Below are 57,671 nucleotides of genomic sequence, written 5' to 3' on the forward strand. Positions count from 1 at the left end.
TACGGGGTTCTTCGTTGACATGTTCACGCGGGTCACTGATCCGCACATTTGCATCCATGTGATTGCCTCCTTTGGGGATAAACAGCTAAGGCTGAAACCCGGAGTAATTTTAGTATACTTGGAAAAGAAAGCGTTTGTAAAGATTTTGCATTTACACCTTAATTCAATAATTATGAAGATTTGATGTTTGATAGATGAACATTGTTCCGTACATTTCACAAGTCAAGAGTACATGTGTTATACTGGAAGTGTCGTTCACGACGTTACAGGTTATAATAACCGTAAGCATATATAAGGAGGACAATTATCATGGCTATTGTTAACGTATCCGATCAATCCTTTAACGCAGAAGTCGAAGGAGAAGGAACGGTTCTTGTTGATTTCTGGGCGCCTTGGTGCGGTCCTTGTAAAATGCTCGCTCCAATCCTGGAAGAGCTGTCCACTGAAGTTGGCGATGCAGTGAAAATTGCAAAAGTCAATGTGGATGAAAATCCGGAATCTGCTTCTCGCTTTGGCGTAATGAGCATTCCAACATTGATCTTCTTCAAAGACGGTCAACCGGTTGATAAAGTGGTTGGTCTGAACTCCAAAGATGCACTCAAAGGAATTATTGAGAAACACCAATAAGACATTAGGCTTAACGTTCGCCTCCGGTTTATATGCCGGGGGCGTTTTGCGTCGATTGCTATCATATAGGACAATATAAAGTATACTATTCATTATAAGTGCGTGTTCAAAAAGGGTGGTTTTCAGTACCAAGAAAGATGGGATGAAGATAGAAATGGAGTAGCGGAGCGTAGGCAAGACTACGTGAGCAACCACATGTTTCCGAAGGAAACAAGCTGCGTAAGCATCCACTTATTTCGGCTGAATTCCATATTCGACGCTGATCATGCCGTTAGGCATGCTTCGTAATCAAAAGCGGACTTTTTGAACAACCTCTATTAGAGGTACTTTTCGGGGAAGGAGGACTGACGGAGTGATGGACGGATTTATGACGGATTTACAAGAGCAAGAAAAAGCACTAGAGCAGATACGTCACAAGCTGGCGTTGTTGCCGGATATGTCTGGCTGTTATCTGATGAAGAACAAAGAAGGTACGATTATTTATGTAGGTAAAGCGAAGGTTCTGAAGAACCGGGTTAAGTCTTATTTTATGGGTAGTCATAATGGTAAAACGCAGCGTCTTGTATCTGAAATTCGCGATTTTGAATACATCGTAACTGGCAGTAACATGGAAGCACTTATTCTAGAATGTAATCTAATCAAGAAGCATATGCCGCGATATAACGTATTGCTTAAAGATGATAAGACCTTTCCCTACCTAAAAATTACGAATGAAAAGCATCCACGGCTTGAAGTAACACGACGGGTGCTCAAAGATAAAGCCAAATATTTTGGGCCGTATCCCAACTCGTATGCGGCACATCAAACGAAAAAACTGCTGGATCGGATGTATCCATTACGTAAATGCGGCGTGATGCCGAAGGAGGTCTGTCTCTATTTTCACATGGGTCAATGTCTTGCACCTTGTGTGGAGGAAGTTGGCAAAGAGCAGTATGATCAGATCTCGCAGGAGATTGGTTCCTTCCTAAGTGGTGGACATGAAGAGATTAAGAAGGATCTACAGCGCAAAATGCAGGAGGCAGCTGAGGATCTGTATTTTGAACGGGCTAAAGAGCTGCGTGATCAGGTTATTGCCATTGATGCCATTATGGAAAAACAGAAGATCACCATGGCGGACGCCAGAGACCGTGATGTATTTGGTTTCGCTATTGATAAAGGCTGGATGTGTGTCCAGATTCTATATATGCGTCAGGGTAAAATGATTGAACGTCACGTATCTACTTTTCCGTTCTACGGTGAAGCGTACAGTGATTTCATGTCCTACGTGACTCAGTATTACAGCGATAACCCGGCATTGCCGCAAGAGATTTTATTGCCTGACATGCCTAAAGATCTGGAAGTAGCGGAAACTGTTCAGAGCGAGACTGACTCAGAATTAGTTAGCCGTGCGGCAGTAACCACGGAGATGACGGAGGAGGGCATGCAGTGGCAGGTGAAACCCGACGAACCTCTTGTGGCAGAAACGTCAGCAACTTATGAAATTAATCTGGAGCAAGCACAGAATCAGTCAGCGCCAGCAGAATCAACGGACTCTGCGGAAGGTTCCGAGCATAACGAATCGGAATTAACCTCATCAACGCGTGAATCGCAACCTGCAGGCTTGGAAGAGCCAGCTCAGGCAGCTGCTGCATTACAAGAATGGCTTGAGATTAAGGTTCACATTCCGCAACGCGGATTGAAACGGCAGATGATTACGATGGCTGTGGACAATGCACGTGTGGCGTTAGAAGAGAAATTCAGATTAATCGAACGTAACGAAGAACGGACATCCAAAGCTTCAGAAGGCCTCGGTCGCTGGATCGGGCTGGATCAGTTACGCCGAATTGAAGCGTTTGATAACTCGAACATTCAAGGAACCAATCCTGTTTCGGCTATGATTGTGTTTACAGATGGCAAACCGGATAAGAAGGAATACCGTAAGTACAAAGTTCGTTCGGTTGAGGGTCCTGATGATTATGAGACAATGAGAGAGGTTATTCGTCGTAGATACGAACGTGTATTGAAAGAGAACCTGACTCAGCCTGACCTGATTGTAGTGGACGGAGGTAAAGGACAGATCTCTGCCGCAGTGGACGTACTGGAGAACGAATTAGGGTTATTTATTCCTGTATGTGGTCTGGTGAAGGATGCCAAACACAAAACATCACAACTGATGATCGGCAATCCACCGGAGGTTATTTCTTTACCGCGAGATAGCCAAGAATTTTATTTGCTGCAACGTATTCAAGAAGAGGTTCACCGATTCGCCATTTCGTTCCACCGAGAGCAACGTGGCAAATCAATGGTAACTTCACGTCTGGATTCTATTCCGGGCATTGGAGAGAAAAGACGTAAGCTTTTACTCAAGCACTTCGGCTCTTTACGCAAAATAAAAGAGGCCAGCGTCGAAGACTTCCGGCCTCTATCTATTGGTGACAAGCTGGCAAAACAGATTATTGCAGCACTTCGTGATGAGGAGTCGTGACATACGGCTTCTCTTTTTTGTTTGGATTACATTTATAGATGATATAACCCACGATAGCAGGAAGTACAATCCAGAAGATACCTGCCGAAACATTGAATGCATCACCCATGAAGACAAGGCTTAAACCCATCAAGAGGCTGTTGAATATTACATGGCTGAACACAACCGCGATAAAGCCATGACGTAGCATAATGAAACTGAACAGAAGTCCAATCACCGTTAATTCAATTGGACGTGTAATAACCGGATAGATTGGATACAAGGTATGTCCCAGCGCCCAGATGATGGTCGGAATGAGACAAGCGATAAAGGTGTTGCGCACGATCTTCTGCATCATGCGGATACCGAATAAACGATAGACGGTCTCTTCTCCGATCCCTGCCATCCAAGCCATGATTGGGAAGAGCCATGCATAGCTCATATTGTATGTGGATTGATCAGCAGATGTGGTTGACCACGTTCCAATACTCCGCTCTAAGATGAAGAAGAGAATGGACTGCACGCCAAGCAAGATCAGTGCCCAGAGATAACCTGTATACATACTGTGAAGTACATATTTACCATATCCCGGTTCTTTGGCACGAGGCCAAGGGTTCAGCCCGATTTTTCTCCACATTCCATCACCCGCAACGAGCGATAGATAGATCGTGGCACTCATGACGAGCGTAATTCCAATCTGAAAGATCATGAGGAAGCTGAGCATGAAGCTGTTTAATCCTTGAGATTTTAAGAGTGGCAGCATGTTCAACGTACCAATGACGGAAGCTGCAAAGTAAATTAAGGATAAGATAATACCTCTCTTAAATGAAGTGTGTGCTCTTGTTAGAATACTGTAGATGATCGCCAGTACGCCGAGTACAAACGTCAAAAATGCGTAACCACCATATGTCATGTAGTTAGCCTGACGCGTCTGATCTTTTACATACTGGGTATGGGAGTCAGGCACAGAGAACACAGCTTCAAAGGAACGAACCGCGCCACTTTCAAACGTAAAGTTTAACTCCAGATTGGAGTCCCCGATTTGTTTATCTAAGTCCGTATATTTCAGTCCACCTTCTCCGTCCTGTGTATCTAACTGGAGCTTGGGAATTTCATATCCGAATTCGGTGAGTATACCTGATGCAAGACGTTCTTTCTGTTCTAAAGATATATTTCCTTCAGCCACACGAATGGTCGCATTGCGTTTCTGTTGATCTTCTTCAACATTAGCCGAAGCGTAGAGGGAAGAAGGAAGCTCGCGAGTAAATCCGACCACTTTGCCAGTCTTCATATGTACGTCGACATTTAAGTAACCGCCTCGATCGTTATCTACCAAACGTACGCGGTATACATCATAAGGATAGGTAGTCTCCCATTGCTTATTGTAAGCATCTAACTGCTTCGTTTTGGTCATATAACCGTATATATCCGAATGGGTCTGGTACGTTACCAGAGGCTCTTCCTCACTGCTAGGAAGGGTATAATCGGCTACGGAAGCAGCAAATGACCTTGCTGACTGAGTTGCTTGTTCCTTGCTTATAACGGGTGTGGACGTGATGTCTGTCGTTTGAGATGAGGTAGCTGGAAAAATCTGAAAAACGAAAAACAGAATCAGGCCGATCGCCGCAAGCAACCCTAAACGCTTAAAGTTCGCTTTGAGTTCTAAAGGCTGCCCTAAGGGATTCATTTCGTATATTTCCTCCTTTATTAATATGGATATTAAAGTAAAGATATCACAGGCGAAGCCTTGAACGCCAATAAGGAAACGAGAAGCGGTGTAAATCATTGAAAATGAATGAAAATGATCGAAATAATCAGATCAATCCATCCCGTTATCTGAGTTTTTCCCTTTTTGGCGAAATTCGATGCTATTTACTCAAAATTCGTTTTGTTTGCAAACGTTCGAGCGATTATAATTTTTGAAGCAAATGTGTAACAATCCGCATGTCTGCAACGTATTAAGGGAACGAATACAATATAGTTCAACATCTATGTATACGTTAAATCCATACGAATCATACCGTTTAGGTTGAAACTCCACATGGTGGAGTTGTTTTCATTTTAGTAGAGGTGGATGATCCATAAGTGAAATTAAATGTTCAATGGCTGAACCTATCCCCGCCTCGAATTCTGGTGCTCGGCTTCGCTGGGATTATTCTGCTAGGAACATTACTGTTGATGCTTCCAGCATCGAGTCAGAGCGGGGGAAGCCTTCCATTTATTGATGCACTATTTACCGCAACATCAGCCGTATGTGTGACTGGGCTGGTCGTTGTAGACACAGGTACTCATTTCTCCGTGCTTGGGCAAGTCATTATAGCTTTGTTGATTCAGATCGGTGGACTCGGCTTCATGACGATGGCTACACTCGTCGCAATTGCATTTAAACGTAGAATTTCTCTGCGAGAACGGCTTATTTTGCAGGAAGCGATGAACCAGAACACGATGGAAGGTATTGTACGGCTTATTCGCAAAGTCGTGGCGTATTCCCTCATTATTGAAGTGGTATGTGGCACATTATTCGCGATTCGTTGGTCATTTGATATGCCGCTGGGTCAAGCCATGTATTACGGATACTGGCATGCGATATCGATGTTTAATAACGCAGGCTTTGATATGTTTGGTGATTTTCGCAGTTTGACGAGTTATGTCTATGATCCATTAGTAAACTTTACGGCAATGTTCCTGATTATTTCAGGGGGAATTGGCTTTGTGGTGTTGTCCGACCTGATCGATTACCACAAGACACGTAAGATCTCGTTGCACTCCAAGGTTGTACTGTTAACGACCGGTCTACTTATTATGTTGGGAGCTTTAGTGATCTTTGTCTTCGAATTCAACAATCCGCGAACACTTGGTGGGCTGAATTGGGGTGGCAAAATTCTTGGTTCGTTCTTTCAATCGGTCACACCTCGAACAGCGGGTGCTAATACGGTGGATATTGCCGGTTTGAGGCAAGCTACGCAATTTTTCATGATTATATTGATGTTTATTGGGGCATCTCCTGGTTCTACCGGGGGTGGTATCAAAACGACTACGTTTATGATTATGATCGGTGCGGTGATCGCAATGATGCGTGGTCGAGAGGATATTGTATTTTTCAGATACAGGCTACTACAGGAACGGATCTTCAAAGCACTTACGATTACACTGCTTGCGCTGCTGCTCATTATAACCGTAACGATGATACTGAGCACAACCGAGGATAGCGGCTTTTTAATGATTTTATTTGAGACGACATCGGCCTTTGGCACTGTAGGTTTATCCATGGGACTTACACTGAAGCTGACCACATTTGGCAAGCTATTAATTTGTTTTACCATGTTTGCGGGTCGACTCGGGCCGATTACGCTTGCGTATGCACTTGGACAGAAAAAGGGTAAGGAGTTATACAGGTACCCGGAAGGCAAAATGATTATTGGATAAGGGGTTCGTGAAGAACGATGAAAAAACAGCAGTTTGCAGTGATTGGGCTTGGACGGTTTGGCTCCAGCTTGGCACAGGAATTAATGGAACTTGGTTATGAGGTTCTCGGTATTGACAAAAACGAAGAGGTTGTCGAAGATATCAGTGAATTGGTTACGCATGCCGTTGTAGCTGATGCAACAGATGAGGAAGTGCTGCGCTCCCTCGGAATCCGGAATTTCGACTGTGGTATCGTAGCCATTGGGGACGATATTCAGACAAGTATCCTGACTGCGATTTTGTTAAAAGAGCTGGGTGTAAAAACGGTGGTGGCCAAAGCCATCTCTGTTCTTCATGGCCGTGCGCTGGATAAACTCGGCATCGACCGTGTCGTGTATCCTGAACGGGATATGGGAGTGCGGGTTGCCCATCAGCTGGTTACTCCGAATCTGCTGGATTACATCGAGCTATCCAATAACTACAGCATTGTTGAAATGAAAGTTCCGGACTGCCTGCATAATAAGACGCTGTCCTCACTGAATGCGCGTGTGCGCTTTGGATGCAGCATTGTTGCGTTGCAGAAGGAGGCAGGCGTTATAATCGCTCCAACGGCGCTAGACTCCCTCCACACTGGGGACATTATGGTTATTATCGGTACCAATGACAATATCGAGCGCTTTGAAGAAGAGGTAATTAGCCAGGAGGATTAAGGTTACCTCATGGCTGTAGAAACGTAAAATAAAGCGAATGCCTTGGTCGTTGGAGATGTTAAAAGAATGATTAGGTTTGGTAAATGGCTTTCGTGATTAAAGTGAAATAGGATACATGGAAACTAAGGCGTCGTTGTTCTCTTAGAGGATAGCGGCGTCTTTGCTGTAAACAGCGCAGCCGTTTCTTTTACCCACTGTCTGGATGTCTTGCTGAGATCTTCCTTGTGTCCATAGATCATGCTCGTGGTTCGCCTAGTTTGCTGCAACTCAGGTAGATAAACAGATACCAGGTCGTTGTCCGCAAGCAGTTGGGGACGAAGATATGATTTGGGTAGAAGAGCAGCTGCTTTGCATGTAGGTAATAGACGTACGATCGCTTCGAAGGAATCAATCTCCATGCGAATATCAGGCATAACAGCACAGCGATGGAACAGGTCGTCCGTTAGTTTGCGATACCATGTACCTTTAGAGAAGGTGATCATCGGTAGCTCGTGTAAATTCTCCATCTCTGCTTCACGCCCAGACAACGGATGAGTTAGCGGGACAACAAGCTCTAGATGGTCATCAAAGAGCGGAATGCAGTTTAACCCTGCTTCATTAATGGAAGAAGCAACGATGCCAACATCGGCTTTTTTATCACGGACAAAAGAGACAATCTCATGCGTTTTACCTGTTAACAGCTTAAGCTCAGCGTTTGGATGTTTCTCCATAAAGGCATTGACCAGAGGAGGCAACGTTGTTTGAAGGGTGGTTAGGCTGGCTCCAAGGGTGATCGTGCTCTGTTCCTCGTCTTTATACTGGGCTAGCATCGTTAGGAACTTCTGTTGTTGCTGTTTCTGCTCAACGGCAAAAGTATAAGCGAGCTGCCCCACGCTTGTTAATTCAAGCCGTTTGCCCCGACGATGAAAGAGAGCTACCCCGAGTTCATCCTCTAACTTGGCAATTTTGCGAGATAGGGCGGGCTGTGACAGGTTCAGTAGCTTGGATGCCCGGTTTAGACTTGATTGCTCCACGACCGCTGCAAAGGCGTTTAAATCCTCAAACATAGACGTTAACCTCGCTTCCATTTCAGGTGTCTTTACATCTGATTTTTTGTGCATATTGAAGGTAAGATCTGTCTTGGCGATTAAGCGTGATACATATCCTTGAAATAAAATTTCCGATGATGTATGTGATACTCGTCCAATGTTTCAATGCTTATACCTATAGGTTATAACAATTAATAATTATATTGCAATTCCCTTATAAGAAAAAAAAGAGTAACATGAATTGTGACACAAGTTGTTCACACCTGACGAAAACGGAACAATTTGTCGAACCTTTCCTTGGAGAAAGGTTTGTGTGTGATAGTGAACTTATTTATGAAAACGTTGTATTTAGCGAAAGGGGATCGACATTTTATGAAAGGGTTTTACTCCAGAAAGCTGCATTCCTTGCTTGGCGTCATTCCGCTCAGTTTGTTTTTTCTTGAGCATTTGGTGACAAACTTCACAGCAGTTGAAGGCGGCACAGAAGGGTTTTACAAAGCTGTTGCATTTCTGAATGGTTTGCCTCTGGTAATTGTTATCGAGGCTACACTTATTTGGCTGCCGTTGTTCTTCCACGGTGTGTACGGTCTTTATATTGCCTATCAGGCCAAACCTAACGTGGGCAGGTACGGTAATGAACGTAACTGGCGCTACACGTTGCAGCGGATCAGTGGTGTCATTACGTTTGTATTCGTTATCTGGCACGTATGGGAGACGCGTGTACAGATTGCGCTGGGTAACGTAACACATGAAGAGATCGGCGGCGTCATTCATGATGCTGTGACGAACCCGATAACCTTTGCTATATACATGATCAGCGTGGTTGCGGCGTCATATCACTTTGCCAATGGCCTTTGGTCGTTTCTCGTTAGTTGGGGGATTACAGTTGGTCCGCGTGCGCAGCGTGTATCCTCTTACGTATGCATGAGCTTGTTCGGTATTGTTTCTATCATGTTTATTGCTTCATTATTTGCTTTCCGTAGCATTGATTTCCAAGTTGCAACTTCGATGATTGACGCAGTTAAATCAGTTCTGATCTAAGCATTTAGCTTTCAATTCGTGTTCAAAAAGTACGGTTTTAAGTACCGAGAAGGTGGGATGAAGATAGAAATGGAGTAGCGGAGCGTAGGCAAAACTACGTGAGCAACGGACATTTCGGCTGAATTTCAACTTCGACGCTGAGATGCCGTCAGGCATCCTTGGTAATCAAAAGCGGATTTTTTGAACAACTTCTATACTTGCTGACTTATAAAGGAGTGAACAACAATGGCATCATCTAATGTAATTATTGTGGGCGGCGGTCTCGCAGGTTTGATGGCGGCGATCAAATCGGCTGAAGCCGGAGTTCATGTTCATTTATTTTCACTAGTACCCGTTAAAAGATCTCACTCCGTATGTGCCCAAGGCGGTATCAACGGTGCGGTAAATACCAAGGGTGAGGGAGATTCTCCTTGGGTTCACTTTGACGATACGGTATATGGCGGCGACTTCCTCGCGAATCAGCCACCAGTTAAGGCGATGTGTGAAGCAGCGCCAGGCATCATCCACTTGATGGACAGAATGGGCGTTATGTTCAACCGGACACCGGAAGGTTTGCTTGATTTCCGTCGTTTCGGAGGTACGAAGCATCACCGTACAGCATTTGCAGGAGCAACGACAGGACAACAGTTGCTCTACGCATTAGACGAGCAGGTACGTCGCTGGGAAGCAGCGGGTCTGGTTACGAAATATGAGAACTGGGAATTCCTACAGGCTGTTATCGATGATGAAGGTGTATGCCGAGGCATTGTAGCGCAAGACCTGAAAACGATGAAGGTTCAGACCTTCCCGGCCGAAGCAGTTATTCTTGCGAGCGGTGGCCCAGGTATCATTTTCGGTAAAACAACCAACTCCGTAATTAACACAGGTACAGCTGCAAGTGCCGTGTATCAACAAGGCGTAAATTACGCAAACGGTGAGTTCATTCAGATTCACCCAACGGCGATTCCGGGCGATGACAAGCTTCGTCTGATGTCAGAGTCTGCGCGTGGTGAAGGTGGACGGATCTGGACATATAAAGACGGTAAGCCATGGTACTTCCTTGAAGAGAAGTATCCATCCTATGGTAACCTTGTACCGCGTGACATCGCGACTCGTGAAATCTTCAGCGTCTGCGTAGATATGGGTCTTGGAGTCAATGGGGAGAACATGGTATACCTCGATCTGTCCCATAAAGATCCTAAAGAGCTGGATGTGAAGCTCGGTGGAATTATCGAGATTTATGAGAAATTCATGGGTGACGATCCACGTAAAATTCCAATGAAAATCTTCCCGGCAGTCCACTATTCCATGGGCGGTATGTGGGTAGATTACAACCAAATGACTAACATTCCGGGACTGTTTGCAGCCGGTGAGTGTGAGTATCAATACCACGGAGCGAACCGACTTGGTGCAAACTCTTTGGTATCTGCCATTTACGGCGGTATGGTTGCTGGACCAAAAGCGGCTGAATATATCAAAGGACTTAAGAAATCGTCTGCTGATATTTCTTCCTCCGTCTTCGATAACTATACGAAACAGCAAACCAATAAATACGAAGGCATCATGAAGATGCAAGGTAATGAGAATGCCTACGTTATTCATAAAGAGCTTGGCGAGTGGATGACAGCCAACATGACGGTTGTGCGTTACAATGACAAGCTTGAAGCAACCATTGGCAAGATCAAGGAATTGAAAGAACGTTATGGCAAAATCAACATGTATGACACTTCAGGTTGGAACAACCCTGGTGCGGCATTTACCCGCCAGCTGTGGAACATGCTTGAATTGGCTGAAGCCATGACACTGGGCGCATTGCTGCGTAACGAAAGCCGCGGCGCGCATTACAAACCGGAGTTCACGGAACGTAACGACGAAGAATTCCTCAAAACGACCATCGCAAGTTGGTCGAAGGAAGGGCCACAAATCTCGTACGAGCCGGTAGACGTTTCCCTGATCCCACCACGGATCCGCGACTACTCAAAAGATTAATTGAGTGATTCAACAATGGCGGCCGGACATTCCGCTCTTAACTGCGAATCAACAAGAAGATTTATTTTTATATTTATAAATTCCAAAAAGTTACCACTTTAACGGAGAAGACAGAAGAATACTGAAGAAGCGAAGCGCTCGCCTTTATCCCCGGATTTTAACCCTGTTAGATGGGATCAAAGAAAGTCTGGGGATAACAGCGATCGGAAGGATCTTCTGTCGGCGGAGTGGCTACGTGTAACACGTTGGTCTTATAACGATAGCAATACAATCATCGTCACCAAGGAGGGGACTACGATATGGCGGAACCAGCAACAGCGAACAAAACCGTCAAGTTTATCATCACACGTCAGGATAGCCCAGAATCAGCTTCGTATAACGAAGAGTTCGAACTTCCGTACCGTCCCAATATGAATGTGATCAGCGCCCTGATGGAGATACAGCGGAACCCTGTTAATACAGAGGGTAAGTCGATTGCTCCAGTATGTTGGGAATCGAACTGTCTGGAAGAGGTTTGTGGAGCATGCTCCATGGTGATCAACGGCAAGCCGCGTCAAGCGTGTGCTGCTTTGATCGATAAGTTGGAGCAACCGGTTCGTATCGAACCAATGAAAACATTCCCCGTAGTGCGTGACCTTGTTATTGACCGTAACCGGATGTTTAACGCCCTGAAACGGGTAAAAGCATGGATTCCAATTGACGGTACCTATGACCTTGGTCCAGGTCCGCGTATGCCAGAGAAGAAGCGTCAATGGGCATATGAATTGTCCAAATGTATGACATGCGGTGTTTGCTTGGAAGCTTGTCCTAACGTGAATGAAAAGACAGACTTTATCGGACCAGCAGCACTTTCACAAGTGCGTCTGTTCAACGCTCACCCAACAGGTGAGATGAACGCTGAGGATCGTCTGGAAGCGTTGATGGAGGATGGAGGAATCGAGGGCTGCGGTAACTCGCAGAACTGTGTGCAATCCTGTCCTAAGGGCATTCCATTGACAACTTCTATTGCGGAAATGAACAAACAAACAACGAAGCATATGTTCAAACGTTGGTTGGGCGTATAAACGCAACTAATTCAGCTTTTAACCGAATATGAATAGATAAGAAGTCGTGTTCTCCGATCTTGGTTGTTTGGGGACATGGCTTCTTTTTGTAATGGGGCGAAGGAACCGAGCTTATGATGCAGAATATGCTATAATGTGGGGATGGATTGTGTGCGGAAGGAGGAGAGGGAACATGGCAAGGGTGCCGTATAAGAGCAATAAGGAAACGCCAAGCAGGCGTGGACACGATAAGAATGAGACAGAGCAGCCCCTTTTTCCTGGTCAGGAAAAGGATCATGATCCCTCCCGGCGAAGTACAAAGTTACGGACAATTCTAATGACAGCTATCGCAACTGTGTTTACAGGTGGATATGCGCTATGGGAGCCGCGACGTGTGGAAGTAAAGCAGGTGCAATTAAATCTCCCTAAACTTCCCAGTGCCTTTGATGGGTTGCGACTAATACAGTTTAGTGATGCCCATATCGGATTCCATACTGGCGTGAAGCAGATCGAGAAGCTGGCGGATCTGATTCAAGAACAGCAGCCGGATCTGATATGTTTTACGGGAGATATTGTGGAGCGAGATGCAGAACCTATGCGGGAGTGTATTCCGGCTCTGTCTTCCATGCATGCTAAGTTGGGGAAGTTTGCAATATTCGGTAATCATGATTACCGGGGAAAGCAGCAAGAAGAAGTGGAGAAGATGTTTGAGCAGGCTGGCTTTACCTTACTTCGGAATGCTCATGTAGTTATCCAACATCATGAGGATCAAATAGCTATTGTAGGATTAGATGATGCATTAACGGGCAAGCCTAACTTGGCTACAGCTGTGGAAGGTCTGGATGAAGACATCTGGAAAATGTTACTTATGCATGAACCTGACTATGCGGATAGAGCAGCTTCCAATGGTTTTGGATTGCAGTTGTCTGGGCACAGCCACGGCGGCCAGGTTCGTTTTCCGTGGATTGGGGCGTTATCTGCTCCTCGTGGTGCACGAAAATTTGTAAAGGGATTGTATTATGTCGGTTGGACGAAAATGCCTGTGTATGTCAATCGAGGGTTTGGAATGACCCATCTCCCAATTCGATTTTTGTGTAGACCCGAAGTGACTGTATTTCATTTGCAGAGTCATCAAACATAACAGACTACATGAATATGCAAGTTATGAATGGAGGTTAGCCAGGATGGAACGAATTGCGATTGTATCCGATATTCACGGCAATATGACGGCATGGGAAGCAGTATTGAATGATATTCGGAGTCGCGGGCTGAAGCGAATCTTTTGTCTTGGCGACCTCGTAGGCAAAGGGCCTGATCCAGTTCAGGTGGTTGATCGGGTGAGAGAGACATGTGAACAAGTCGTTCGGGGTAACTGGGATGAGCTGGTTGCTGTGAATCGGGATAATGAGAACTTTACTTGGCAAGCAGACAAGCTTGGGCAGGAACGACTGGACTATTTAGCGAATCTTCCATTTAGTCATCAATTCGAGTTAAGTGGACGTACGATTCGATTGGTACACGCTTCACCACAAAGCGTATACCACCGCGTACAACCATGGGATGATGTGGACAAACGTATAGCGATGTTTGATGCCCCGGCGAATGAGGCTGAACTCGGACAGGCAGATATCGTAGGTTATGGCGACGTACACAATGCGTATTTACAGCACTTGAATGGGAAAGTTCTGTTCAATGTAGGGAGTGTGGGCAACCCACTGGATATCCCTCAGGCTTCATATTGTATTCTTGAGGGAGCGAGCAACAGAGATATAAACCAAGCTATTAATATTCAATTTGTCCGTGTTCCCTATGATATTGAGCAGGAAGTTCAAGTTGCAGAACAAGCAGGGGTGCCAGCACTTGAGTTATACATTCGAGAGATTCGAACAGGTGTTTATCGTGGATTACAGGAGAAAAGTGTGATAGAGGAATAACAGCTTATCGCGTGTTGGCATAATAACGTAAGACGTGTAGGATTCAACACGATCTGTAGTCGTCCTTTTTGAATTGGAAAGCAAATATTATACTTCCGGATCATCTCCAGAGCATGCTTGTCTTACCGGACTCAAACCCGATAGGCAAAAGGAGCGATTGTCATGCTGACCCGAAAAATGCTAAGTCAGGGATTGCCTGTACTATGGACAGAACGCCTTGTGCTGCGATCGTTACGTCAGAGTGATTTTGGCACATTGTCGGAATTGTTCTCCGATCCACAGATTATCCGCTATGTGAACAGGGGGAACCAGCCAACACCGGTTCGTGCCCGGCGATTATTGAATCAGATTCGTAGTAGTAGTGCGAAGCTTGAATCGCTACATTACGGGATATGTTGGAAAGGCAGAGAACCGCTCATTGGGATCATTTCGTTTCAGCATTGGAATGAACAGCAGGGTACAGCGCAGATTGGATACATCGTGAGCAGATCTTGTTGGGGCTTAGGGATAGCTACGGAGGCGCTGCGACGGATGATTGAATTTGGTTTTACGGAGCTAGACTTGTCGAAAGTGGAAGCACGTTGTTACGAAGCTAACGTATCATCGGAGCGTGTATTGCACAAAAGTGGTATGTCTTATGAACGGACGTTGCCTTCTTTTGGTTCAGTGGAGAATGACGCCACCAGTGAAAGTGATACGTTGATGGACGTTAAAGTATACAGCATGTACCGAGAGCAACAGGTTCGAGTATCTATGGAGGATAACCTCCAGACCGTGGTCTTCGACAAGCCTCAGGTGACATAGCATAAAATAGTTGAAACATCTCATTTGCACTTCAAATTATTTGTTACACAAATGAAATATAGCTGCAATTGAACTCTAACAGACAGCGGGTAAACTTATCTCATGACCCCCTTTTTGATAAATATATTATGCTGTTGGAACCCGTGCGAACGGGTTCATTTTTTTTGCTCTCATATGAAGCTATCATATGAAACCGATCAAAACGAAAACACAGAACCCCACTATGGAATGAGCTTCCATGTGGGGTTCTTGGTATGCTGTAAGCGGACTGTGCCATTACAAAGGTACAATCTGCATCTGTTTTTGTTTGAAATATACCCATTCTGTAAATCCAATCTCCAGCAAGCGAGTACGCACTTCTTCCAGCTCGTCCCCTACCCGCTGAGGTTTGTGAGCATCTGATCCAAACGTTACTTTCACACCGTAGTGCTGAGCACGTTCGAGAATGGCATCTGAAGGGTACCAGCCTCCGCTAAGTTTTGTTTTGCCTGACGTATTAATCTCAATCGCTACGTTCGATTCGGCAATCACCTGTAATGTCTCATCAATGGCCTCATCCGCAATAATATCAGAGAAGGAAGGGTAGTTGCCTTTCATTGCATCAATGTGACCTAAGATCTGAAACATTCCACTTTGAGCAGACTCCCGAATCAAGGAATAATAACTCTTTTTCACTTCAACTTTGCGTGCGTCGCTAAGTCCTTTCCACCGCGTCTTATTGAAGATACTGACATCCTCGGTATGATGAACAGATCCAATAATATAGTCAAAAGGGTACTGCCCAAGTGTGTCGCGGTACAGCTCAGCATGGATAGGGAAATAATCGGATTCAATGCCGAGTAATACGTCGATTTTGCCCGCATATTCTTGTTTCAGAGACAGGACTTCTTCGACATAGTTACGTAAATCCGATTTTGCCATCGCAATTCGCGGAAACGCCTGTTCCTCTTCACTGCCAAAGTACGGCGTATGGTCGGATATACCGATGGCTTGAAGTCCAGCCTCAATACCTGCATCAATATAATCACGAATATTACCGTCTGCATGACCACAACGAAAATGATGTGTATGAAGATCAAATTTCATTAGAAATCCTTCCTTTCTCATAGCTCATTTGTCATTCAGAACTGATGAACTGCGTCTCAGGCATACCTTTTAGATCACTTAGAAATTGCTGCATAGCAGAGTTGAGGTACCGGCTAGATTTGTAAATGACGCCGACGGGATGACTGACCTCTAATTCACTTAGTGGGATCATTCGCAGTGTACCTTGCCGCAGCTCATGTGCGACAGATTGCTTAGATATCACAGCCGCTCCCAGATTGATCTCAACCATACGTTTGACTTCTTCACTACTCGATAACTCCATGACGATATTGGGTTGAATATCATACTTTTTGAATACAGCTTCTGTAAAACGTCGCCCCACAGTATCAGGGGACAATAGAATCAGCGGGGTGTTACGCAATACATCCACGGCAGCGTGCTTTTGCTTTGCCAGGGGATGGGCAGGAGAAACGACGAGTTCAAACGTATCGTAATACAACACAGCGGTATTCAGATTCGGATTACGTTCCGTAAGATAACCGATACCGATGTCGACCAAACCATTTTCGACCTGCGTATAAATTTGGGAGGACGGCAGGGACTGAATGCTCGTTTTGATTAGAGGAAACTGATCCTGAAAGTAGGACAATACCCTTGGTAAAATTTGAATGGCGATGGATGTCGTTGTAGCGAGTACAATCCTTCCCTGCGGTGTTTCATCCAGATCGGATAGCTTCTGTTTCAATTCATCCACAATATCCAGCATGCGCTCAGCATGCTCTAGAAATACTTGGCCACGGTCAGTGAGTGTGACAGGTTGATTACGATCTACAAGAACGGTGTTGAATTCATCCTCCAGACTTTTGATCTGGGCAGAGACGGCAGGCTGAGTGAGATTCAGTAATTCTCCCGCTTTGCGGAAACTCATTGTTTTGGATATCGTAATCAGCGTCTCCAGTTGGCTGATATTCATGTATTTCCTCCTAGCGGGCAAAGTATCAACTACATATCAAGCTTGTGAGTGGAATCCGTAACGTTTCATTGTTCCGTTATCTTAAATTATAGGTGATTCAAGGGGACAGGGCAATAAATCTAACATCAAGAAGTTTGCAGGACATAGAAATACATAGAATGAGGCAGTTTAAATAAGAAAAAGCGACTGACTAAGCGTCAGCCGCCTGAAGATCATTACGATATCAGGTCATGATCTGTGAAGTGTAAACCTATTTTATTTGCGTTCCATAACGGCAAAGTAATTGTCTTCATCATCGGCAAAGTTAAATACTCTGCCAAAAGGCAAATCCACCAATTCGCCAACGGTAATCTCTTTATCTTTGAAATCCTGATAGAGCTGATCGATGTTAGGGGTGAATAACATAAGAGAAGGTGTGCCTAGATTAACGCCAGGCGACATTTTGGCAACGACCTGCTTGTCTTGAAGAACAAGGCTCGTTTCAGCATCCGGGGTTGCCGCAATCTCATACCATTTCATTTCCGGGCTGAGACTCTCTTCTGCGATGACATGGAAACCTGCCTTTTCTGTCCAAAACTGTAGAGCCTGTTCTTGGTTGTTGACGTACAGCATGATTTGACCGACTTGGTTAATCATTCAATGGTTCACTCCCTAGTTAAATGATGGCATGGCTCATGAGGAACTTATTTATAAGAACCTCGCTATAGACCGACGATCTGGAGAGCAAAAAACAATCTGAGAAAGGGCTAAAATCTCTCCTATTCTTCTATACCATAGCAGGCGGTAGAAGTCATGTTTTTTCATGATGAAAGGCTTCTGATCTGATCTTCCCGAAAATAATGCTTAAGAACTTGTTTTCGATGTATAACATTTTATTTTTTAGTCTTTTCAAGAAAACAGTAAAATAGTCCTAAATCCCTTTGCGTAGGCATAGTAAGGAAAAAATCACCTAAATAATATCCAAAAAACCCTGTTATTTCGCCAAAATTAGCTATAAACATTTGCCCCATAGATGACGATAAATTATAGTACACATTCATTGATGAATTCATGATGTATTCTTGTACGTGATAAAGTATAATAAATTTATAGAATATGGGACTTTTGGTGTGTGACCAATAACCCAGTGCGAGGGGGACATAAACAGTGAAAGCGGAAGTGATTAATCCTTTCCTGGAATCAGCACGCAACGTATTTGAACAGCTCATCCAGGTTTCGCCTTCCACCGGAAGTCTTGGCGTCAAAAATGTAGAGTACATTGCTGACCATGTCTGGATCGTCATTGGAATGACCGGACAAATGAGCGGAAATATTGTATTTGGCATTCAAGAGTCGGTTGCTTTGAAAATTGTTTCAGCCATGATGGGCGGTTTTGTAATCACGGAAATGGACGATATGAGTAAAAGTGCAATCTCCGAGCTTGGTAATATGATCAGTGGTAACGCAAGTACCATTTTGTCTAATCAAGGTGTGGTTGTGGATATTACACCTCCACAAGTCATGAAATCGGAACATTTGACTGCATTTAGTGCAACGAAAGCATTGAGCATTCCATTGTTGATGGATGGCATTGGTGAGATGGATATTCAGGTGATGATCTCGTAAAATAGAAACATAGGCCTCGAGGGGCAATATGTGTTCACTACGGGAGGACATCAGATATGCTGAAAGATCAGGTTGTATTCATTACTGGCGCGTCGAGTGGGATTGGCGCACTCTGTGCTCAGATGCTGATAGAAGAAGGAGCCATTCCTATCTTGGCTGCCCGTTCGCGGGACAAGCTTGAAGAGATTGGTGCTTCGCTGAATGGGCAACATGAACTTCTTACGCTGGATGTCACCAACGACGAGCAGGTGCAGGCAGCGATAAGTAACATGTTAGAGAAGTACGGACGAATCGATATATTGTTGAACAATGCGGGATATGGAAAGTTTGCTGCAATGACGGATATGACCGTGCAGGAATTCGATGAAATGATGGACGTGAACTACATGGGCATTGTTCGTTGCACGAAGGCTGTGTTGCCGCACATGCTGAAGCGTGGTACAGGACAGATTGTGAATGTAGCCTCCATGGCTGGCAAAATCGGAACGGCAAAGTCAGCTTCCTATACAGCAACCAAACATGCTGTACTCGGGTTCAGTAATGCTCTGCGTCAGGAGTTACGTAAAACGGGATTAAAGGTGACCACTATTAATCCTGGGCCGATTGATACACCGTTCTTCCATCGTGCAGATCCATCTGGCAATTATGTCAACAATGTACGCTGGATGATGTTGAAACCTGAGGATGTTGCAAAACATATGGTTCAAGCGATGAAAAAGCGTAAAGAAGAAGTGAATTTGCCTCGAATGGCATCTGCTGGGATATGGCTGTATCAGTTGTTCCCACGTCTTGCGGATCGCTTGTCACATGGCTTCATGAATCAGAAGTGAGCGACGGATACGAACCATCAAGTGACAGCGTGTTCAAGTATAATATAGCAATGGACATCACGGTTGAATTACGGGAAGCTCCGCCGAGGAGCTTTTCTTTTTTTTGGTTAAGATTTGGTTCATAGCTGCTTTTCGCATATAATGAAAGTTAATGTGATGAGAGGCTTATTCCACGGAAAAATAAAAGAATAAAATTAAAGGATGGACAACCATGACAAATACATTTGCTTCAATTGGCGTAGCAGAGGATCTTGAGAAAGTACTTGCCGGACATGGCATTAATGAACCTTCTCCTGTGCAGGCGCAGACCATACCAGTGATCTTGGAAGGGCGAGATGTCGTAGCTAAATCCCAGACGGGAACAGGCAAAACACTTGCTTATTTGTTGCCTCTTCTGCAAACGATCAAAAGTGATGTAAAGGGCACACAGAAGCTTATTATCGCCCCTACACAAGAATTGGCTATGCAGATTGTACGTGAAGCACAGCGTTATGGAGAAGAACGTAAAATTGGTGTTCTAGGCTTAATTGGAGGCGCAGCGGTGAAACGTCAGATAGAGAAGCTGCGTGAGCATCCAGCACTTGTTGTGGGAACACCGGGACGGCTGAAAGAATTGATTACATTAAAAAAGTTGAAAATGCATAACGTCTCCACAATTGTCATTGATGAGGCAGACCAAGTATTCCAGCTTGGTGGTGTGAGTGACGTTGATTTTGTTCTACGCAGTGCACTCCGCGATCGTCAGCTTATTTTCTTATCGGCAACGATTGATGAGCATACGGCTGGTCTTGCCAAGCGAGAGATGAAGGAGCCCGTTCATATCGGAATTGAACCAGAGCGTGCAACCGCAGCAGGGCTTGAGCATTTTTATTTTGTCGAGGAAACACGGAACAAAATTGATATGCTGCGTCGTCTCGTAAGACAGTACAATCCCGATCGTGCTATTGTCTTCGTGAATGCCACGGAAGATATCGGTGAAGTTGAAGCCAAAATGAATCATTTGGGTCTATCTGCAGCCGCGCTATACGGTGATGCTGATAAGGTTACACGGAGCAATGTCTTGTCCGCTTTCCGTAACGGTAAAATCCAATTGTTGATTGCGAGTGAGGTTGCCGCGAGAGGATTGGATATCGAAGGACTGCCGATGGTTATCAATTATGATCCTGCGTTTGATTCAGAGCACTATGTTCACCGCGCAGGTCGTACTGGACGTATGGGACGAAGTGGTATTGTGCTGTCCATTGTAGATGAAACACAGATCTTTATTATGCGTAAGTTTGCACGTGAGCTGGGGATCGAGCTTACAGAGCGTGTGTTGTTCGGTGGTAAAGTGCTAGAAGCAGATCCACGTCCTGACACAAGACCAGAAGGACATTCCTTCAGTCGGAAGCCAGGCTCTGCAAAAGGTCGCAAACCGGGACAGGCAACACGTAATGGTGGTGCAAAAGCAGTGATATCGAACCAACGTGAGGCTGGTAACGGACCAGCCGGTAATACAGGAAGAACGGATCGCAACCAGGATCGTAAGAACAAGGGAGCGCCAAAATGGAGCAAGGGGAACACACCGCGTTCCGAAGAATAAAACCTGACGAAAGAGGTGCAGGGATTCATGAGTAATGTTCAATCCCCCGTATTGGAAATCAGCGGGTTAAGTGGAGGATATAGTGCCAAGCGGCCTGTCCTCCACGGCATTGATCTGAAAGTTGGACGCGGAGAAATGGTCGGACTGATCGGATTAAATGGCGCTGGTAAAAGTACAACGATGAAACATATCTTAGGTTTGATGACTCCACAACAGGGTGAAGTCCGCGTAATGGGTAAGACAAGGGAAGAGGATGCTCAGATCTACCAATCCGCGATGGCTTTTGTTCCAGAGTCACCTGAATTGTACGACGAGATGACGGTCATGGAGCACTTGGAATTCACAGCAAGAGCGTATGGCGTCTCGGAAGCCGATTTCAAGCAACGTACGGAGAAATTGTTAGATTTATTCCGTATGCGGGAGAAAAGTACCAGCCTATCCACTCACTTGTCCAAAGGAATGCGGCAGAAGGTTATGATTATGTGTGCATTTGTAGCAGGGCCGCCACTCTATATCATTGATGAACCTTTCTTGGGGCTCGATCCACTTGGGATTCGTTCATTGCTTGATTTCATGCTGGAGATGAAAGCATCCGGATCATCCATCCTGCTCAGCTCGCATATTCTCTCGACCATAGAGAACTATTGTGATCGGTTCATTGTTCTGCATCGTGGACAGGTCATCGCTCATGGAACTCTGGAGGAGCTGCGTTCTCAATACGGAGAGTCGAATACAACGCTTGAGCATATGTTCTATTCCCTCGTACAAGGCAGGGATTGAGTATGGATCTGAGGCTGTTATGGAAGCAAAGACGCACGGGCTTTTGGAATAAAATTCTGCCTTATCTGGGATATGTCATTCAGAGCGGGGTAGCGATGGTATTTCTATTTCTTATCATTGCCTTCTCCGCTTGGTACACCTCATTTGTACAGAACATACCTGCGGGCTTTCCGATTCGCTGGATTACATTGCTTCTGCTTACCCCTTTGGTGTTATATAGCGGATATCGTACATATCTTCATCCAGCAGATATCGTATTTTTACGTCCCCAGGAACATCGGATGCATGAATATTTGAAGAACAGCTTTGCCCGCGGCATTATCTACAAAACGTTGGGTATGCTGCTTATCTTCTTTACGCTGTGGCCACTCTATGTAAGGGCAGATCAGGATGCCAAACCTTTCACCTGGTTTCTCTTGCTCTTACTCGTGTGGAAGGGACTATCAAGCTACGGTGCTTGGCAAGAGCTGCGTATGGTTCAGGTGGGGGCATCCAGGGCATTTCGTTTGCTTCGCTGGGCAACCGCTATTCTTGCTGTGGCCGCTTGGGTATGGCAGCCACCAGCGCGCAGTATTTGGTTTTTGCTGTTGCTGGCGGCGGTCTACCTAGTAGCTCTGCGCATACCTGTGAAGCATCGGGTGGCTTGGGAACGTCTGATTCAGGTTGAGCAGGGTCAAGCAGGCCGAGTGATGCGGACGTTGGGGTGGTTCGTAGACGTACCTTCCTCAGGACAAAAGGTCAGCTCCAGACGCTGGCTTAGCAAATGGGGAAGTGGACTTGCGTGGAGTGCAGGCAAAGCGTACCGCTACCTTATTACGAAGACATTCATTCGCACAGAAGTATTCTCCATTGTTGTACGTTTAATTGTGCTCGGGATGCTGTTGTCTTGGTGGACGGCAGGTACTTATTTTGGTATCGGTGCATACTTAGTGTTCCTATTGCTGGTTGGTGTGCAGTTGGGGGCACTTCGTCGTAGTCACGCTGAATCATTCTGGATTATGATCTATCCGATCTCGGGTGAGAGCCGCCGTTCACAAGTGCTGGGCTTCATTTCGAATCTGCATGCGTTGTCTGCTCTGCTGATGTGGTTGCCGATGCTGTCGAGTGGGATCGGTGGAATCACGATAGCAGGAGCAGGGTTGATTTTGGGCGTGCTGGTCATTATGTTAATGCGACGTTCGCAAAGTAAAAAGTGGCTGAAGGAAGAAGAAGAGGAGTAGAATATTCTCTTATGTAATCCTGATGCTGACGAGCAACAATGATGTGTAAAGCTCAATGTATGTAGTTAGAATCGTAGTAGTATGGCCTACGACATGTACGAGGTGACTTGCTTACATCGTACGGTTTGTATTAAAGTAAGCCTCTTGCGGTAGTTGCCGTAGGGGGCTTTTTTATATGCTTACGATACTTATTATGGATACCTACCTACCTTATCTTCTTAAATATTGCGATATCTTAAATGGATATTTATCCAGCACGGTTACGATGAAAAAGCCCGAACAGGTAAGGGGGGCTGACATCCCTACGCAGTGCGGGCGGCTACAATTACAGATCAACATGGACAATGTCGCATATTGATCGTACATAAACTGTGGTGTGAGAGGTCGGCTACCCACGAATGGATAGCCGCCTACCGACGTGTTGTCTGACATATCCCTATGCCCCTAACAACACGGACAGATCGTGTGTAAGGTTGAATTCATCGTGCAGAATGAATACAACAGATCAGGACTAGTAGAGGAACGACTTCGTGATGATGACAAGCAGGATGAACAATACAAGAATCGCACCTGTGTTTGTAAATCCTCCGAATCCGTATCCATAACCGCCTCTTGTTTCTTCAACTCCAGACATGGTCATTCCCCTTTCAGTTCGTTGTTGGCACGCCCTTGCGTACACCGTATATTATGTGCCTTGGGTGTTGGCTGATTGGGCCTTTGCCCTGTATTCCTGAGGAAATAACCATTTTGGGCGGTGTATGCTAAGAAGATGACCGATAACATGGAGTAAAAGCGGTAGGGACGGTGGGGGATCTAACGGTTTGATCCTGTTATCAATCTTTACACAGATAATATGCCAAATACCCCTCTAAATGATGAATACATCACCGAGAGGGGTGGCTTATAGGGAAGATTAGGTTCATGATGCACCTAACCTATTTATAGTCACATGACAATAACATCCTAAGTCAAGTGGCTTGTAATTCCTGAACTCCACGGTAAATGGTATCGAAGAGATCTTCCAAGTTGGATTCTTCAATACAGGAGAACGCAATTCGCAGATCAGTCTCACCCAGCGCAATTGTTCCGACACCATATTGTTGTAACAAATGGGTACGAAGTGCCTCAGCACTGACTTCTTTCAGCTTCAGACACATGAAGTAACCGGAGTTGAACGGATAATACTCCCATACATCTCCATACTTGCCGCTATCGAGAAGAGCCTTCACCTTGTTGGCACGGCCTTTCATAATTTCAAACTTCTCCTGCTTCTGAGCTTCGAACTCTGGTGCTTTCAATGCATCAAGTACAAATGTCTGAGAAGGGTGCGGCCCACTGGAGATGGTCGCCCGGATAATACCGAGAGTCTTTTGTTCCATGGCATGCAGCACAGCAGCATCTTCGTGGGCATACGTGATGAAGCCTACGCGGAAGCCCCATACGAATTCCTCTTTCGTTGCGCCATCGATTTTGATAGTCAGCACACGTGGATGGATGCCTGCGAGTTTGCCAAACAAGGACTCGTGAATCGAATTTTCAAAGAAAAGTCCGAAGTAAGCATCATCTGTTACAACGACTACATTGACACCTGCTTCAGCTGCTTGATGAATCGTATTCACAATCGCATCTGCTTCTTCTGGGCCTGGCGTGTAACCTGTTGGATTGTTCGGGAAGTTGAGTAATACGATTGCTTTGCCCTTGTCTTTCTGAGCAAGCAACGCTTCAAGCAACCCTGCACTGTTGAAGTTTAACTGATCATCAAACAGTGGATAATGAACCAACTGAGCATGACGGCGAATTCCGAAAGTCAGCTCATAATTTTCCCAGTTTTTATCTGGATATATAACAGCGTCGCCTTCATCTGCAAACAAATCGGCTACAATACTGAGTCCATGAGTTAATGCATTCGTTACAATTGGGTTGCCAAAAGACTTACCTGCCAATGAAGGGGTCTCTTTCAACATCTTCTCTTTCCAAACACTCCGTAATTCAGGCTTGCCTGCAGGAGGAGCATATGGATACAGATCCTTTGGTTGGAATGCGGACAGCTTCTCCTGAATAACAGGTAGATGCATAGGCACACCGCCTTCTAGGGCGATACCAATCGTGGCATTATAGGTTTTGGCCAGACTTGCTGCTTCAGCAGACTGACTCAAGATACCTTCTTTCGGGAAATAAATTTCTTTGCCGAGCTGCGACAGCATCGAGTAGACGTGACTGCTGCCTGCCTGAATACTTTCGTTCAACTGTTCAGCCAGTGGATTCATTCTTTTCATCCTTCCAAGTCTTTGGGATTCAACTGCCTAACATTATAACACCTTGACATCCCCCCGTCACGGAAATTACGCATAATGACAGTTATAACACTTCACCGCGTTGTTGTGGATTGAAAATAGAGGTTTATTGCTGATGAAAAGGGCAGTATTTTCGCATCATTTCAGCGGTCTCTATATCCCTTCCTTCGTTCCGGGCTTCCAGTTTATTACTAAGATCCTCGAACTCTTCAGACGAGAGATTTTGCCCGAATTTGAACTTGGCGGTTAGTCGCTCTGGCGCAATTTGTACAACGGCTACAGCTTTAAGTTGCCCAGTGTAACGTGGATCGGTCGCATCGATCGGGACATAGCCACCTTGTGGCTGAAGCTTCTCCATAAATCGTTGTAGAACCCTACCTTTTATTTCTAAGTCTTTTACCGGCTCTGCTTGACCAAACGCCATGACGCTTTTGAAAAAGGAGGTTGCCGGACAAGCCAGCTCTGGATCAGTAAAATAGGATGGAATGAGCGAAAACTCTTCTGCTACTGTGAAACTAACCGAAGTATTTTGCTTAATCTGTTTCATTTTCTCTCCAGCAAGGCTGCCATGAAAATAAAAACAGCCGTCCATATAAACAAAATTCAGTGGCGTCACCCGAGGCTGTCCATCCGGGCTGATCGTTCCCAGAAAACCAAAGGAGCACTGGTCTAGAAAGGTAATGATCTCTTGTTCTTCTTCTAATGTAAATTCTTTTCGTCTCATCGTTGTTCCCCCTGAATTGGTTTTTTAATCGAAAAGGTTGCTTTATCCTAACAATAGAGCGTACATTGACATATAAATAGAGCCAATTTATATTCAAATTTATAGTCCAATTTAGTAAGGTTGAGAGATACAAAGGAGACGAATAATGGAACTCTGGTTACCGATGGATACATATGAGCAGCAGCATCGATACAAATATGTCGCACTATACCATGCATTGCGTGACGCTATACATGCAGGCACGTTGACGGGAGGAACAAGGTTGCCCTCCACACGTGAACTTGCGGTTCAGTACAGTATGTCACGCGGTTCTGTAGCACAGGTGTATGATATGCTGCTTGCAGATGGTTACGTTGAGGCTTATCGGGGGAAAGGCACCTTTGTAACAGACACATTAACGACAGCGACTAAAAAGGGTACGGAAGCCCAAATTATTCTATCTGCTTGGGGAGAACGAGTCGCAGCGCTGGATACGCAAAAGGGAGATACGCCTGCCCTGGCACAGGGCAAACCCATCATTAACTTTCAGGTGCAGCGCATGCCAGCAGAGCATTTCCCGGAGTCAGAGTGGAAGAGTGCATTGGCGGCTGTTCATCGTAGCGATTGGCGTGACCATAGCAGTGCCGCAGGAGACTTAGAGCTGCGAGAAGCGATTGCCTCTCATCTTAGATGGACAAGGGGGATAGATGCGGATGCCTCTCAGATCGTATTATTCAGCGGTTCCATGCAGGGGATTGTACTGCTAGCGCAGTTACTGATCTCGGAGGGAGAAGCAGCCGTATTAGAAAACCCAGGATACCAAGGCATAGCTCATGCTGTAAAATCTTGTGGTGGTGATATTATTCCAACGGGCATTGATGCTCAAGGCATCATTCCTCAAGACTGGCGAGCACAGGTGTTATTCGTAACACCTACCAGACAATTTCCAACAGGTGCTGTTCTTGGCCTTGAACGACGTAAGGCATTACTGACGTGGGCAAGTAAACGAAATGCCGTCATTATTGAGGATGATTATGACAGTGAATTTCGATGGGGAGGCAGACCGATTGAACCACTCAAAGTGCTCGATCGAGAACAACGTGTTGTCTACGTAGGCTCCTTCTCACAGACGATGGTAGCTTCGTTCCGGCTTGGTTATGCAGTGCTGCCTCCATCGCTTGTAGATCCTCTTCTCGCGGCTAAAGCGTTGTATGAACCTGTGCCACCTGCACTGCTCGAACAGCGTGCACTTGCAAAGTGGATGATGCGGGGAGGGTACTTGAGGCACTTAAGACGTTTAACTCGATTGTATGGGGAGCGACATGCCTTTTTTGTTCGTGAGATGCAGCAGCAACTGCCCCAAGCTTTTACCATGCAGCCAGGGGATGCAGGACTGCATATCTATGCTTCTTGGAATGATGATCGAGAGCGTTATATTCGATTCAAAACGTTAGCTCAGGAGGATGGTGTATTATTCCGTGATGCGGCACGTTATCAGCTCACACCAGGTCATCCTGCAGTCTGTTTTGGCTTCGCACATTTGGAGGAGGATGAGATTGCGGAGGGCATTAACCGAATGCGGATTGCTTGGGAGAAGAGTACATTTTCGTTTCGATGAATTCCGCTGTATAATAGAATAAGACATTTTGCTCCCAGAGGGGCAGAGAATATATATATGAGCATATTGCATCAATTCAACGAGGATTTGCGTACACGGATCGGGTAACCTGAGATGAACAATTCGTAAGCCTATGCCCCAAACGATAGGAATGGGTACGATGCAATAGCTAGAGATTAACATTCAAGGGGGAGTGGCGACATGCTGCAGGCATCGCCGTCATCATTTGTTATTTTGCCCGCTGTCGCCAAAATAGTCTGCGAACCGGGATGGAAGTGGCAGAAGCGGGAAAAACCGATGCAGAATTATGATTTATTTTATGTGTGGAGCGGTGAGGGAACTGTTGTGCTGAATGACCAGCCTTACGAGGTGGGTAAAGGCAGCTGTTTCCTATTCAGGCCGGGAGACCATACAAGTGCAACACATAATCGACAGAAACCGCTCGTACTGACGTATATCCATTTTGATGTGGATGTGGACGTTACGGATGTGCCGCAGTCCTATCGTGAAGTACAGGAGACGGTGGAGTTTGAACATTTGCTCGCACGGTATGTAAGACTGTTCCTGTCTGACGTATACGGTCGCACCGAAGAGAGTCGGTTGATCTTAAAGCAGTTGATGATTCATCTATTGCGTGCGGATACGGAAGCACCCGTTGAGAAAAAGGTGAGTAACCAGCTATCGGATGTGATTCAGGAAGTGGCGAATTATGTTCGTCAGCATCCGGGGATCACGCATCGTGTGGAGGATTTGGCTGCACGTGCTGGGCTGTCTCCACGTTATTTCTCTATCAAGTTTAAAGAGTTAGTGGGCTCTTCAGTACAATCATATATCATTCGTATGCGTATTGAACGTGCTGAGCATCTGCTCGTGCATACAGGCATGAATGTCACCGAAGTGGCGGATGCTTTAGGTTATCGGGATATCTTCTTTTTCAGTCGTCAGTTCAAGCAGTATACAGGCAAAAGTCCTTCCGAGATTCGTTAGGGCGTAAGAACAGCATAACGTTTCAAGTTTGGGAGTCAGGGGTAAGTAAAAAGCATTCCAGATGAACAAACGAAGGGGGGACTTGGGATGAACGGAAAACGGCGGATCCGCAACCGGGGATGCTCTACAAAAGGATGCCTTATTTTCCGGAACCGTCTGCGTCGATCTAAACCCGCAGATGAGTTGCAGGATGTATGGTTTTGAGGAGATATCAGTCGATCAATGAATTACGGAGTGAGGCTTCGTAATGCTTGTATACATGCAGTGTAATGGCTGTATCATGCTAGCATGATACATAGACTAATCTAAAAAGGATGGCAGAGACCCTGATTACAGGTGTTCCGCCATCCTTTTTAATTGTGCATGAGAGCTGCCAGTCTTATGAGTATTAGTGAATGGGTTTCAGGCGGCCGAGCAATGTTCCCATTTTGACGGAATCTCCCGGCTGTAAGCCAGGCGTTGGTTCAAACGTACCACTTTGCGTTAGAAGAACCACCGTTGAGCCGAATTCAAAATAGGCTAAATCATCACCTTGTGCCCATGTGCTGGTATCTGTATCAGCATACTGAATACTGCTCACATTCATCGCACCGACCTTAACCACAGCTACTTCACCATAATCATGGGCGATGTACGTAATCAGTCGTTCGTTGCGACTCAGCACGGATCTCATATGTGTCAGACCAAAATCATTCACGGGGTAAACTTTCCCCTTGATATGTTCGCTCTCAATCCTGCGTCCGCTAACAGGTGCATGAATGCGGTGATAGTCGCGAGGGCTGAGATACAGGACGAAGGCATAACCATGTTTGTATTTCTCCCGATGTGGTGAGTGATTCAACAATTCAGCTAGTGTATAGTTTTGTCCCTTAACATTCAGGAGTGTTCCTGCGGATATTGGACCCGCTGCCGTAATTTTGGCATCTACTGGACTAATTAGCGCATGTTCCGAAAGGTCTAATGGGCGCATGCCTGGTTTTAATTTGCGAGTAAAAAAATCATTCAGTGAACGGTATTCCTTCCAGTCTTTCTCTGCTTCCTGAACAGGGATGTCGTAGGTCCGGACAAAATAAGGAATAAATGCCTTGCTTCCTCTGCTCTTGGAGAAGGCTCCCACAGTTCGCGAGATCCATTTGCGAGAAGAAAGCTCAGTCATTAACCGTAACAGCGTTTTTGCCATGAATATCCCCCTTAGGGTTAGTGCGAACATCAAGGCCGGTAGGACCCGGCCGTTCTGCATAATATTGACACAGAATGCCTCCGAAATCAATACGGGTACTTCCGGTACGTCTGTGGTTGTCTAGGGATACGCGAATTCTGCTCCAGCAGAAGACGTCCATATGCCATCGGTTCGTGGTAACTTGCCCTCCATTGTTCCACCAGACCGGCTTTACGGAAACCGTAACGCTGATCCCGTCCATTACATTCAATAAAATAAATCTGTCCGTCGCGGGCGACGCCTAAATCAAGACCTAGATCCGCAAGATGAGGTAGGCTTGCCGCCAGCGTTTTGGCGATACGCAGCGAGACTAAGCGGATTCTGGATTCCAGTTGTGCGAGCTCGTAGTTATTCACATCAGAGCCTAACACCTCACCCAGCGTCATGACCTTACCGCCTTGAGCGATATTAGTGACAAAGGTATGTGTCGGAGCAGCTTTGGCGAATAGTCCAGTCACTCCCCATAAACCATCCATTCCACGTTGTACTGAAACACGCAGATCCACCGGTCTTCCCTCATATCGGATGAGAGGAATACGTTCTTCAATAAGGTGTGCATACCGGAAAATTCGGCGCAGGATCCCTGAGGGTAGCTGCCCCTTGGTTAGTCGAAAGGTGGCCCAGCCTTTGCGTGAAGCTCTCGTTTCACGGGTTAATTTCCAATGCCCGTCTTGCTTGAATATTCGGATAATGCCATGCCCAATACTTCCGCTACATGGCTTAATGATCAAATCATTATACTGCTCCATCATATCCGTTAACGATTCAGGTGTGGCTCTCACGGCATGAGGCAGATGCTCTCTCAGTAAAGGTTCCTGACGGAGCATGTCGTGAATATGATCCTTACGGTAACGATTACGAACGTTATATACCTGAATACCTTGCAAAAGTAAGGTAGTAACTTGATGCTGTTCCGCTTGGCGGAGCTGAAGTGCACGGTTATGAATGACTGTGGGTAAGGGCATTTTTTGCCGGACGTATCCGTCTTCTTTTTTTACATAGGCTACACAGGTTTTGGTGTTGAAATCGATATCTTCGAGTCGCAAAAAACAAGGTGTCAATCCGTGGCTGGCTGCTGCCTGCTCATAATTCACGAGTGATTCCTGACCGGTCCTTCCGGCCGGTATCCCTCGGTACATGCGTGAATCGAACATAATGCCGATCGTCTCTTGTGGCATGACCGCTCCTCCTTCAAAGTTATCAAGGCACTGGTTCGTCCGTTCATGGCATACCCGTACTTATATGATATCGTATGACAGTTTTGCTCGGAGGGCATGGACATCTGCCTTTTTCGATGTAACCGTACGCAGCCTATTTCACTTCATGGGGTTCATCTGATCCGTTCTTACTTGTACATGATGGCTCAGTATGGAAAAATGCCGGATTAGAAGTGGCAGATGCCTAGATTCAAGCATATGATGCCGGAGACGAACGTGAGAGGAAGGAGCAAGCTGCATGAGTAAAAGAGGCAAAAAGAAGGTTCTTACGCCGAAACTGCGGCATGTGAGCCCGAAGTTTAAGGAATTGGAACTGACGGATCGCCGTATCGGCTCGACAAAATCGGATCCGTTCTTGCACAAGGAAGAACGACTGGAGACATCTGTACCGGCTCATAGAGCCATTCAAAATCAGATACCTGTAGAAACTTCGCCAGTATCAGCGGATCAAGCTGCAGATGAAACAAACGCAAAAGAAGTTAAGCCAGAAGTGGAAGCAAAAGCAAAAGCAGAAGCAGAAGCAGTACTACCTGAGCCACAAGCAGTTCAACCTGAACCCAAAGTGGCAAAGGAACCAGAGGTACCAGCATCCGTAGAAGAATCCAAGCAAATTCAAGTGAGCAGTGTAGCGCCTAGTGTTCTAGAAGAACCGAAGGAAACGACAAGTCAGGATCGCCGATATATCTTGAATCAGAATCAGATGCCAGGCTCAACGGGGGCGTACATCTATACGGATGACCTGAGTGAGTATGCGGTAACAGAGAGTAGACTTGCACCGTTCTCGGTAGATGCATCCAAATTGAAACCTGGAGCTGTTGGCAGCGAGGCGTTACAAGATTATGCAGTGACTAGCATTCATATCGCAGATGGTGCGATTGTATCTGCTAAACTTGCCGAGGCATCCGTATCAGAGGAACATTTAATTGATGGCTCGGTATCAGGTTACAAAATACGTAATGCTTCTGTTGGCGGAGAGAAAATAAGAGACGGCAGTATCACATCGCAAAAGCTGGGCAACCAGGTCATTGATGCAGCCAAAATTGCCGATGGTTCAATTGGCACAAGGCATCTTAGTCGCATGCTTGTCACGGAGGAGTTAATCAAAAACCAAGCCGTTACTGGAGATAAAATTGCCATCAGCGGTGTAGATACTCGCCACCTGACAGGCGGAGCGGTGCATACATCCAAGTTAGCGGACGAAGCAGTGACAACAGCTAAAATCCGTGAGGGAGCGGTCACTAGCAGCAAGATCGAAGAACAATCGGTGGAATCTCGTCATATTCAGTCAGGTGCGATCAAGCAGACCCATCTGGCTGAAGGGGCAATCAATCGTTCCCAGCTCGCAGCGGGTAGTATTGGAAGTGAGCAGATTGAAGACGGTGCAATTGAAGCAAGACATCTGGCTGAAGGCTCGCTGAGCGGAAGACATCTGGTGGATGGCGCAATTGGATCTAATCAGCTTCGTACTGCTGCTGTAGGTAGGGAACAGATCGGTACGGGCGAAGTGACCAATGAACATCTGGTGGATGGTGCCGTGACGAGCAGTAAATTGGCAGATCAATCTGTAGGGACAGCCAAACTGCTGGAACAGTCCATTACAGCTTCTAAGATTGCGGATCAGAGTATCGTTGCTTCCAAAATTGCCGATGAGGCAGTGCATGGGAAGCATATTGCTAAAGGCTCTATTCGTGCAGAGCATATCGCCAACCGGGGGATCTCGCCTGTGCATGTGGATAATGCAGCGATCCATTCCATCCATATTGCGAGTGGGAGTATTGAGGCTACGCATTTAGCCACAGACAGTGTGTCTGCGGATGCGATTGCACCCGGGGCTGTCTCCACATCGCATCTGACGGAGTCTGCGGTAGGTACGTATGAGCTGCAGGATGGTGCGGTAACCGATGCGAAGCTTGCGGATGAAAGTATAACGGAAGAAAAATTAGGCTCGGCATCGATCAGCAGCAGAGCCATCGCTCCAGGAAGTGTGTCATCATCTCATCTTGCACACGGCGGAGTGACTGGCGCTCATCTTGCGCCAGGTAGCGTGGGTTCCGATGCTCTTCGACCATATGCAGTGAAAGCGGAGCATTTAACCGAGCACGCCGTAGGCGTACCTCATCTACAGCCAGGAAGTGTGCAAACGGATGCCATATCTCGTGGTGCGGTCACTACAGATAAATTGGCTCCGGGAAGCGTGACTTCCAGCCAGATCGCTGGAGGCAGCATTTTCCCACCACATCTCACAGATCATTCGGTTACTTCACCAAAATTATCACCTGAGAGCGTTGCTACAGATAAACTAGCAGATTTGGCTGTGACCTCAGCTAAGCTCGCAGATGGTAGCGTCACATCCAGTAAAATCATGGCTGAGAGTATTACGGCTAAGCATATTCCCGCGGGAACGATTCGTGGTTATCATCTGAAGCAGCACTCGGTATCACTGGAGCATCTGGCAGATGAGATCCGGTCACCAGAATTATTTGCAGATGGAAGTATTACAGGCAATAAATTACGTCCAGGTTCGGTCAATGCAGAACATCTGGTTGCGGATTCTGTATCTTCGGATACATTACAGCATGATTCAGTGAGCAGTGAGCATCTGCAGCCATCTGCAGTAACATCCATTCATCTGGCTGATGGCAGCATCAAGTCGGATCATCTAAGCAATCAGATCGTTCATTCACAACATCTGAAGGCAGACAGTGTTCATGGGGAACATATCAATGAGCAGGCCATTACATCACATCATATTCTACCCGGCTCCGTTCAGACGGATCATCTGGCACCGTTATCGGTAACAGAAGCGCACCTGCAACCAGGCTTGATCAGTGGCTTGCACCTGAAGGCCGATTCAATCAGCAACGTTCAGCTTCAGCAAGACGCAGTGCAATCACGTCATATTCATGATGGAGCTATTTTTGCCCATCATATCCAAGAACGGAGTATCGGCACAGCTCATCTGGAAGAAGAATCGGTCAGTACGATTATTTTGCAAGAGGAATCCGTGACTCGCTCTAAGCTGGCAAGTGGCAGTGTAGATAGCAGCAAATTGATGCCGGGAGCCGTATCTGGTGTACATTTGTTGGGAGAGAGCGTACAGTCGGCTCATATTCAGGACGGAGCCATTCGAGCAGATCATATCCAAGCACAAAGTATTAATTCAGATCACATTCAGGAGCAAAGCATCAACGGAGATCACATTCAGAGTGGTGCCGTTCAAGGAGACCACATCCAAGAGCAAAGCATTAACACAGGACACATTCAGAGCGGAGCCGTTCAAGGAGATCACATTCAAGAACAGAGCATTCACGCTTCTCATCTGGAAGTGGGAAGTGTAACAACGGAGGCCTTGGAGAGTGGCGCTGTCACGTTGGATAAACTCGCAGAGGGTAGTGTGGATGGCAGTAGATTGGCGCCGAAAGCAGTGTCGGGTGTACATCTGACCGAAGAGAGTGTGCAATCAGCTCATATTCAGGATGGAGCTATCCAAGCAGGTCATATCCAAACGGATAGCATCAACGGAGATCACATTCAGAGTGGTGCCGTTCAAGGAGACCACATCCAAGAGCAAAGCATCAACGGAGATCACATTCAGAGCGGAGCCGTTCAAGGAGACCACATCCAAGCACAAAGCATTAACGCAGCTCACATTCAAGACGGAGCTATCACGGTAGATAAACTTGCGGGAGGTGCCATTGACGGAAATAAGCTTCGTGAGCAGAGCATCACATCTCAACATTTAAATGTAGGAATTGTGAATACTGCACATTTAAGCGAGGATATTTGGACTGCGATTCGTCAGGTAAGTGGAGAGACGCTAGAGCAGTTTGAAGCCACCAAACGGCAGGAAGCTCCTGCAATTGTAGAAGAAGATCACCTGAATCAACCCAACAAGCTCAATCAACCCGACCACTCAGAACATCTGGATCTTGTTAACCAGCTCAATGTACTGAATGAGTCGGATCAACAAACCCAATTTACGTTAGCCGATCAACAACAGCAACTTACACGATTGGAAGAACAAACCGTCGCACATGCCGAGGCGATCCAATTACTTCAGACATCTGTCCAGGAGTGGAAAGAACAGCCTGTTACCGAATCAAAGGCTGATCTATCGACAGGCGAATGGATTCAGACAGAAGGAGAACTGTCCGGTGTAGCCGAGACGGATAACGGCAATCATACGTTCGAGCTCAATGAACAGTCTGTCCAACAAGCGCACTTGTGTGACAACATCGTGGGTAGCGAGCAGTTACAGGCAGGATCGGTTCAGCCTCAACATCTATCCTTCCAACCTGTACGTAGTGTTAGCCGCCAACTGGTTGTGCAACAATTCGGTATGGAAGCATTTATCCTGCCAGAGAATGAAGAATGTGTAGAGGTGACGGTTGCATTCGAAGAGTCATTTGCATCAGAGCATTACGTTATTGTTGCGATGAGCAATGACCGTGGATTCCAGGTATCCCTGCTGTCTCAGAGCGAGGATGAGGCGGTGCTGGAGGTATCACGTGCGGCAGGCTGCAAGCACACATATGGTTTGTTATCATGGATCGCTGCTGGACCTTCCGTATAAGAGGTTGTTCATAGCACCTGCTGTTAAACACGGGTTATATATATTTCTACATGTGAACAAGCAAAAGCGGTTCCCGGATTTGTCCAGGACACCGCTTTTGTTCATCATTAGGGTCGATCCGTTCGGACAGTGAGGGGTATCAGAACGTTCGCCACAGTTAGAGATTAATTATAGTCCTACAGCCTGATATGCTTTGGTAATCGCTGTTGCTTCAGCAGAATTGGCACCGTACAGATCTTTGGCAGCTTGAATCGTTGCTGTTTTGGCAGCGGCAAACTTGGACGTTGGTGTCAAATAATTCACAAGCGTGCTATAGAAAATGTTCACCGCTTTATCACGTCCGATTCCAGTTACCGTTACACCATTATGTGTGCCGCCTTGCGCTGCGAGATAATAAGCTTTATTGATAATTCCGCTATTAATATGAACACCACCATTATCCTGTGAACCGATGTAACGATCGCTGTACTTATCAGGTTGTCCATACAAGGTAGGATTGGAGAGAGAACGCAATGCATCACCCGGAATGTTAGGCGTATAGATGGCATCACCAAGCAACCAGTTTTTACTTTCGATGGTGTTCCCCATAATATCAGCGAAAGCTTCATTTAATGCACCAGGTTCATTACGGTATTCGAGATTTGCTGTGTATTCAATGACACCATGAGTCAATTCATGTCCTACCACATCGAGATCACCAGATAGGGACGTGAAGGTTGTACCATCCCCATCACCAAAGACAATTTGCACACCGTTCCAGAACGCATTGTTATAGTTCGAACCATAATGCACGGTAGATCTGATTTGCAATCCATTGCCATCGAGTCCATTACGATTGAATTTATTTTTGTAGAAATCATAGGTGGCAGCGGCATAGGCATGCGCATCAACTGCTGCGCGATCCGTCCAGATATTGTCTGAATCGGTGAGCAAAGTACCCGGTAGAGAGGAACGATTGTTGGCTGTATACGTCTGAATGCCTTTTCCACGCGTGGTATCTTTTAATTGATACGTACTTCCTGATTGCGTTGTGGTGAGGGTTTTGGTATCACCAAGGACACCTGTACCTGTACCCGTAGCGAAGTTAATGAGATCAAATTGGGATACGATGCTACCATCAACAGCATTAATGAAATATTTTGTCCGCAGCGGGGCTGGTTCAAGTACATTGACTTCGGTAATATACACGAGGTAGGTTTGCCCATCCTCTTCATGGTGGTAGATGTTCAATTCAGCTTGAGGATCTTTTTGGGCTTCGCCCAGTTCACCAATACGGGAAGTGGCTTCTTCTGAGGCAATACGGATAGCATCCTCGGCACTAATCTCAGCTACACCATCGTTCGGGATGGATTGTTCTTCAACGGGAGGAAGGTCACCAAGGGCGGAGGAAACGGCTCCTGTTTTGTCCAAATGAATCGTTTGCTCTGCACCGTAGACCGGAATGCCCTTGATGTATTGTTTCAAACGGAAATGTCTTATGCCGGAAGTGTCCGTGGATCTTTTAATAATTTTGAGCTGAGACGTTACATCCGAATTCAGGAATTGCTCTTGTTGCCCAAGAAAATTGAAGATGGCTTCGTCGGAGCCGTTGTTCAAAGGAATCCCCTCCTCAGATACGTATGGCACTTGCAATGGAATGGATTGATCTGACAACGGAGCCGCTCCTGCAGAAGATACGGAAGCGAGCAAAAGTGCTCCTCCAAGAATTGTTGGCATAACTTTGGCAAATTTCATAGTAAACGCTCCATTCATTCAATTTTTTGGGGAATCATATCATGCCATTCTTGGGTGGAGTTCCGACTGCGACGTGGGCAGCGCGGAGCGTGGGGCTAATCCTGAAGCGTGGAATGTTACACAGACGGTTATAAGTCAATCGTTCGGATAGCTTGTCTCATGCTGGATTAGCAAGGTCAAAGTATCCGATCCGGTCGCTTGTTCCATATCGTCTATTACCTTTCCTCTTTCGGATGCCAAGGGGTATTGTCAACTTGCGAAGCAGAAGAAGTCTTACGGAGCCGGGGTGTTCGTACCAGGTTCGCGTAACCGGGAAGTAGGTGGTATATCGTGAACGGCATCCCTCCTCTCAAGTGATATAAGCAAGGAACGAAAAACATGACACAATTGTCCTAAGGTTAATGAATAGCAGCAAGAAAATTAGTTAGGAACATTTGTTCTTTATAAGGATTTTTTTGTAAGTTGAAGGCTTGAACGTATAGTATCACAATGTAAAAGTTTGGAAAAGGAGAAATTTTAGATTTTGCTCAAAATTATGTCTAAAGTAGGGGATGAGCAACCTTTTACCGATATTTTGACGGAATTTGTCTGGAAGGAGCGGAGAGAAAGCGGATTTTGCTGGGAGAAGTGCCTACCAATCAAGGACAAACGCCGTTTCCACTTCTCCACGAATACATAGAATAACGTGTACTCCCTTGCATGCTGATGATTTTTAATGGGAGGTGATATAGGTGCAAAACCGCCGTAGTATCGCTCGGACGGGTACCAAACCAAGTTCCAAACGAAGTAGGACACAGCAGCAGAAACAGCGATTGAAACCGATGCGTAAAAAAGGTACAAAGACCTATAGGTATGTCATTCCAGCTATGGAGCAATCAGAGCATAGTCCTTTACTTTCGGTAATTATTCCAGCAATGAACGAAGAGAAAACGATCGGTAAAGTGGTTCGTTTAGCCAGGCGTATATGCTGGGATTCGGAAGTGATTGTAGTGGTCAACGGCTCTACAGACGGTACGGCAAGAGTTGCAAGAGCGGCAGGTGCTCGTGTAATCCATTATACAGAGGCTCTAGGTCATGACGGCGGTCGTCAAGCGGGCGCGACGGTGGCTCGTGGAAACATATTATTATTCACCGATGCAGACATTCCGATCTCTCCAGAGCACTTAGCGCCTTATGTGCGAGCGATTATGGATGGAACAGACGTTGCCCTGAACGACTATAACGGCCCGATTACACGAATCCCTATACATCCGGTGGTAGAAGCCAAACATGTTTTGAACAGTATGTTAACGAGGCCGGATCTGGAAGGAGCCTCGATGACAGCCATTCCACATGCGATAAGTCGTAAGGCTCTGGAGGTTATAGGTGCTGAAAGTCTAGAGATTCCTCCACTGGCACATGCCAAAGCAGTGGTCGGTGGGTTACAGGTGCGCGCAGTGCACCATGTGCCTGTAGGCAGAATGAATGCAGTTCGGTCACGCAAACGAAGAGGTACTGATCTGTTAAGCCAAGTGATCTTAACAGATCATCTAACGGCCATCAAATGGATGACAGATACCCTTGGCTCCCGTGGAGGACATTCCGATCTGGAGCGGGTACGTAGCCTGGCGAGGTGAGCATATTGTAATCATTCACGGACGGTTTCCAGGTGGCGTACGAAAGAGCATGAGGTGTATTTACCTTGATCCTTGCTGGACGGCGGAACGGAGAACACTCTTGCTCTAAAGCTGTCGTATTCGGAAACTTGAAGGCTGAATGCTGCAATATGCTGGAGGTGACAAAATGAGAGCCCGTATCGTTGGTGTTCGCCATCAGCGAACACGAAAGAGAGGTATGCGAGGAAGACGAGGGCAAGTGTTGAAGAAACAAATCACGAAGCTGGACACGAATCGAGCATTGTTCCAGCAGTCATGGAAATACGGTGAAGAAGCGGGGCGGCATAGCTCGGGTGATATCGATTCCATGGAGCAACAGGCACATTTTGCTTGGCACAAATGCTGGCCTACTCTATCCAAGCAGTTGGATAATTACGTGGATGTAATGCAGGCAGGGAAGGCATTTATGCAGGGGTATGCTCGTTCAGCTGGACGCTCAATGAATATCGTTCCTATGCATCTTCACCGTAGCGCGGCGGCTGTAGTCAGTGCCTGTAACGAAGAGGCCACGTTGGCTCAAGTCATTGTCCAACTGAAGCGACTTCCCCTGACAGAGATCGTTGTTGTATTAAACGGAACAACCGATCATAGCCTGGAGCGGGTGCTTGATCATTCAAGAGTGACCCTTGTCTATGAGCCGAATCGCGCAGGTCATGATGTTGGCCGTGCACTGGGTGCTAAGGTAACGACAGCAGAATCCGTTTTGTTTGTCGATGGAGATATGGTGATTGCGGCAGAGCAACTGGCACCTTTTCTGTATGCGGTTGATCGCGGAGACGATGTGGCGCTTAACGATCTGTCCTCCTTATTGCCTGCATTTGCACGACAAGATGAGGTCACTCGAATGAAGGCATACCTCAATCGGACACTGGGGAGAGCTGATCTTCAATCGAATTCTCTAACGGCTGTGCCCCATGCATTATCTCGGCGTATGATCCAGGCAGTGCATCCGGAGTCCCTTGTTGTTCCACCTAAAGCACAGGCTCTCGCCATTCAACATGGATTAAGAGTAACGGCACCTAGTCAGGTCGATGTGATTCGATCCAATCGTCTTCGTTCCACCAATGTAGGTAGCGGCAATCCGGTTGCTAAGCTCATTATTGGAGATCATCTTGAAGCGATAGCCGAGTGGCTGAAATTGGCAGGGCAAGAGGTGCTAGCACCCACGTTATCCCGTAGCGAAGTGGCTTACAGGAGGAACACCTGATGACATGTACGAGTATTATAATTCCAACCTATAACGGATTAGATTTATTGCAATCCTGCATTGCGTCGATCCGTCAATATACAGGTGCTCATACCCCTTACGAGATTGTTGTTGTGGATAATGGTTCAACGGATGGCACGGCCGCTTATTGTGCCAAGGAACATCTAAGATTTGTCCGGTTGCCTGAAAATCGTGGATTTCCTGCTGCCTGCAATGCAGGGCTGCGTGTAGCTATCGGAGATGAGCTTCTTCTCTTGAATAATGACGTTACGGTGACTTCCTGTTGGCTCGAAAATTTACGAACTGCTCTCTATAGTGATGAGCAGGTTGGAATTACAGGCCCTGTCACTAATTACGCCAGCGGCATTCAGCAGGTCAAGGTGGATTTTCACAGCATAGAGCATTTTCAGGAGCTGGCGAGAGCCAACAATGTAACTGATCCACAGAAGTGGATAGAGGTTAAACGGATCGTTGGGTTATGTATGCTTATTCGGAGACGAGTACTCGATTCGATTGGCTTGCTTGACGAGGCGTATTCGCCGGGACATTATGAGGATGATGATTATTGTTATCGCGCCCGGATGAAGGGCTTTCGCTTGCGGGTATGTGGCGATGTTCTAGTTCATCATCAAGGCAGTGCAAGTTTTCTGAAGACGGATTCGGATACATGGAAACAGCTACTAGAGCGTAATCGCTCGATTTTCATTAACAAATGGCAGGTCGATCCTCTTGAATATATTGAGACATCCGATGAAGGAGGCAACGTGAAATGAAAGGTGTTATTCTTGCTGGCGGAACAGGAACAAGATTGTACCCTCTGACGCGGCTGATCAATAAGCATCTGCTTCCAGTCGGTAAACATCCGATGATTGTGTATGGAATCGACAGGCTCCGTCAGGCGGGGATTGAAGATATTTTGATCGTGATGGGTAAACAGTCGGCTGGTCTATATACCGATTTCTTGGGTGGCGGGGCAGAGCTGGGTGTTCGTTTGACTTATCGTATCCAAGAAAAAGCAGGCGGCATTGCAGAGGCTTTGGACTTGGCGAGATCTTTTATTTTACCGGGAGAACGATTTGTTGTGCTGTTGGGTGACAATCTGTTCAGTGATGATCTGAAACCGTATGTTGATCGATATGTACAACAACCTGAAGGAACAGCCCGTGTGTTGCTGAAGAAAGTGGATGACGCCAGACGATATGGCGTACCGGAATTTGATCCTCAGCACCCAGAGCGTATTACGCATATTGAAGAAAAACCGAGTCATCCAAAGACATCCTACTGTGTCACTGGAATTTATATGTACGATGATCATGTGTTCAACCTCATTGGTAACATTGCGCCTTCAGCGCGTGGTGAGCTTGAAATCACTGATGTGAATAATCATTATGCTGCCGCAGGTGGGCTTGAGTACGACATTTTGCAAAAATATTGGAGCGATGCGGGTACGTTTGAATCACTACAGGAAGCTTCGGTTCGAATGAAAGGTCAACTGCCATAAAATGATTGTTCTGATGCTGCTGTGCGGTGCCCTATGGGAGAGCAGATGATCCTGCGCCGGAGCTTTGCGCAGTGGCACTCCTAACGAAGATCAGGGGAGGAAATGCCGTGAAAGTAGCCAAACGCAACAGTCTTGCTGGAGCCTGGGTAACCGGCAAGTCCAGGGGTACCCATCCGGCAGCATTTCAGGGTCAAGGACATCGAATAGGCACAGGAAATAGCATATCTCCTCGCCCACGTGTAGGGATGAGCAACGCTACGGGGAGAGCGACAGTCAACCGAGCAGGGGAGACGCAGTTCCATGCGCAAGCAGGTGCTTCTCTCCACCAGGGTGAACCTCGCGAACAGGGTTCGAGTGGAGAAGTCGTGGTAAGGAGCAGAGCCGTAAAGAAGCCCAAGCGCAAGGCTGGCGCGAGCGCTCGTTCTGGTGCCCCGACCAAAGTGCGGGGCACAAGCGTTGCGCTGCCAGGTCGCAGACGGGCTGCGCGCAAGACCTCAGGCGGGCGAGCTGCTGCACGCTCGCGCCTTGGCTCACGGGCAAGCGCAGGGCGCAAGCCCGGAGCAGCGCCAAGCGGGCGAGCCATCGCTGCCCGCAGCACCCAGCGCACGGCTTCGCGCCGTGCGCCCACGCCAGCCCCGCAGGCCAGCACGCCATGGGCGTTGCCTGCCAGCGGTGCTGGCGCCGCCCCGCAAGCGACACCGTCGCAGGGTGTCGCCGCCGCGGGGCGGGAAAGCGCTGCCCCAGGTATGGGCAGCGCACAGGGCTTGCCGCCAGCGCAGCACGCAGTGCAGGCGGCCGTGCCCGGCGGCTATGCCGAGGGCTACCGCGACGGTGTGTTCGCGGGCGGGGAGGCGCTGGTGGCGCAGCACATCCCGCCGGATCATATTCTGCCTGCCGTTGCGGCGGCAGATCTGATCGCGGCGGGATTCCGCCAGTACGCGCCCAGGCTGGCAAGGCTGTCCAGCCCCCATGAAGTGGCTGAACAGCTTGTGGGCGCATTGGATACCCAGCGCCCGCTTTCCGTCGTTCGCCTAGGCGATGGCGAACTGTTGACTCTGGCAGCCGATACGGTGCTGCCCAGCGAGGAGGTGCAGGAACTGGCACCGTTTCTGCCTTATGCAGGGGTGCCGCGTTCTACTCCTGAGATTCGGGCTTCGCTCGCCGAAGCCATTCAAGGTGCAGATTGTGTCGGAGTTCCGATCTCGCGGGCGCCGACATTCCAAGGGTTACTTTTTCCTGTCTTACAGCACTTTGGGATCGATTGGTCACGTCTGAAGCTGACCAGCTCCACCATCAATTACGGTTTGCATCAGTCAGGCCTATTGCTGCCTATTCTACATGGGCGACGTGTACTGTTCATCGGAAGCAAGGCTCATGAGCTGGGGGGATTGCTTCAAACGCATGGCGTACATGTTGCGGGGATTATCGGTTCTGTCGCGGGATATTCAGATATCCCGAGAGTGATGCAGCAGACAGCAGAGACCGCTTTTGACATTGCGCTCGTTGCAGCCGGGATTCCGGCCGTTATATTGTGTCGCCGAATTGCAGGGGAACTTGGCAAGGTTGCATTGGATTTTGGACATTTAGCAGACAAATTGGTTACGGGAGAGCTTCATCTCTAATGGATGCCGAGGGCAGCGCTGGATTGACTGCACTCGGCTCTCATTGAAGAGAAATGGAGGGGAAAGTATGAGGAGCAATAGTCATACATCTAGCGGTTCAGGGATATGTGCTGTCGGAATGACCGTAGCTACACGTAGTCTGGAATCGGAACGTGTTACTCTACACTCGGTAAACAAACGTGTAAGGCAAAAGTCTAAGCGCAGAGGTACCGGGCGACGAGCCGCCCAAGGTGCGAAATTATATAAGCAGGGTTATCGCAGAGGATACGATCAAGGATTAGCGCAGGGGCAGAGCTCGTTCGGTCTAGTTTTCGAAGGAGTAAGCATCATTATCCCTACTTACAATCAACGTGATTATGTACTGAAATGTATTGCGAGCATTGAAAAACATACACCAGCTCCCTACGAGATTATCGTCGTAGATAATGCCTCCAAAGACGGTACAGCACAAGCCTTACTTCGCATTGGTGGTGTGGTTAGAGTTGCTGCATTGGATGTGAACCGTGGATTTGCTGGCGGGGTAAACTATGGCTTGATGATGGCAAGAGGAAGACATATCGTAGTGCTGAACAATGATACCCTGGTCACACCTGGCTGGCTCGATAACATGATGAGATGTCTGGATAGTGATCCGAAAATTGGTGTGGTTGGGCCTGTAACGAACTACATCGGTGGTGATCAGCAGATCGAGGTTCCTTATCGTGAAGTGGAGGATATGTGGTCATTTGCGAGTAAACATAATCGGCCGGATGCGAAGAAGCATCGGTTAACAGATCGTCTAGTTGGGTTCTGCTGGCTGTTCACGCGAGAGTTATGGGAGCGTGTCGGTTATCTGGATGAAGGCTATGCCGTTGGCAACTTCGAGGACGATGATTGGATCATCCGTGTGAAGCTGGCGGGATATGAGCTTGCGGTAGCTGGGGATGCATTCATCCATCATTTTGGAAGTGTGAGCATGAAGGCGTTAGGTGAGCAGGATTACGTGGTCGTAAACCAAGACAACGAGCAATTTTTCTCGAAGAAATGGGGAAATCCTCATGCGCTCGTTGCAGAAACGAACAAACTTGCACTTCGTGAAATGCTTCCAGCCGGCTCGCAGAGCAAGAAGCAAATGGATTCAAGACAGCGTATATCCACTCAGGGAAGCGCTGACCCTGCATTATCATTTAGACGTAGCAGCGTGTTCTATCCAGAGGGTTCGTTCATATCGGATGCCAAAGGAGAGGTCTACACCGTAGTTGGTGGACATCGCCGCAAATTAAATATCCCTGTCCCACGCGGTATTTCTCCCGTTCAGATTGCTAAACCTGAACTGCTCAGCATTCCTGCAGCAGAGGCAGTGGAATCAACAAATGAAATACAGGCGTGGCCGCTGGAAGCTCATCAGCTGCGGAGCTCATCCATGGCGGGCTCAGGAAATCATTGGCCGAATGGAACGATTGTTGCAGCAGCAGACGCACCTGAGACCTGTTACCAGATTAGCGGTGGCAAACGTAGAAGGTTTGTAACGACCTATGCATTCGAGCGTTGGGGTGTACATTCTGCACATATTGTGCACGTGCCTGCAGAACAATTACGCTTGATGGAAGAAGGCTGGCCAATTATTGCCCCGCCGCAGCTCTTGAACGAAGATTTGTAATGATTCGAGTAGCGATTGTGAGGTTGTTGGTTCGCTTGATGTGGGGTGAAGTGTTGTGCGCACGACTATCGAATTACGCCGCCTTCATTCCACATTCAATGATTACATACAGTAACTACTTGCGATGACGACAACCCGCTGCAGCTGGGAAGGTGCATTCTAGTATGAACAGGCTAATCCGTAATGACGGGTTAGTCCTTTTTTTATGCTTGTTTTCGTACGGTTATTACGCTCAACAGACCGTTCAGATGTATGCAGGCTTGTGGTCTAATCCTCGTAGGAATCAGAATATGTCCTGTTGCCAAGAAGCGGGTGAAGCTGTCTATATATGGGGATAAGGTAGTCCTTCTTTTGCAAAAGAGCCAAAAATTAAATTTTTAAATTTAATCTTTCTATCCAGTTATAGGTTTATTCTATTAGCAGATGGATTGACGCCTGATAGGTGCGGGAGTACATTTATAGCCATAATTCTTATTTAACAGATAGGAATTGATGGTCTGGGATGCTGATTCATTCTCTGATCATAACCTTGAATCCAATCAGGAGGTATGTCGATGTCTTCTTCATCCAAAAAAGTTGTGCTCTGGAGCAAAACAGGTTGTCATTTCTGCGAGGAGGTTAAGGCATTTTTGACTGAGCGAAACCAGCCTTTTGAGAACATTGAAGTACAGGGCAACGATGTATTGAGAGATGTATTGGAAGCGAAGTACGGCATCCGTCATGTACCCGTTATTGAGGTAGGGAGAGACGGGACGTATGAAGCCTTACTAGAGGCGGATTTGGAAAAACTTGCAGAGCTTCTTGAACGCCATGACGAAGCGACAGCCGTTTAAGTTGGATCGTAATAGATCCTTTTGTAGAAGCAAACTTTCCTGGCTGCATTGAGCTGTTATCACGGTGTAGAAACAGTTGGGAAAGTTAATTTACGATTCTATACATGGATAGGGTAAAGTGTTCCTTTGGATTATCCAATGCACATATAGAAAAGTTCTATAAGAAACACTGTTGACCCATTAGCAGGGCAGTGATAAGATTTGTGAAATTAAAACAAACCAAACTCATAGGAATAGTTAATTTTATTGTTTTCTTATACGGATGAATCGTCGGAAAGCCTGAGAGAACAGCGTTTGGGACGGTTGCTCTGCGAACGTGGGTCATATTCATAACTTCTAGATTAACGAATTCAAGTGGTTATCCCATCATAATCAGAGAGAGGCGGAAGCGGATATGACGGCAAAACGCAGTTTGAAATTTGGAGCGATTGTACATGGGGTTGGAGGTAGCATGACCACTTGGAGACATCCAGATGTGCAGGCGGATGCAAGTGTGAGCTTTGATTTTTATAAACGCCAAACACTAAAAGCAGAAGAAGGTAAGTTCGATCTGGTATTCATTGCAGACGGTCTATATATTACTGAGAAATCCATTCCCCATTTTCTAAATCGATTTGAGCCCATCAGCATTCTGTCTGCGCTGGCTGCAATTACGTCCAAAATTGGTCTAGTTGGAACTCTATCGACGTCATATAGTGATCCTTTCACGGTTGCTAGACAGTTCGGTTCTCTGGATCTCATCAGTGACGGCCGTGCTGGATGGAATGTTGTAACTTCTCCGCTGGAAGGCTCCGCCAAAAACTATAGTAAAAGCAATCATCCAACCCATCCCGAGCGTTACCGGATTGCTACAGAGTATTTGCAGGTGACTAAAGGGCTGTGGGATTCATGGGAAGATGATGCATTTGTAAGGGATAAAGAAAGTGGCGTATTCTTCGATCCATCCAAGCTGCATACGCTCAATCATGAGGGCGAGTTCTTCTCCGTTCAAGGCCCACTCAATATTGCCCGTTCACGTCAAGGTCAGCCTGTCATTTTCCAAGCAGGTTCTTCCGAAGATGGCAAGACACTAGCCGCACAAGAAGCGGATGCAGTCTTCACTGGGCATGATACGATTGAAGAGGCTCAAGCATTCTACAAGGATGTCAAAACTCGAGCTGCTTCCTATGGTCGCAAACCAGAAGATATCGTAATCCTTCCGGGAATTAATCCTATTGTGGGACGTACGGAGGAAGAAGCAGAGCGTAAATATGAGGAAATTGCAAATCTAGTTACGATTGAGAAAGCACTTGATTACTTAGGTCGTTTCTTCGAGCATCATGACTTCTCCCAATATCCACTTGATGAACCATTCCCTGAGCTGCACGGCATTGGAAGCAACAGTTTCCGCAGTGGCACAGATAAAATAAAGCAAAATGCCAAAGAGCAAGGGCTTACCTTGCGCGAAGTAGCCCTGCGAGCAGCGACACCTAAAAGTAAGTTTATTGGCACACCTGAACAGGTGGCAGACAAAGTTCAAGAATGGTTCGAAGCTGAAGCGGCAGATGGATTCATTATCGCTTCCGAGCTACCAAGCGGACTGTCTGATTTCGTAGAACTCGTTGTCCCAATTCTGCAAGAGCGTGGTCTCTACCGTACTGAATATGAGCATGATACATTGCGCGGTAATTTGGGCGTGCAGATTCCAGCTAATCGGTATACTTTAGCCCGCCAACAAGCCGAACCACAACAAGCCTGATTAAAGGAAGTTCAAAAAGTACGATTTTGATTACGAAGGATGCCTTGCGGCATCATCAGCGTCGAATATGGGATTCAGCCGAAATGTCCGTTGCTCACGTAGTTTTGCCTACGCTCCGCTACTCCATTTCTAGCTTCATCCCATCTTCTTGGTACTGAAAACCGTCCTTTTTGAACCGCATTTGAAGAGGAAGTTCAAAAAGTACGCTTTTGATTACGAAGGATGTCTGACGGCATCTCAGCGTCGAACATGGGATTCAGCCGAAATAAGTGGATGCTTACGAAGCTTGTTTCCTCTGGAAACAATGTAGTTGCTCACGTAGGTTTGCCTACGCTCCGCTACTCCATTTCTAACTTCATCCCATCTTCTCGGTACTGAAAACCGTCCTTTTTGAACATCTATTTGAAGAGGAAGTTCAAAAAGTACGCTTTTGATTACGCAGGATGCCTTGCGGCATCTCAGCGTCGAATATGGGATTCAGCCGAAATAAGTGGATGCTTACGAAGTTTGTTTCCTCCGGAAACAATGTAGTTGCTCACGTAGTTTTGCCTACGCTCCGCTACTCCATTTCTATCTTCATCCCATTTTCTCGGTACTGAAAACCGTCCTTTTTGAACCGCATTTGAAGAGGAAGTTCAAAAATACGCTTTTGATTACGCGGCATGCTGATAGGCCATTTTTTAACGAAATAAAACCAAGTTATCTTATAGGTTATATTGATTAACGATTCAATGCACCTGTACACACAGAGGGGGAAGCGATATGAGCAGGTCTATTCGATGGATGAAATATATGGCTTTGGCAGCAGCACTAATACTGGTATTATCCGGATGCGGAGCTGGCAGCACATCAGACGGAGCTGCTCAAGCTTCGGGTGGCGAGCAGTCTGCACCAGCAGAAGGCGGCAATCTGACGTATGCACTGGCTACATCTCCTGATACGCTTGATCCTCATCGAAGTGGGTTAGCGGTAACGGTACGTGCAATTCGGACGATCTATGACAACCTGGTGGTTCAACTGCCAGACGGCTCCATTAAGCCTTGGTTAGCCAAAGAGTGGAGCGTATCGGACGAGGGCACAAGTTACACGTTCAAGCTACGTGATGACGTGAAATTCCATGACGGCACGCCGTTTAATGCGGAAGCGGTCAAGTATAATTTGGATCGCGTTATCGATCCAGCTACCAAAGCTGCCAATTCCCTAGCTCTCATTAGACCGTATAGCTCCTCCGAGGTCATTGATGAATACACCATTAAAGTTAATTTGGCACAGCCATCACAGGCATTCCTTGGTAACCTAAGTCAAGCGTTGCTCGGCATTGTATCTCCAACTGCTGCGAAGAAATATGGAGATCAATTGGGGAAAAACCCAGTAGGTACCGGGCCGTACACGTTTGTAAAATGGGATGAAAATGCGGATATTGTTGTGGACAAAAATAAAGATTATGCCTGGGCACCTGAGACCGTAGAAAATCAGGCTGCACCTCACCTAGATACGATTACCTTCAAAATTGTACCTGAAGAAGCGACGCGCATCGGAAGTGTACAAAGTGGTCAGGTGCTCGCAGCCGAGACGGTTCCACCGCAAAATATTGCGGCACTGAAGGGTGATCCGAATCAACAGCTGTTGCAGGCGAATACCGTGGGACTGCCTTACACTCTCTTTTTCAACCTACGCAAAGCACCTTGGGATAATGTGAAAGTTCGTCAGGCCGTTCAATCTGCTGTGGATGTGGAGACCATTGTCAAAACGCTGTACCTAGGCAACTACGAACGTGCTTGGTCTGCGCTATCTCCAGGAATTTTGGGATACGATGCTTCGTTAGAAGGCAGCATTAATCCGGATATCAACAAGGCAAATCAATTGCTGGATGAAGAGGGTTGGGTTAAAGGAACGGATGGTATCCGTGCTAAGGATGGGAAGAAGCTGACACTTCGTTATGTGGATGGTTCGCCTAACCGGGAAAAACGCAATGATATCGCTGCGATTATTCAACAACAGTTGAAACAGGTGGGCATTGCTGTTGAGGTTGAAATTACAAAAGATATTGCCACTGTCATATATCAGAACTGGGATTATGATCTATACGGTAATAGTCAGGTGAATTCCGATCCTAATGCCTTATATGCCTTCTATCATACGAGTGCAGAAGGAGAGCGGCCAACGTTATCTGGCTTGGCAGACCCTGAAATTGACAAACTGCTGGAGCAGGGAGCGGTTGAGACCGATCTGGACAAACGGGTGGAAATCTATCATCAGGTTCAGCAATATTTGATTGATCAGGCTGTCATTTTGCCGATCTACGTCTTCCCTTATACTGTCGCTGCATCCAAGACCGTTCAAGGTGTGAAGTTTGATGCACTGGGATATCCATTGTTCAACGATGTAACCATTCAGCCATAACATGTTCAGCATGTTACGTATTCAGGAAGGAGACGACCCGGTATGGTTCAAACGGTACTGACACGGCTAGCAACATCACTTTTCGTTATTTTCGGAGCTTCGGTGCTGGTGTATTGCATCATGTATCTTCTGCCGGGTGATCCGGTTCTGCTGATGTTAGACCCATCCTCTGCTACACCGGAAATGATCCAGAACTTGCGGGTTCAGCTAGGTCTGGATCAGCCGTTTTACGTCCAATTTGCACATTATTTTGGAGATATGCTCCGTGGGGATTTTGGTAAATCGATGATCAATTCCGACCCGGTGCTGCCTAAAATCTTGGAGCATTTCCCTGCAACACTGGCTCTGACGGCGCTTAGTTCTTTAATCGCAATCACGATTGGCATTACTCTAGGTGTGTTGTCCGCGATTCATCGTAATGGAGTGATTGACTTTGTTGCTCGCCTTGTAGGATTATTCGGGATTTCAATGCCTACCTTCTGGACGGGAATTCTGCTCATTCTTTTGTTCTCCGTGCAGCTTGGTTGGTTTCCGGCGATGGGTTCAGATGGATTCAGTTCACTGGTGCTGCCTGCGGCAACACTAGGTTTAGTGGGTGCAGGATTTATCGTGCGAATGGTACGTAACAGCATGCTGGAAGTGATCAATGAACCGTTTATCGTGGCATTGCGAGCCAAGGGGCTCTCGGAACGGGTCATCATGTATGGTCATGCACTACGAAACGCATTGATCCCGGCCGTAACGGTTATCGGTATGCTTATTGGTGATTTACTTGCAGGTACCGTTGTCGTTGAGACAGTCTTCTCCAGACAAGGAATTGGCCGAATTATTGCAGATGCCCTTATGTCTAAAGACTTGCCCGTGGTGCAAGGTGTCGTATTCTTTACAGCCATTATCTATGTCGTGTTGAACTTGCTCGTGGACATATCGTATGCGTACATCGATCCAAGAGTAAGACGTGCAGTGCGAGCTTAATCGGAAGGAGGGATCTTCATGAGCATGAAACCATTGGTTGGTGACAAAAAAGCATGGTTGGGGCGTAGGGGACGTATTCGCATATGGAATCGCCATTCATGGCAGGCACGCTTCTCGCTCGCCATCTCGCGATCATTCTTCTATGCTGCATTACTGATTGTGGTATTTACGATTGCTTGTGCCGTGGTACCAAGCTGGATTGCACCTTATTCGCCAACGGAGATGTTGACCGATGCCATCCTTCAGGCTCCCTCTATAGCTCACTTGTTCGGAACGGATTATTTCGGCAGAGATATCTTTAGTGTTGTGGTGTATGGTAGCCGAGATTCGTTGCTGATTGGTTTCGCTTCTGTTCTCGTAGGCGGTCTTGCAGGTAGCGCGCTCGGGATTATATCCGGTTATATCGGCGGTATTGTAGATTCAATCATCATGCGTGCAGTGGATATATTAATGGCTGTTCCTGGTGTGTTGCTTGCTTTGTCTGTGGCGGCCGCTCTTGGGCCTGGGTTGCTTAACATTGCTTTGGCGGTTGCGGTAGCCTCGATTCCAGGGTATGCACGGGTTATGCGTGGGCAGGTCATGTCGGTCAAAGGGCTCCCGTTTATCACTTCAACACGCGCGCTTGGGGGTTCGAATGCTCGTATTTTCTGGCGTCATGTGCTTCCGCATTCCTTGTCTCCGTTATTGGTTATGGCAACCCTCGGGGTGGGAACGTCCATTTTGACCGGATCTGGGCTTAGCTTTCTAGGCCTCGGGGTATTGAAGGAAATCCCTGATTGGGGAGCATTACTCTCCCAAGGACGAGGTTATTTGACGGTGGCTTGGTGGATCTGTACTTTCCCAGGGCTGGCTATTACGTTGTTTGTACTGGCGGTTAATCTGATTGGAGACGATATCCGTGATCGACTTGATCCTAAAGTAAATGGGGCGGCTTAGACACTCATGTTAGTTTACCTTTTCCGTACCAAAGAGCTATAGGAGATTAACAGGTTTTAGATAAGTGTGTGTTCTAAAAGGTCGGTTTGGACTTTTGGGACAACATCAAGAAGGAGGAATTTATTATGTCACATGTCGTTATTATTGCAGGTTCTCCGTCCAAACGTTCACGTCTAACGGGGCTAATTGATTATAGTGTAAGCCAGCTAAGCGAGGCAGGTATTACGGTTGAAGTTATTCATGTGGCAGACCTACCTGCTGACGATCTGGTGCAGGCCCGATTCGATAGCACATTCATTCGGGATGCTCTAGCGGTCGTTGAAGCGGCAGATGCAGTTATTGTGGCTACTCCAGTTTACAAAGCTGCATACTCAGGCGTATTGAAGCTGTTCTTGGATCTCATTCCTCAAGAAGGACTACGAGGCAAAGTGTCGCTTCCGTTAGTGATTGGTGGGTCTATTGCACATCTGCTTGCGATTGATTATGCGTTGAAGCCTGTACTGACAACTCTTGGAGGTAGACATATTCTTGGTGGAGTTTATGCAGTCGATCAAGGTATCGAACGGTTGGATGGAGATAAGTATATATTATCCGCTGAGATTACGACACGTTTGAATCGGTCATTGGAGGAGTTGAGATTGACACTGGAAAATGGTGGTATTACGATAGCCTAAAACCAAGTAATTAGATCGGTAAAATAAATTTTCGAGGTCAACTGATTGGAGCAAAGCGTCAGTGACGTGGATACGGAGGCACTTATGAATATTGAAAATATTGAAGCATTTGTATACATCAATCACTATGGAAGCTTCAATAAGGCTGCCGAAGTACTCTTTTTGTCCCAGCCTTCCGTGACCGCACGTATCCAGTCACTCGAACGTGAACTCGGATGCAAGTTGTTTGACCGATTGGGCAAGCAGATTGTGCTAACGGAGGAGGGGCGTAAATTTCTCCCTTATGCACAGCAGGTGCTGCAAGTGATTCAGAAGGGCAGACAGAAAATTCAGCAGCGCCGCACTACACCTGATGCGCTGCGTCTGGGGAGCACCGTTTCTGTCTCGAATTATGTCATACCCGATTTCCTGCCCAAGATTAAGGAAGCCTACCCGGAAGTCAGCATTAAATTAACGACGGCTCCGACCGACCAGTTAGTCGCCAAGTTATTGAATCAAGAAATTGATCTTGCTTTTGTACGTAAGGTCATGCATCCGGCGATTCGGACAGTTGCTTTTTATGAAGATCCGATCCAGTTGTATGTCTACAAAGGGCATCCGTTTATTGAACGTGGGCATGTCAGTATGGAGGCAATTCGAGAGGAGAGGTTGGTCTTCTTCGAATGCGGATCATTGGACTGGCTACGTATTCACAGAGCTTTTGACTCACTGGAACACCCGCCGGATATTACATATCATGTGGATCATTCGGAAACGGCGAAGAAACTTGTTATGCAAGGCGCAGGTATTGCCTTTTTGCCTGCTCTTACGGTGAAAAAGGAAGTGGAAGAGCAGCAACTGTTCCCTATCCAGGTACAAGAGGTTGCTGGAGTCTCCTTACAAATTAGTGTCGTTACATTAAAAGAAGAACATTCTCCGTTTGCAGAGCCTTTTGGGGAACTGTTGCGGCAGCTATAGCATTTTGGATATTCGTACTGCAGATCGTACGTTTGAACTCGAATGATTAATTTAGGGGGAACTACACATGGGCATTCGTATAGGGATATTGGATCAGACGCCAATCTATGAAGGGGAAAAGCCGGTAGATGCATTTCGGCATACGATTGAGCTTGCTCAACGGGCGGAAGCGCTCGGATTTCATCGTTTCTGGGTATCAGAGCATCATGACTCAGAGCATGTGGCAGGCTCTTCACCAGAAGTGCTCATTGCCCATTTGATTGCTCAGACTAAGCGGATTCGCTTGGGCTCCGGAGGTGTGATGCTTCAGCATTACAGCTCTTATAAAGTGGCCGAGAATTTCAATATTCTAGCTGCGCTCGGAGAGGGGAGAATTGATCTGGGTATTGGTCGTGCACCAGGAGGACTGCCGCGCTCAACCCAAGCGCTACAACAGGGCATCCAAGATGCAGCCTCGCTTAAAGAGAAGATCGCTCAAGTAAGAAAGTTTATTCATAATGAGCTTGAACAAGATCCGTCCCATCCTTTAGCTGGATTGAAAGCTTCACCTGTATCCGAAGTTCCAGCTGAGCTGTATGTACTCGGAGCAAGTCCTGACAGTGCTGGTATGGCAGCAGAGCTTGGATTACCCTATGTGTTCTCCCTGTTTATTAATAGTAATCAAGAGGTGGCTCAAGAAGCCTTTCGAATTTATCGTGAGCAATTCGACCATTCTACGGGGCGTGAGCCATATGCGGCGCTTGCTCTGTCGTTAATTGTGGCAGAGAGTGAGCAAGAAGCTGAGGAGCTGATTGGTGAGCATAGACCGATCAAGATTTTTTTGGAAAGTGGGAAGACGCTGACGGTACTTTCAGAGGAACAGGTAGCTGAATTTGCTAAACAAACGAATGAATCCTATCGAACCGAAGTGCTGGAACCAAGCGTGACCCGAGGTACGAAGGAATTTGTGGGTAAAGCGCTGCGTGATTTCCAGCAAAAATTTGCTGTGGATGAGCTGATCGTAACGACGGCTACACGTAACTTTTCGAAACGAATCCGTTCGTTTGAGTTGTTGCGTGAAGCTCTGGTGGAGCAAGGATTAATTGAAGATGTGGAAGCCGCCAATGTTGCGGAATCCGTGATATAGCTAGGACATGTTTTCAGACACGTCCAAATCATTACAAATTTCGTACACGATCATGGAGAGAGGGAGTGATGACATGAGTGATCTGATACGGACTGAACAGCGTACAGGGCATGAATTACAGCAAGTGGAGTTAGAGCCTCATCTCGATCACAAGCCAGTAGCTCCTATAGAACAGGACGAAACATTGGCTGCTCGCTTGATTGAAATCCGGCGTCAGCTTCACCGTAATCCGGAGTTATCCGGAGAGGAATTCGAAACGACCGCAGCCATTCGGGGCTGGTTGGAGGAAGAGGGTATAACCATTGCGACAGATTATAAGCTGCGTACTGGATTAATCGCAGAGATCGGGGAGGGAGATGGCCCAATCGTTGCTCTACGTGCGGACATTGATGCTCTCCCTTTACAAGAAGAGACGAAACTTGAATATGCGTCCCAGGTTGATGGCAAAGCCCATGCCTGCGGTCACGATGCGCATACGGCTATTCTCATCGGGGCTGCACGGCTGCTCAAGCAGCGTGAAGCCCAGCTTCAGGGCAAGGTGAGGCTTATATTCCAGCCCTCTGAAGAGAAGGCAACAGGTGCAAGACAAGTTATTCAGAGTGGTGCACTTACCGACGTTGGCTCCATATTTGGCTTGCATAACAAACCAGATCTGCAGGTAGGTACAGTAGGCATTCGCGAGGGCGCACTTATGGCGTCAGCAGATGGGTTTGTCGTCAAGGTGGAGGGTGTAGGGACTCACGCGGCAGTGCCAGAGGCGGGAATCGATCCAATCGTCGTTGCTTCACACATCGTCACGGCACTTCAAGCAATCGTAAGTCGAAATGTTGGTGCACAGGAAAGTGCCGTAATCAGCGTAACTAAAATTCATAGTGGAACTGCATGGAATGTGATTCCCGATGAAGCGATTCTGGATGGAACGGTGCGTACTTTTGATGAGAAGGTACGGGCGCGGATTCGGGAACGACTTAATCAGGTCGTCTCAGGTGTAGCGGCTGCTTATGGAACACGAGCATCGGTACGCTGGATACAAGGTCCACCAGCAGTGGTGAATGATGCCTCGTTAGCGGCTGAAGTAGAACGGGTGGTTAGCCAAGTCGGGTTGAAAAGTGTTAGACCATTGCCGTCTCCGGCAGGTGAAGATTTTGCTTTTTATCAAAAAGAAGTTCCGGGACTATTTCTCTTCCTCGGCACCTCCGGACGCCATGAATGGCATCACCCGGCATTTGATCTTAATGAAAGAGCGCTCCCGCTTGGGGCACATCTCCTAGCATCTCTTGCAGAACAGGCTCTTGAGAACCTACAGGCACAACAGCCGGTGGGTGACTAATGGATTGAGTAATGGAATAGCACGAAATGTTAGAAAACAGATGCCAAAGAGTAGCCGACAAAGAATAGATTTTAAAGAACAGCTACCAAAGAGAATAAATGTTAAAAAGGAAGACTTTGCAGGCAAATTCACCTGTTTATTGTGGGGAACCTGCCTGTTCCTTGTAGGTTTCTTCACAATTAAACTGCCAAAAGGCTCTATGGAGTAAGGTTTCCATAAAGCCTTTTTGTGTTACTCGACCACGCACCGCGTGATCCTTATGATTACTTCAACATATTATTTCGAAATATAACTTTGAAATACAACGCCTTAGCTTGAAGCGTTCGATTTCTTAATGACAACATCCCCACTTGCATGCGCAGTGACCTGCCTATCCGCCTGCTCAATGAGCAAACGTCCATGGCTGTCGACCCCGAGGCATTGCCCTTCAATCCATTCGCTGTTCTCCCGGTCAACCATAAATTGAATCTCTTCTCCAAAGTTAAACATCCGTTCTTGATACAGCGGAATCAGTGGCTCGAATCCATCCGTAATCCAAGATTGGTGATAGTCCACCAGGCTCTGCACGAGCTGCTCTGCGAGTATCTCAGGACGAACCTCAGCGAATTCGGATAAACATATGGTGGAGTAGGGCACATGCTCTGGTCGATATGCCACATTGATACCGATTCCGATGTACATCGCGGAGTGATCAGCTTCAACGAGTGTACCGGATAGTTTAGCTCCGTTAATGAGAATATCATTCGGCCATTTGATCTGCAGACGCTGATTGGCTGTAAGATACGGTTCAATAACCTGATAAATCGCAAGCCCTGTCATCAATGCGATCGTTGGTCGAAGAGCCAGGTTGGTGGATAGCGGCAAAACGGTAGTAAGTGCGAGATTTCCCGGAGGTGTCTGCCATACCCGTCCGTATTGTCCTTTACCCGCAGTCTGATTCTGGGACATGACGGCAAAGCCTGGAGACTTACCGCTTTGGATCAGTCGCTTCGCTTCTATATTGGTACTATCGATGGTGTCGTATTGTAATATGTCCATGGATGATCCCCCAATCATGTCTGATGCAACGCACCTGAACTAACGATTGAATTATAACATGAACCTATCGCTGGGCAAGAGAATTCCCTCTGTTCTGAATACTATGGATTGAAGATGAGCGTTAGCCAGATACTGCAATGCACAGGAAAATGGATTGTTTCATAACGGATAGAGCTCTTTTTTCTTAAATGGAAATATTTGTTGACGATCTGAAATGGCTATGCTATATTTTTCTCGTCTAATAATCGTAATAATTACGATTAATGTCGAATGGAGGAAAATAAGCTCACCTTTATATTCTGAGGATAAGAATAGGAGTAGTCGCTGCGATGAAACAGGAGATCGAGTTTATCAAATTTAATCCGACCCAGAACATGACGATTCTGGTTCAGACGAATCATCCAGCCGAGAGCTACCCACACATTGCATCCCAACTGATGTCGTATGAACATGTGTACGCTGAACAGGTGGGATTCATTGAGAGGTCCATGCAACAGGGAGCCGTTGCACATTTACAGATGGCGGGAGGGGAGTTCTGTGGCAATGCCTGTATGGCACTCGCTGCACATATCGCAGCAGAAGCAAAGCTGGAACAACATGATCAGATGCACGTTATGCTTACGGCTTCCGGAACAGAGCAATTAATCGTGTG

49 protein-coding genes (2 of these 49 cut by a window edge) are annotated in these 57,671 nt (G+C 46.8%); 35 read left to right on the forward strand and 14 right to left on the reverse strand.

The genetic code is table 11. From position 1 onward, the window contains the following. Positions 1-58, reverse strand: partial view of a YqzM family protein gene (locus J2T19_RS17255; protein WP_095292061.1) — the 5' end (the start) only. Its footprint begins 98 nt before the window's first position; only the first 58 of its 156 coding nucleotides appear in the window; its start codon is at positions 56-58; its stop codon lies beyond the left edge, outside the window. Positions 59-309: 251 nt separating this feature from the next. Between J2T19_RS17255 and trxA the strand changes: the two genes are divergently transcribed. Then, positions 310-627, forward strand: a complete 318-nt coding sequence (trxA, locus tag J2T19_RS17260; protein WP_036605788.1) for a thioredoxin — start codon at positions 310-312, stop codon at positions 625-627. 355 nt (positions 628-982) lie between these two features. Beyond that, positions 983-3,091, forward strand: a complete 2,109-nt coding sequence (uvrC, locus tag J2T19_RS17265; RefSeq protein WP_307218079.1) for an excinuclease ABC subunit UvrC — start codon at positions 983-985, stop codon at positions 3,089-3,091. Here uvrC and J2T19_RS17270 read toward each other — a convergent pair. Next, positions 3,060-4,757 (reverse strand): CPBP family intramembrane glutamic endopeptidase, encoded by a 1,698-nt coding sequence (locus J2T19_RS17270; protein ID WP_307217851.1) that lies wholly within the window; start codon positions 4,755-4,757, stop codon positions 3,060-3,062. The two genes, uvrC and J2T19_RS17270, sit on opposite strands and share 32 nt — an antisense overlap. 398 nt (positions 4,758-5,155) lie before the next feature. On the opposite strand from J2T19_RS17270, the gene J2T19_RS17275 reads away from it, so the two are divergent. Then, entirely contained in the window at positions 5,156-6,496 is a 1,341-nt protein-coding gene (locus J2T19_RS17275) for a TrkH family potassium uptake protein (protein ID WP_307217853.1), read from the forward strand. 17 nt (positions 6,497-6,513) lie between these two features. Further along, positions 6,514-7,185 carry a potassium channel family protein gene (locus J2T19_RS17280; protein WP_056702450.1) on the forward strand — a complete coding sequence of 224 codons (672 nt, stop codon included), beginning with the start codon at positions 6,514-6,516 and terminating at the stop codon, positions 7,183-7,185. A gap of 122 nt (positions 7,186-7,307) precedes the next feature. On the opposite strand, the gene J2T19_RS17285 is transcribed toward J2T19_RS17280, so the two are convergent. Next, positions 7,308-8,231: a LysR family transcriptional regulator gene (locus J2T19_RS17285; RefSeq protein ID WP_307217855.1), complete on the reverse strand. Its 924-nt coding sequence runs from the start codon at positions 8,229-8,231 to the stop codon at positions 7,308-7,310. A 354-nt stretch (positions 8,232-8,585) separates the two neighbouring features. Between J2T19_RS17285 and J2T19_RS17290 the strand changes: the two genes are divergently transcribed. The 6 genes from J2T19_RS17290 to J2T19_RS17315 all read left to right on the forward strand — a co-directional run bounded on the left by J2T19_RS17290 (position 8,586) and on the right by J2T19_RS17315 (position 15,003). Next, positions 8,586-9,254 (forward strand): succinate dehydrogenase cytochrome b558 subunit, encoded by a 669-nt coding sequence (locus J2T19_RS17290; RefSeq protein ID WP_056702455.1) that lies wholly within the window; start codon positions 8,586-8,588, stop codon positions 9,252-9,254. A gap of 225 nt (positions 9,255-9,479) precedes the next feature. Further along, the gene (gene sdhA / locus J2T19_RS17295; protein WP_307217858.1) at positions 9,480-11,222 is read left to right on the forward strand and encodes a succinate dehydrogenase flavoprotein subunit; all 1,743 of its coding nucleotides are present in this window, start codon (positions 9,480-9,482) and stop codon (positions 11,220-11,222) included. Between the two features lie 299 nt (positions 11,223-11,521). Next, positions 11,522-12,286, forward strand: coding sequence for a succinate dehydrogenase iron-sulfur subunit (gene sdhB, locus J2T19_RS17300; RefSeq protein ID WP_056702459.1), 765 nt, complete (start codon positions 11,522-11,524; stop codon positions 12,284-12,286). 172 nt (positions 12,287-12,458) lie between these two features. Further along, a complete protein-coding gene (locus tag J2T19_RS17305) occupies positions 12,459-13,406 on the forward strand; it encodes a metallophosphoesterase (protein ID WP_307217861.1) in 948 nt (315 codons plus the stop codon). A 43-nt stretch (positions 13,407-13,449) separates the two neighbouring features. Next, on the forward strand, positions 13,450-14,199 hold the full coding sequence (locus J2T19_RS17310; RefSeq protein WP_307217863.1) for a metallophosphoesterase family protein: 750 nt from the start codon (positions 13,450-13,452) through the stop codon (positions 14,197-14,199). Between the two features lie 162 nt (positions 14,200-14,361). Continuing rightward, positions 14,362-15,003 carry a GNAT family N-acetyltransferase gene (locus J2T19_RS17315; protein ID WP_307217865.1) on the forward strand — a complete coding sequence of 214 codons (642 nt, stop codon included), beginning with the start codon at positions 14,362-14,364 and terminating at the stop codon, positions 15,001-15,003. A 276-nt stretch (positions 15,004-15,279) separates the two neighbouring features. On the opposite strand, the gene J2T19_RS17320 is transcribed toward J2T19_RS17315, so the two are convergent. From J2T19_RS17320 to J2T19_RS17330, 3 genes are all read right to left on the reverse strand, one after another. Then, a complete protein-coding gene (locus J2T19_RS17320; protein ID WP_307217867.1) occupies positions 15,280-16,089 on the reverse strand; it encodes a histidinol-phosphatase in 810 nt (269 codons plus the stop codon). Between the two features lie 31 nt (positions 16,090-16,120). Continuing rightward, positions 16,121-17,023: a LysR family transcriptional regulator gene (locus J2T19_RS17325; RefSeq protein ID WP_056702477.1), complete on the reverse strand. Its 903-nt coding sequence runs from the start codon at positions 17,021-17,023 to the stop codon at positions 16,121-16,123. Positions 17,024-17,278: 255 nt separating this feature from the next. Beyond that, positions 17,279-17,659 carry a VOC family protein gene (locus tag J2T19_RS17330; RefSeq protein WP_307217869.1) on the reverse strand — a complete coding sequence of 127 codons (381 nt, stop codon included), beginning with the start codon at positions 17,657-17,659 and terminating at the stop codon, positions 17,279-17,281. 510 nt (positions 17,660-18,169) lie between these two features. Here J2T19_RS17330 and J2T19_RS17335 point away from each other — a divergent pair. The 5 genes from J2T19_RS17335 (at position 18,170) to J2T19_RS17355 (ending at position 23,040) form a co-directional block, all read left to right on the forward strand. Then, positions 18,170-18,628, forward strand: a complete 459-nt coding sequence (locus J2T19_RS17335; RefSeq protein WP_056702483.1) for a chemotaxis protein CheX — start codon at positions 18,170-18,172, stop codon at positions 18,626-18,628. Between the two features lie 56 nt (positions 18,629-18,684). After that, the gene (locus J2T19_RS17340) at positions 18,685-19,458 is read left to right on the forward strand and encodes an SDR family NAD(P)-dependent oxidoreductase (RefSeq protein WP_307217872.1); all 774 of its coding nucleotides are present in this window, start codon (positions 18,685-18,687) and stop codon (positions 19,456-19,458) included. A gap of 211 nt (positions 19,459-19,669) precedes the next feature. Next, the gene (locus J2T19_RS17345; RefSeq protein ID WP_307217875.1) at positions 19,670-21,040 is read left to right on the forward strand and encodes a DEAD/DEAH box helicase; all 1,371 of its coding nucleotides are present in this window, start codon (positions 19,670-19,672) and stop codon (positions 21,038-21,040) included. A 27-nt stretch (positions 21,041-21,067) separates the two neighbouring features. Next, positions 21,068-21,820 carry an ABC transporter ATP-binding protein gene (locus J2T19_RS17350; RefSeq protein WP_056702492.1) on the forward strand — a complete coding sequence of 251 codons (753 nt, stop codon included), beginning with the start codon at positions 21,068-21,070 and terminating at the stop codon, positions 21,818-21,820. A 2-nt stretch (positions 21,821-21,822) separates the two neighbouring features. Next, positions 21,823-23,040 carry an ABC transporter permease gene (locus J2T19_RS17355; RefSeq protein WP_307217877.1) on the forward strand — a complete coding sequence of 406 codons (1,218 nt, stop codon included), beginning with the start codon at positions 21,823-21,825 and terminating at the stop codon, positions 23,038-23,040. Between the two features lie 511 nt (positions 23,041-23,551). Here J2T19_RS17355 and J2T19_RS17360 read toward each other — a convergent pair. The 3 genes from J2T19_RS17360 to J2T19_RS17370 all read right to left on the reverse strand — a co-directional run bounded on the left by J2T19_RS17360 (position 23,552) and on the right by J2T19_RS17370 (position 26,058). Beyond that, entirely contained in the window at positions 23,552-23,674 is a 123-nt protein-coding gene (locus J2T19_RS17360; protein ID WP_217363759.1) for a YjcZ family sporulation protein, read from the reverse strand. A gap of 334 nt (positions 23,675-24,008) precedes the next feature. After that, positions 24,009-25,307: an aminotransferase class I/II-fold pyridoxal phosphate-dependent enzyme gene (locus J2T19_RS17365; RefSeq protein ID WP_056702498.1), complete on the reverse strand. Its 1,299-nt coding sequence runs from the start codon at positions 25,305-25,307 to the stop codon at positions 24,009-24,011. A gap of 133 nt (positions 25,308-25,440) precedes the next feature. Then, positions 25,441-26,058 (reverse strand): pyridoxamine 5'-phosphate oxidase family protein, encoded by a 618-nt coding sequence (locus tag J2T19_RS17370; protein WP_307217879.1) that lies wholly within the window; start codon positions 26,056-26,058, stop codon positions 25,441-25,443. Positions 26,059-26,203: 145 nt separating this feature from the next. Between J2T19_RS17370 and pdxR the strand changes: the two genes are divergently transcribed. Continuing rightward, positions 26,204-27,655 (forward strand): MocR-like pyridoxine biosynthesis transcription factor PdxR, encoded by a 1,452-nt coding sequence (gene pdxR / locus J2T19_RS17375; protein WP_307217881.1) that lies wholly within the window; start codon positions 26,204-26,206, stop codon positions 27,653-27,655. 201 nt (positions 27,656-27,856) lie between these two features. Beyond that, the gene (locus tag J2T19_RS17380; protein ID WP_056702506.1) at positions 27,857-28,642 is read left to right on the forward strand and encodes a helix-turn-helix domain-containing protein; all 786 of its coding nucleotides are present in this window, start codon (positions 27,857-27,859) and stop codon (positions 28,640-28,642) included. Positions 28,643-29,030: 388 nt separating this feature from the next. Here the strand turns inward: J2T19_RS17380 and asd are convergent, their stop codons facing one another. Both asd and J2T19_RS17390 read right to left on the reverse strand, forming a co-directional pair. Continuing rightward, positions 29,031-29,822, reverse strand: coding sequence for an archaetidylserine decarboxylase (gene asd / locus J2T19_RS17385; protein ID WP_307217884.1), 792 nt, complete (start codon positions 29,820-29,822; stop codon positions 29,031-29,033). Between the two features lie 86 nt (positions 29,823-29,908). Then, positions 29,909-31,039, reverse strand: a complete 1,131-nt coding sequence (locus J2T19_RS17390) for a YheC/YheD family endospore coat-associated protein (protein WP_307217886.1) — start codon at positions 31,037-31,039, stop codon at positions 29,909-29,911. A 277-nt stretch (positions 31,040-31,316) separates the two neighbouring features. Between J2T19_RS17390 and J2T19_RS17395 the strand changes: the two genes are divergently transcribed. Then, positions 31,317-35,651 carry a WIAG-tail domain gene (locus tag J2T19_RS17395; RefSeq protein ID WP_307217888.1) on the forward strand — a complete coding sequence of 1,445 codons (4,335 nt, stop codon included), beginning with the start codon at positions 31,317-31,319 and terminating at the stop codon, positions 35,649-35,651. A gap of 168 nt (positions 35,652-35,819) precedes the next feature. On the opposite strand, the gene J2T19_RS17400 is transcribed toward J2T19_RS17395, so the two are convergent. Next, complete coding sequence (locus tag J2T19_RS17400) at positions 35,820-37,385, reverse strand: M4 family metallopeptidase (RefSeq protein WP_307217890.1); 1,566 nt, start codon at positions 37,383-37,385, stop codon at positions 35,820-35,822. A 523-nt stretch (positions 37,386-37,908) separates the two neighbouring features. On the opposite strand from J2T19_RS17400, the gene J2T19_RS17405 reads away from it, so the two are divergent. The 5 genes from J2T19_RS17405 (at position 37,909) to J2T19_RS17425 (ending at position 41,748) form a co-directional block, all read left to right on the forward strand. Next, the gene (locus tag J2T19_RS17405) at positions 37,909-38,064 is read left to right on the forward strand and encodes a hypothetical protein (RefSeq protein ID WP_307217893.1); all 156 of its coding nucleotides are present in this window, start codon (positions 37,909-37,911) and stop codon (positions 38,062-38,064) included. Between the two features lie 52 nt (positions 38,065-38,116). Continuing rightward, on the forward strand, positions 38,117-39,001 hold the full coding sequence (locus J2T19_RS17410) for a glycosyltransferase family 2 protein (protein WP_307217895.1): 885 nt from the start codon (positions 38,117-38,119) through the stop codon (positions 38,999-39,001). A gap of 166 nt (positions 39,002-39,167) precedes the next feature. Continuing rightward, on the forward strand, positions 39,168-40,247 hold the full coding sequence (locus J2T19_RS17415) for a glycosyltransferase family A protein (RefSeq protein WP_307217897.1): 1,080 nt from the start codon (positions 39,168-39,170) through the stop codon (positions 40,245-40,247). Then, entirely contained in the window at positions 40,247-41,020 is a 774-nt protein-coding gene (locus J2T19_RS17420; RefSeq protein ID WP_307217899.1) for a glycosyltransferase family 2 protein, read from the forward strand. Before J2T19_RS17415 ends, J2T19_RS17420 begins: the two co-directional genes overlap by 1 nt. Beyond that, positions 41,017-41,748, forward strand: coding sequence for a sugar phosphate nucleotidyltransferase (locus J2T19_RS17425; protein ID WP_056702532.1), 732 nt, complete (start codon positions 41,017-41,019; stop codon positions 41,746-41,748). Before J2T19_RS17420 ends, J2T19_RS17425 begins: the two co-directional genes overlap by 4 nt. 190 nt (positions 41,749-41,938) lie before the next feature. On the opposite strand, the gene J2T19_RS17430 is transcribed toward J2T19_RS17425, so the two are convergent. Then, positions 41,939-42,376 carry a hypothetical protein gene (locus tag J2T19_RS17430; RefSeq protein ID WP_307217902.1) on the reverse strand — a complete coding sequence of 146 codons (438 nt, stop codon included), beginning with the start codon at positions 42,374-42,376 and terminating at the stop codon, positions 41,939-41,941. A 229-nt stretch (positions 42,377-42,605) separates the two neighbouring features. Between J2T19_RS17430 and J2T19_RS17435 the strand changes: the two genes are divergently transcribed. The 11 genes from J2T19_RS17435 (at position 42,606) to J2T19_RS17485 (ending at position 55,981) form a co-directional block, all read left to right on the forward strand. Then, positions 42,606-43,370, forward strand: coding sequence for a GT-D fold domain-containing protein (locus J2T19_RS17435; protein ID WP_307217904.1), 765 nt, complete (start codon positions 42,606-42,608; stop codon positions 43,368-43,370). A gap of 67 nt (positions 43,371-43,437) precedes the next feature. Further along, positions 43,438-45,009 carry a glycosyltransferase family 2 protein gene (locus tag J2T19_RS17440; RefSeq protein WP_307217906.1) on the forward strand — a complete coding sequence of 524 codons (1,572 nt, stop codon included), beginning with the start codon at positions 43,438-43,440 and terminating at the stop codon, positions 45,007-45,009. 554 nt (positions 45,010-45,563) lie between these two features. Beyond that, positions 45,564-45,842, forward strand: coding sequence for a glutaredoxin family protein (locus J2T19_RS17445; RefSeq protein ID WP_307217908.1), 279 nt, complete (start codon positions 45,564-45,566; stop codon positions 45,840-45,842). A 394-nt stretch (positions 45,843-46,236) separates the two neighbouring features. Then, positions 46,237-47,580: an LLM class flavin-dependent oxidoreductase gene (locus tag J2T19_RS17450; RefSeq protein WP_307217910.1), complete on the forward strand. Its 1,344-nt coding sequence runs from the start codon at positions 46,237-46,239 to the stop codon at positions 47,578-47,580. Between the two features lie 762 nt (positions 47,581-48,342). Next, a complete protein-coding gene (locus J2T19_RS17455) occupies positions 48,343-49,983 on the forward strand; it encodes an ABC transporter substrate-binding protein (protein WP_307217912.1) in 1,641 nt (546 codons plus the stop codon). Positions 49,984-50,025: 42 nt separating this feature from the next. Next, entirely contained in the window at positions 50,026-50,958 is a 933-nt protein-coding gene (locus tag J2T19_RS17460; protein WP_056702550.1) for an ABC transporter permease, read from the forward strand. A gap of 18 nt (positions 50,959-50,976) precedes the next feature. Beyond that, positions 50,977-51,894: an ABC transporter permease gene (locus tag J2T19_RS17465; protein ID WP_307217915.1), complete on the forward strand. Its 918-nt coding sequence runs from the start codon at positions 50,977-50,979 to the stop codon at positions 51,892-51,894. A gap of 125 nt (positions 51,895-52,019) precedes the next feature. Beyond that, the gene (gene ssuE, locus J2T19_RS17470) at positions 52,020-52,568 is read left to right on the forward strand and encodes an NADPH-dependent FMN reductase (protein ID WP_307217917.1); all 549 of its coding nucleotides are present in this window, start codon (positions 52,020-52,022) and stop codon (positions 52,566-52,568) included. 84 nt (positions 52,569-52,652) lie between these two features. Then, complete coding sequence (locus J2T19_RS17475; protein WP_307217918.1) at positions 52,653-53,525, forward strand: LysR family transcriptional regulator; 873 nt, start codon at positions 52,653-52,655, stop codon at positions 53,523-53,525. Between the two features lie 67 nt (positions 53,526-53,592). Next, positions 53,593-54,651, forward strand: coding sequence for an LLM class flavin-dependent oxidoreductase (locus tag J2T19_RS17480; RefSeq protein ID WP_307217919.1), 1,059 nt, complete (start codon positions 53,593-53,595; stop codon positions 54,649-54,651). A 73-nt stretch (positions 54,652-54,724) separates the two neighbouring features. Continuing rightward, positions 54,725-55,981, forward strand: a complete 1,257-nt coding sequence (locus tag J2T19_RS17485) for an amidohydrolase (protein WP_307217921.1) — start codon at positions 54,725-54,727, stop codon at positions 55,979-55,981. 309 nt (positions 55,982-56,290) lie between these two features. Here J2T19_RS17485 and J2T19_RS17490 read toward each other — a convergent pair whose 3' ends face one another. Beyond that, positions 56,291-57,019 (reverse strand): biotin--[acetyl-CoA-carboxylase] ligase, encoded by a 729-nt coding sequence (locus J2T19_RS17490; protein ID WP_307217923.1) that lies wholly within the window; start codon positions 57,017-57,019, stop codon positions 56,291-56,293. A gap of 329 nt (positions 57,020-57,348) precedes the next feature. Between J2T19_RS17490 and J2T19_RS17495 the strand changes: the two genes are divergently transcribed. Further along, positions 57,349-57,671, forward strand: the 5' portion of a protein-coding gene (locus tag J2T19_RS17495) for a histidine racemase CntK family protein (RefSeq protein WP_307217925.1). 544 nt of this gene lie beyond the right edge of the window; the window shows 323 of its 867 coding nt (coding positions 1-323); the start codon lies at positions 57,349-57,351; its stop codon lies off the right edge, out of view.

Source organism: Paenibacillus tundrae, from assembly GCF_030812775.1.
Lineage (GTDB): Bacteria > Bacillota > Bacilli > Paenibacillales > Paenibacillaceae > Paenibacillus > Paenibacillus tundrae_A.

Excerpts from the sequence above, each read along its gene's own strand:
- trxA (WP_036605788.1), top strand. The coding sequence starts at position 310 with ATGGCTATTGTTAACGTATCCGATCAATCCTTTAACGCAGAAGTCGAA.
- uvrC (WP_307218079.1), top strand. The coding sequence starts at position 983 with ATGGACGGATTTATGACGGATTTACAAGAGCAAGAAAAAGCACTAGAG.
- J2T19_RS17270 (WP_307217851.1), bottom strand. The coding sequence starts at position 4,757 with ATGAATCCCTTAGGGCAGCCTTTAGAACTCAAAGCGAACTTTAAGCGT.
- J2T19_RS17280 (WP_056702450.1), top strand. The coding sequence starts at position 6,514 with ATGAAAAAACAGCAGTTTGCAGTGATTGGGCTTGGACGGTTTGGCTCC.
- J2T19_RS17285 (WP_307217855.1), bottom strand. The coding sequence starts at position 8,231 with ATGTTTGAGGATTTAAACGCCTTTGCAGCGGTCGTGGAGCAATCAAGT.
- J2T19_RS17290 (WP_056702455.1), top strand. The coding sequence starts at position 8,586 with ATGAAAGGGTTTTACTCCAGAAAGCTGCATTCCTTGCTTGGCGTCATT.
- sdhA (WP_307217858.1), top strand. The coding sequence starts at position 9,480 with ATGGCATCATCTAATGTAATTATTGTGGGCGGCGGTCTCGCAGGTTTG.
- sdhB (WP_056702459.1), top strand. The coding sequence starts at position 11,522 with ATGGCGGAACCAGCAACAGCGAACAAAACCGTCAAGTTTATCATCACA.
- J2T19_RS17305 (WP_307217861.1), top strand. The coding sequence starts at position 12,459 with ATGGCAAGGGTGCCGTATAAGAGCAATAAGGAAACGCCAAGCAGGCGT.
- J2T19_RS17310 (WP_307217863.1), top strand. The coding sequence starts at position 13,450 with ATGGAACGAATTGCGATTGTATCCGATATTCACGGCAATATGACGGCA.
- J2T19_RS17315 (WP_307217865.1), top strand. The coding sequence starts at position 14,362 with ATGCTGACCCGAAAAATGCTAAGTCAGGGATTGCCTGTACTATGGACA.
- J2T19_RS17320 (WP_307217867.1), bottom strand. The coding sequence starts at position 16,089 with ATGAAATTTGATCTTCATACACATCATTTTCGTTGTGGTCATGCAGAC.
- J2T19_RS17325 (WP_056702477.1), bottom strand. The coding sequence starts at position 17,023 with ATGAATATCAGCCAACTGGAGACGCTGATTACGATATCCAAAACAATG.
- J2T19_RS17330 (WP_307217869.1), bottom strand. The coding sequence starts at position 17,659 with ATGATTAACCAAGTCGGTCAAATCATGCTGTACGTCAACAACCAAGAA.
- J2T19_RS17340 (WP_307217872.1), top strand. The coding sequence starts at position 18,685 with ATGCTGAAAGATCAGGTTGTATTCATTACTGGCGCGTCGAGTGGGATT.
- J2T19_RS17345 (WP_307217875.1), top strand. The coding sequence starts at position 19,670 with ATGACAAATACATTTGCTTCAATTGGCGTAGCAGAGGATCTTGAGAAA.
- J2T19_RS17350 (WP_056702492.1), top strand. The coding sequence starts at position 21,068 with ATGAGTAATGTTCAATCCCCCGTATTGGAAATCAGCGGGTTAAGTGGA.
- J2T19_RS17355 (WP_307217877.1), top strand. The coding sequence starts at position 21,823 with ATGGATCTGAGGCTGTTATGGAAGCAAAGACGCACGGGCTTTTGGAAT.
- J2T19_RS17360 (WP_217363759.1), bottom strand. The coding sequence starts at position 23,674 with ATGTCTGGAGTTGAAGAAACAAGAGGCGGTTATGGATACGGATTCGGA.
- J2T19_RS17365 (WP_056702498.1), bottom strand. The coding sequence starts at position 25,307 with ATGAATCCACTGGCTGAACAGTTGAACGAAAGTATTCAGGCAGGCAGC.
- J2T19_RS17370 (WP_307217879.1), bottom strand. The coding sequence starts at position 26,058 with ATGAGACGAAAAGAATTTACATTAGAAGAAGAACAAGAGATCATTACC.
- pdxR (WP_307217881.1), top strand. The coding sequence starts at position 26,204 with ATGGAACTCTGGTTACCGATGGATACATATGAGCAGCAGCATCGATAC.
- J2T19_RS17380 (WP_056702506.1), top strand. The coding sequence starts at position 27,857 with ATGCTGCAGGCATCGCCGTCATCATTTGTTATTTTGCCCGCTGTCGCC.
- asd (WP_307217884.1), bottom strand. The coding sequence starts at position 29,822 with ATGGCAAAAACGCTGTTACGGTTAATGACTGAGCTTTCTTCTCGCAAA.
- J2T19_RS17390 (WP_307217886.1), bottom strand. The coding sequence starts at position 31,039 with ATGCCACAAGAGACGATCGGCATTATGTTCGATTCACGCATGTACCGA.
- J2T19_RS17395 (WP_307217888.1), top strand. The coding sequence starts at position 31,317 with ATGAGTAAAAGAGGCAAAAAGAAGGTTCTTACGCCGAAACTGCGGCAT.
- J2T19_RS17400 (WP_307217890.1), bottom strand. The coding sequence starts at position 37,385 with ATGAAATTTGCCAAAGTTATGCCAACAATTCTTGGAGGAGCACTTTTG.
- J2T19_RS17415 (WP_307217897.1), top strand. The coding sequence starts at position 39,168 with ATGAGAGCCCGTATCGTTGGTGTTCGCCATCAGCGAACACGAAAGAGA.
- J2T19_RS17420 (WP_307217899.1), top strand. The coding sequence starts at position 40,247 with ATGACATGTACGAGTATTATAATTCCAACCTATAACGGATTAGATTTA.
- J2T19_RS17425 (WP_056702532.1), top strand. The coding sequence starts at position 41,017 with ATGAAAGGTGTTATTCTTGCTGGCGGAACAGGAACAAGATTGTACCCT.
- J2T19_RS17440 (WP_307217906.1), top strand. The coding sequence starts at position 43,438 with ATGAGGAGCAATAGTCATACATCTAGCGGTTCAGGGATATGTGCTGTC.
- J2T19_RS17445 (WP_307217908.1), top strand. The coding sequence starts at position 45,564 with ATGTCTTCTTCATCCAAAAAAGTTGTGCTCTGGAGCAAAACAGGTTGT.
- J2T19_RS17450 (WP_307217910.1), top strand. The coding sequence starts at position 46,237 with ATGACGGCAAAACGCAGTTTGAAATTTGGAGCGATTGTACATGGGGTT.
- J2T19_RS17455 (WP_307217912.1), top strand. The coding sequence starts at position 48,343 with ATGAGCAGGTCTATTCGATGGATGAAATATATGGCTTTGGCAGCAGCA.
- J2T19_RS17460 (WP_056702550.1), top strand. The coding sequence starts at position 50,026 with ATGGTTCAAACGGTACTGACACGGCTAGCAACATCACTTTTCGTTATT.
- J2T19_RS17465 (WP_307217915.1), top strand. The coding sequence starts at position 50,977 with ATGAGCATGAAACCATTGGTTGGTGACAAAAAAGCATGGTTGGGGCGT.
- ssuE (WP_307217917.1), top strand. The coding sequence starts at position 52,020 with ATGTCACATGTCGTTATTATTGCAGGTTCTCCGTCCAAACGTTCACGT.
- J2T19_RS17475 (WP_307217918.1), top strand. The coding sequence starts at position 52,653 with ATGAATATTGAAAATATTGAAGCATTTGTATACATCAATCACTATGGA.
- J2T19_RS17480 (WP_307217919.1), top strand. The coding sequence starts at position 53,593 with ATGGGCATTCGTATAGGGATATTGGATCAGACGCCAATCTATGAAGGG.
- J2T19_RS17485 (WP_307217921.1), top strand. The coding sequence starts at position 54,725 with ATGAGTGATCTGATACGGACTGAACAGCGTACAGGGCATGAATTACAG.
- J2T19_RS17490 (WP_307217923.1), bottom strand. The coding sequence starts at position 57,019 with ATGGACATATTACAATACGACACCATCGATAGTACCAATATAGAAGCG.